The organism is Neobacillus camarae (genome assembly GCF_054950115.1).
On the sequence record NZ_JBUCKX010000003.1, the window covers coordinates 977053 to 1034007 of the forward strand.

The following is a 56955-nucleotide window of genomic DNA, read 5'->3' on the forward strand; positions in this document are numbered from 1 at the left end:
GTTTTTCTCTGACAATCGTTGCGCCCACTGTCAATCGCATGCATGTGCTCCTTAATGCAAGTAAATGGCTTTGCGCCATAAAATATTGATCCCAAGAAATTCTAGTAGTCACTGTTGTCTCCACACTCCCAAAAGTATTTTTATTTTTGGCTCAGTTAAACATGGCTGTTGATTTCCGCTCCAGTCGTTCGCTTTCCGCGGGCGTACCGGGGAGCCTCCTCGGCGCTGGAAGCGCCTGCGGGGTCTCCCCAGCCCCGTACTCCCGCAGGAGTCGAACGCCTTCCGCTCCAATCAACAGAGTGCTATAAAAATCAACAATATCCTTTAACAGAGCGTTATTTTTAAAAGATAAATAAATATTGATGTCTTGTCTTTGGGTACTGTCCAGCTCCACAAGGAAGGCTTTGACAGCATTTACATCGCACGAAGAAAAAGCGTTAGCTTTTTCGAGGAGCGCCCTAGTCCTTCGCTCTCCGTGTTTCCTTTATCCCGTTCAACGGGCAGTAGATTCTCAACTGCCAGTAAGAACCCGATTGGTTCAACTAACAATCAGCGAGAAAAACGTTCGCTGATTGAAGTTTCACCTTATCTCAGTTGGAGAGCTCCACAAAGGAATGCTTCGAGTACATAAGCATAGCACGAAGGAAAAGCGTTAGCTTTTTCGAGGAGGCCATACGGCGCTGACCGGGGCGCTTGCGCTTTTCTTACTAAAGTTTAATCCTGCTTGTCTCTAAGGTCAACGAAAACAATCATTTTACAGCTACCGCATCCTTTAGCTTTTCAAAGGTTTTGTCACCAATTCCGCTGATGTTTTTTAAATCCTCGGCAGACTTAAACGGACCGTTCGTCTCCCGATATTCAATGATTGCGGCCGCTTTGGAAGGGCCAATCCCCGGCAGGTTTTCCAACTCACTGGCATCGGCCTTATTGATATTGATTTTCCCCTGATTTTGCCCTTGTATAGCAGGGGTAGCTCCGCCGCCTGCAGCAGCAACAGCAGGGCTGGTTCCTTCCTCTTTTGCGGGTATATAGATGATCATTTCATCTTCGATATGTTGCGCTAGATTGACCTGACCTTGGTCCGCAAGTTCTGTGAACCCCCCTGCACGGGAAATGAGATCAATCACCCGCTCTCCTGCCTTTGCTGGATAAACTCCCGGCTGTTTAATCTGTCCCTTCACATCCACCATTAGCAGCTCTGGTTGTTGGACCGTTTCCACCTGCTTCTGGTTAGTTTCTTCAGATATTGTTTCTTCAGATATTGCTTTTTCCTGATTTTCTTCGTCAGTACTTGTTTGATGGGATATGAGATCTGGGTTTCCTTGTTGTGAAATGTAATAACCGCCACCAATGACAACGAGAATAAAAACAATAACATAAACCTTGTGTTCCATCAGCCAGTCTTTCAAAGTGATCCTTCCTTTCAAAAGGTATATTTTCCTAACAGGTTTCATATGGTTATAAAAGAACTTGGAGAGAAGGAGGGGCGGAAACAATGAAAATAGGAATAATTGGGACCGGTAATATGGGGAGAATTTTGGTGGAGGCTTTACTCGACGGAAATGCAATATCCCCTTCCTCAATGCTCATAACCAACAGGACGATTGCCAAAGCTATGGAGCTTAGAGATAAATATCCGAGTATAAGGGTTGGGATCAGTGCTCAGGAAGTGGCAGACCAGTCCGATTTGCTGTTTATTTGTGTAAAGCCGCTGGACGTTTTTAAAATTATCGATGAAATTCACCCCTTTCTTTCAGAAAATAAATGCCTTGTTTCGATTACAAGCCCTATCAGTACCAGCCAAATTGAAAGCAAAGTATCCTGCTCTGTGGCCCGAATTATACCAAGCATCACCAATCGGGCATTAGCGGGGGTTTCATTAATTACTTATGGAGACCAATGCCAGGAGGACTGGAAGGACGTCATAGATTCATTAATGAAGAGGATTTCCGTTCCAGTCCCGATTGAAGAAAATATTACCCGGGTTGCCTCCGATATTGTCAGCTGCGGACCCGCCTTCTTTAGTTATTTACTTCAGGGGTTTATCAAAGCGGCTGTAAAAGAAACCGCGATTGATGAAAAGACTGCCACGATATTAACAAGTGAAATGATTGTAGGGTTAGGAGAATTGTTAAAACAGCAGCATTATACATTGCCATCACTTCAGGATAAAGTATGTGTAAAAGGCGGCATTACCGGGGAGGGAATCAAGGTGCTCGAGAATGAGCTTGGGGAGATGTTTGAACATTTATTCCAAGCCACGCACAATAAGTTTAAAGAGGATCTTGAAAAAGTGGAACATCAGTTTTCAACACAATAATTCGACAATATTTTTCAAACTCCTGCAAATGGAATAAAAAAAGCCATCTTTTAAAAAGGTGGCTTCTCTTATTTTTGTGCGATAAAAAATATCCTTTCGGATTGCGACTGGGGTGCTGTGTGTTCAAAGTCGGCATTTATTTCCAATAGCTTAAAACCCTTCTGCCTTAACCACGAACCATATTGTTCCGGCGGGAATGTCCGTTGTTTGTGAAGTTCCTCATATCGGTCGTACTTACCCGTCGCTTCATCCAATACAAAAAAACTAAGTTCATGTTCCACACTGAAAGGATTTTCTCCTGGAAAACTATTCCAGATATAAGAAATGACTTCATCGTCGAATGCAAAGGTTTGGTCTATAAAGATGTCTGTCATTTTGTAAAGTGAATGAACATCGAAGATGAACAGTCCCCCTGGTTCTAAATGGTCAAATACACGGGCAAATGTTTCCTGGACTTCTTGCTCGGTTTCCAGGTAATTTAACGAGTCGCAGAATATCCCGATGATATCAAATGTTCCCGGTGCTTCCAACTCCGCCATGTTCTGCTGATATAAAGGAATTTTTACACCTTCTTGTTCTGCTTTTGTTTGGGCCACAGCGAGCATTTCACTGGACAAATCGACGCCGGTTACTTGGAAACCTTGTTTGGCAAATCGAATGGAAAGCTGCCCGGTGCCGCAGGCCAAATCCAAAAGCCGGGCACCTTTAACATCATATTGTTCCAATTTTTCTTTTACAAAACGGACCCATTCATCGTAAGGGGCTTCCTTCATCAGTTCATCATAAAGGAAGGCAAACTGCTCATAGCTCATGAATTTAACTCGCTAAGCACATCTACCTTGGGCGCATCGCCCCATAGGCGCTCTAAGTTATAATAGGTTCTTTGATCCCGATGGAACACGTGGGCAACTACATCCCCTAAATCAATTAATACCCAGCCAGCCTCATCAAAACCTTCCAATCGCTTTACATCATAACCATTTTCCGAAGCCTTGTCTTTGATTTCCCTTGCAATGGCCTGGACCTGCTTATCAGAATTGCCGTGGCAAATGATAAAATAATCCGCAATTAAGGAAATCCCCGTCATGTTTAAAGCCAAAATATTCTCGGCCCGCTTATCGTCAGCCGCTTTTACGGCAATCTTTAGTAATTCTTGGTTATCCATTCAATCATTCCTTCCATGTCTTATTAAATCATTATACGTATGAAACGTTTCCGGATAAACTTGCTGATTTTTTTTCATTAAGAAGAAGATGGTATTTTGAACGGCTTTTATTAGTGCCAGATCTAAATCTTCTTCTGCCAGCTGCCTTACTTCCTCGACACCTGGGAAATGCCGGCCTGGTTCAATATAATCCGCCAAGTAAATAATCTTTTCAAGCAGCGACATACCGGGACGACCTGAAGTATGATAGCGGATGGCATTTAGGATCTCCTCATCGGTAATCCCTGCTTCTGTTTCTGTCAAAAAAGCACCGACCGGAGCATGCCATAATTCGGCATTATAATCCAATAAATCCTGAGAGAAGTTTTGCCGATTTATGATGGACCTCATTTCCTCTTTAGGACGAAACTTGGCATAGTCATGAAAAATGGCTGCGATTTCAGCCTTTTTTTCATTAGCACCATACTTTTTGGCTAAGGAAATAGCCGTTTCCATTACCCCAAGCGTGTGCACATAACGATGCTCTGTTAATTGCGGTTTTACAAGATTTAACGCAGTTTCACGTTCCATATAGGTGATTCTCCTCTATAAAATGAATAACCGAATCCGGCAGTAAATATCGGACAGTCCCACCGTTTTTCACTCTGTCTCTAATCATGCTCGATGAAATATCCATGGCCGGAACATCCACATAAAGGACCGGATATTCAGTTTGATGGCTATAGGAAGGGCGGTCAACGCCGACAAATTGAACAAGCTTGACAAGTTGGTCAATTTTATGCCATTTAGGCAAATATTCAATCATATCCGCCCCAATAATAAAATAAAATTGATGATCCTTATAGCGGGAATGGATTAATTCCATAGTATCCACTGTATAGGAACGGCCCTCTCGTTCAAGTTCAATCGGTTGTATATGAAAAGCTGGGTTCCCTTGGATGGCCAGATTCAGCATCTGCAGACGCTGTTCATTTGTAACTGTTCCTGATTTTTCTTTATGCGGCGGCACGCTGTTAGGCATGAACCAAACTTCATCCAGCTCCATGGCAAATCGAACCTCGTTCGCGATTAAAAGATGTCCGTTATGGGGAGGATCAAAAGTTCCTCCTAATATGCCTATTTTCTTCATGTCAACCTCCTGGACGATTAAGGAAGAACAATTTGTTTGTTTTCTTCGGATTCCTTATAAAGGACGATGGTATTCCCGATAATTTGGACTAGTTCGGCATCGGCGCCTTTGGCAAGCTGATCCGCGACTACTGTCTTATCCTCCTCACAATTCTGCAACACACTGACCTTAAATAATTCCCGGGCTTCAAGTGCATCCCGGATTTGTTTAATCATATTTTCATTCACTCCGCCCTTCCCCACTTGGAAAATCGGATCTAAATGGTGAGCCTTCGAGCGTAAAAACCGTTTTTGTTTTCCTGTTAACATATCGTTCCTCCTAGTTGTTTCAAAACATTTATTCTCATTCTGTCGACATCGGGCGCAATCCCTGTCCATTTTTCAAAGGCAAGTGCCCCTTGGTAAACAAACATATCAATTCCATTCTGGATTGTCGCACCATTTTCGTGGGCCTGATGTAAAAACTTGGTTTCAAGCGGATTGTATACAATATCACATACCGTTGTCCCTTCCTTCACGGCTGTTAAATTTATGGGCTGTCTGGAAATATGGGGAGCCATGCCGATAGAAGTGGTTTGGACAATTAAATCGTATTCACTTGTTAGTGTCTCTGCTTGGGTTAAAGAATAAGCACTTGAGCTGGTTTGATAAGGACATTCTTCAATCAATGCTTTCGCCTTGTCCACCGTTCGGTTGGCAATGTCAATAGCCAAAGGTTTTTCCTTTGCCAAAGTGAAATAAATTGCCCGGGCCGCCCCGCCCGCTCCGATAATCAAAATCCTTTTACCTTCGAAAGATGAAATGATTGCCTTTACTCCGGTTAAAAATCCGGGACCATCCGTATTATAACCAATTAATTTCCCGTTCGAATGAACAACCGTATTCACTGCCCCAATGGCCTTAGCAAGTTCGTCGACTTCATCTAAATAAGGAATAATCCTCTGCTTATGGGGAACAGTCACATTAAACCCTCCTGCCCCAATCGCTTTGAAGCCCTTGACAGCTTCCTCTAGATTCTCCGTTTTCACCTGGAACGGAAGATAATATGCCTCGATTTCGTAAAAAGCAAACAAGTCATTGTGCATAACCGGAGACATAGAGTGGGCAATGGGATCCCCAATAACCCCAAATAACTTTTTCATGTCAATCTCCTCTCGCCCTAAAAAGCCTTTATATTAATGATTTTCGAATTAACGTTTGGACGCCCCTTGGAACATACGCATGGATTTTGGTTCCAGGCTCGTTTACAGTCACCCAGCCCAGTCCCGAAAAAACAATATCAGTCTTTGCATCTTTGACCATAAACTCTTGTTTTACTAATTCAGGAAAACTCTCCATTTGGTCCCCCCGGGGCGGTGTCAGCATCTCACCGGCATGGTTTTCATAAAGCTCGTCTGCATTTTCTGTTTTAGTTCGATGGATATTTAATTCGTTTGACAGATAACAAACAAACGAGCTTCTCCCCCCGCCGCTCACATAATCAAAACGCGCCAGGCCGCCAAAAAATAAGGATTGGCTTTCATTTAATTGAAAAACCTTTGGTTTGATTTCCTTTTTAGGGGTGATGATTTTTAAATCCCTCTTATCGACGAAGTGGGCCATTTGATGGTGATTAATAATCCCCGGTGTATCCATTAAAGCTTTGCCGTCATCAAGCGGAATTTTGATAATATCCAATGTGGTACCAGGGAAATGTGAGGTGGTAATCAAATCGCTCTCGCCAGTTACTTCCTTAATGATACGGTTGATAAACGTTGATTTCCCGACATTGGTACAACCCACTACATAAACGTCCTTACCGTTCCGGTATTCATCAATGGCAGCAGCGGTTTCTTTCATGAACCACCCCTTAGCCGCACTTACCAAAAAAACATCCTCCGGCCGCAGACCCAGTTCCTTTGCTTGTGCTTTCATCCATTGGATCAGCTTGTTGTGCTTGACCGATTTTGGCAGAAGGTCCACCTTATTGCCAACAAGCAGCACTTTATTCTTGCCCGCAAAGCGGTGCAGTCCAGGCAGCCAGCTGCCATTGAAGTCAAATATGTCAACAACCATAACGATTAAAGCGTCAGTCTTGCTTATCCCATTCAGGATTTTTAAAAAGTCGTCATCGGTTAAACTGACGTCCTGTACCTCATTATAATGCTTTAACCGAAAACACCTTTGGCAGATAACGGTTTCCTTTTCCAAGGCTGAAGCCGGGGAATAGCCGATTTTTTCGGGGTCTTCCGTTTGAATCTTAATGCCGCATCCAGTACAGTAATGTTCTAATTCATTCACAGGTTAATCCTCCCACTGTAACATCCCTTTTTTACGGAACCAATTTAATATTCTTCGCTCGACAAACCGGTTAAATTTTGTGGCCAGTCCATCCGTTTGGGCAACAGGAACCACAAGAATGGTATGAAACCCGCTGCGGTTGCCGCCGAGAACATCCGTTAACAATTGGTCCCCAATGACCACGGCCTCTTCTTTTTGAATCCCCATTTGTCTTAAGGCACGATTAAAAGCTGGAATCAATGGTTTTCTGGCACGAAAAATAAACGGGATTTTCAGCGGGTCGGCAAACGCTTTTACCCGATCTTCATTATTGTTTGAGACAATCGTGACGAGAATGTTGTTTTGTTTCATTTGGTCAAACCATTCAATTAAGGCCGGGGTGGCGCTGGGCCGGTCCCATTCGACCAGAGTATTATCCAAATCGGTAATAATCCCTTTTACTCCTCTATCTTTTAAATGTTCAGGCTTTATATCCAGGACACTTTTGACATGCTCATCCGGTAAAAATTGTTTTAACACTAAGCTTACACCCCATCGGAACTAAAAATTATCAGGAAATTATCCATATTTTCTTATAAACAGGCATCTTCCATTCTGTGTATCATCATACCCGTTTTTTTCCGCCGTTTCAAAGAATAAGCGGGATATAGTCCTTATTTGTATAGTGTTCTTCAAATGTTGTCAAATGATAAGATTGAATAATACCAAATCATGAGGAAAGACACAATATTCACTAAAAATATGACGTTTTCCGTAAATCAGCAAAAAAACTTTTCGACAAAGTTCAACTTTTTCGATCACTGTGGATAAAGTTATTAACATTTTACCCATTGAGTCTTTCGGTTTTTTACCATTTATAAACAAGTTAACCACAACTTATCCACTGGATTCTGTGGATAATCAGAACGATTGTTCTACAGGAATAAATTTGGTAGATTTAGGTTACACCCACTGAACCTACTAGTTTATGGTAGCCTTTAAAAAATAGAACAATTTATTTTAAAACTGGAGGTGGACCCTGACATGCGCAAACTGTCAGATGAATTGCTTATTGAATCCTATTATAAAGCAAGAGAGCTGAACTTGAGCCCGGAATTCATTAGCCTGATTGAATCAGAAATCCGGCGCCGCTCCCTTATTCATAAAATCAAAAGGTCTTCATAGCTTTTATTCCGCGCCCTTTAAGGGCTTTTCTTTTTTATCAGAAACATAACAGACGCGAGAGGCATGTCCTATCTTTGGGTGAAGGTTCCAAGCACTTCCCCCATTTTGATATCCTTCGGTGTTTGAATACCGGAATTTAATTGAAAACTGCCCTTTTCAAATAATAAGACAACCGTGGAACCAAAACTGAAATAGGCTATTTCTCCGCCCTTTGTCAATGATGAGCCCTTATGTGTTGTTTCAATGGAGTTCACAAACATGGCTCCTACTTTGACAATTGCGACATGCCCATATTTTGTTTTGACCTCTGTAATAACACGGAAATTTTTTGCAAGGGTCCTGACCCCATATTTTAACCCCCATTTATTAACCGGGTAAGATTTGGACCCAAGCGTCCACTGCTTCGTGACTGTTCCATCAACGGGACTATGGATCCGATGATAATGGCTGGGACTCAAATAAAGAATAATGTAGGTTCCATTTAAGTATTTATGTAAAACCTCTTGATCACCGAGCATCTCTTCAATGGAATAGATTTTCCCTTTAACTGTAATCTCGCTGGTTTCCTCAATAGAACCAATATCCGCGACCACCGCATCCACTGGGCTGACGACCGACTCCGGATTTTGATCGACGGGCCGTACGTCCTGTTTTAGATTTCTGACAAATAAATCATGAAGCGTTGGGAAATCCTGTAATTTCCGTTCCATTTCAGCTTGATTTAAGTGGTAGACTTTTGCAAATGATGGCACAATAAGCCGGCTGACACGCGAATGGGAAAAGCGCTTTAAAATCACAGATGTCCATCTTCCATTGGTCAATTCAATTAACAATCGATACAGCGTTTGAATCATGCAACAACCCCCAAAAAGTGTAAAAATACTCTTTACGTACAGACATAAAAGACTTAGAATAAAATATTATAGAGTAACTTACCTGATAAATTTTTCCCTTTCATGGTAAAAAGGAGTGGTGCCGAGAAATGTTTTTACAGAACGTTCTTGACCAAACAATTAAAAAATTAAAATCCCAAACAGCCAATGTAATCACTCTGACAAATCTTTCTTTAGGAGGCTTTGCAATCGTTTTCGGGATTCACGGTAACCTCCGGCTCAGCCTGCTGCTCATCTTTATCGCGGCTCTGGCAGACAGGTTTGACGGGATGGTAGCCCGAAAATTCAATATTGAATCTGACCTCGGCAAACAATTGGATTCCATGAGTGATATTATATCATTTGGGATGGCACCGGCACTATTGTTATATCAAGGTATCTTGCATGAATTTGGCGGACCCGGTTCCTTTTTTACGGTTTTCTATATAGGATGCGGGGCGTTTCGGTTAGCACGGTTTAATATCACAGAAAGTAATGGCTACTTTACCGGTTTGCCAATCACGGCCGCCGGATGCATCGCTACACTCAGCTTTTTGGCCATTCCTTATGCCCCGGCATATATGTTCTTATTTATTATGATCATTCTCTCATTTTTAATGGTCAGCACCTTTAAACTAAAAAAAGTATAAGGCTGATATGAAAAGCGAAGGCGCCTGAAGCTGGACCATGCTCAAAGAACAGTAATAATTTCCTATAGTATATAAATAACCAAAACACCTGCTAATGGCACATGCCGGGCAGGTGTTTTTACGCTAATAGGACTAATTTGAAATAAAATAATATGGACAGACACAATTACCCGTTTTTTTCATAGGAATTAGTAATAGGCTAAAGTCCAATACAGATGCGGGGTGGATGTGGATGTCTGGAATCATGACGGCTCTTGGATATTTAGTGAAGGAATTTTTATTTCTTGTTTCATATGTAAAGAATAATGCCTTTCCCCAACCGCTATCCGCCGCAGACGAAAGAAAGTATTTGCGATTGATGGCAGAAGGGGATTCCCATGCGCGGAATATGTTAATCGAGCACAATTTGCGGCTCGTTGCACACATCGTCAAGAAATTTGAAAATACCGGTGAAGATTCCGAGGATCTGATTTCGATTGGAACGATTGGTTTGATTAAGGCCATTGAAAGCTATTCTGAAGGGAAAGGCACGAAGTTAGCTACCTATGCCGCCAGATGTATAGAAAATGAAATTCTCATGCATTTGCGGGCTCTCAAGAAAACAAAAAAAGATGTTTCTTTGCATGACCCGATTGGCCAGGATAAGGAAGGAAACGAAATTTCCCTGATTGATGTATTGAAGTCAGAATCAGAAGATGTCATTGACACGATCCAGTTAAACATGGAGCTTGAAAAAATTAAAAAGTATATTGAAGTTCTTGATGATCGCGAGAAGGAAGTCATCATCGGTCGGTTTGGCCTCGATTTGCAAAAAGAAAAAACACAAAGGGAAATTGCCAAAGAACTAGGAATTTCCCGCAGCTATGTTTCAAGGATTGAAAAACGCGCGTTAATGAAAATGTTCCATGAATTTTACAGGGCGGAAAAAGAAAAGAAAAAAAGAGGCTAGAGCAGGAGCTAATCCTGCTCTTTGCCTTCTTTTAAGAGAATAACCCATGTTTGGCCGCCATCAGTGGACTCGTATAAATCATTTTTGTACGTAGAAAAGGCCAGCTGATTTGGATTTTTGGGATTAACAGTACAGTAAGTAACCGCATTATCGTAATCAAGAAACGGAATCGGGAGCACGGCCTGTTCCCCGGTTTCGGGATTCAATGTTTTTAACAAGATTTTTTCATTTTCAACACTCGAATACAAAATCGAGTCCCCGCTAAATGTCAATGCCGTCACCATCACAGGATCTGTAATCAGCCTCGTGGTATTCCCATTATCCAAAGAGTAGTAGATACCAGTCCTTGTCGACATGGCCATAATGTTTCCATTCTGGGGATGGACTGCCAGCATGCCAAACGAATCTGCCTTAAACCCATCCAACTGACTTTGTTTCCAGGATGCTCCGTTATCCACCGAATAATTTACCCCATAAGCAAGCCCCTGTTTCTCTTGGTCACTAATAAGATAGAGGCTGTCATTCTGATAACCTGCACCCAAAAAGTTAAAATTGTCATTACCGTAGAATGATAGTTTTTCCAGCGTTTTCCCTTTATCCTCACTTAATACAATCCCGAGCGGGTCTTTCAAATCGCTTCCTTTTTGCGGATGCCCGCTGGCGATAAAACCGGAATCAATCGCTTGAAACCCCATATATTGGTGTAGATTGGCTGTTGTCTCTGACCAAGACCCCTGTTGATACATTTTGATTCCGTTATTGGCAGCCACATAAAGGGCTTCATCATTGCCGGGATAACCTATTCCAAAAATTCGGCTTAGTTTGATGGATTTCGCTTCAACGATGTCAAAGGTTTTATTTACGGTTTTGGTCTCCTTCCCGGCCTCAGGTTTCGATTTACTATCGGAGCTTGAACAGCCGGAGGAAATCAAAACGAGTCCGATTAAACTAGCCATGAAGACGGCCCTTAGATGAAATTTCACGTTTTTTCCTCCCAAAGTTATATTCATAAACTATTTAAATATTGCCTTTATCCTTTCACTTATATCGTAGTGCAGATAAATATGTCAAATGTTAAAGCCAAGAAATGGACACTCGACATCTTATGTAATAGAATTTTTTGAATATAAGTTCTATAATAAGACGGGACTAAGAAAAGCGTAAGCGCCCTGATCAGCGCCGTATGACCTCCTCCAAAATGCTATCGCATTTTGTTCGTGCGATGCTTATGCTTCCGAAGCGTTCCTTGTGGAGCGCTCCAACCGAGATAAGGTGAAACTTCAATCAGCGAATGCTTTCTCGCTGATTGTTAGTTGAATGAACCGATCGGGTTCTTACGGGCAGTTGAAAATCTACTGCCCGTTGAACGGGATAAAGGAAACACGAAGAGCCAAGCAGCTTCCTGTGCTTTGCGACGAGCTGAACAGCCGCTTCTTCGAATATGCTTTGGCGCAGGAGCTGGAGGCGAATCGATGTTGACTTATCGCAGGGCGGAGAGCGATGGGTAAATAGGCGCTAGGTCGCTGGAGCTGGACAATTCTCAAAGTCGAAACTTTTTATGATTTCTTTCTAAATAAAGGAGGTACCGATTATGACAGCAAGTACATATTCAGACGTATGGAATCTCGATGTTTTTTTCCAAGGCGGGAGTAGTTCTCCTGACTTCCATAAACACTTGGTACAAACTGAAGAATTAATCTCTCAATTTGAAACAAAGGCTGCTGCTTGGCAGCCAAGCAATACTGTGCAAGATGGCCCATATCTCCAACAATTGCTGGATGATTTTGTCACGATTGCAAAAAAACTGCGTCAGGCGGGGGCGTTTACAGGCTGCCTGTTGGCCCAGAATACCGCGGATAAACAAGCTTATACCCTTGATGCCAAAGTGACAACCTTAAGCGCGGCCTTCCAGACAGCCCTTGGGGTTTTCGACACCTTGCTGGCCGCCTTTGAAGAAGCAGCCTGGCAGGAGCTTTTGGCTTCTGAACATTTAAAGGAACTTGCTTTTGTGTTAAATGAGCGACGCGAGCGGGCAAAGGATAAACTTTCTCAAGAAGAGGAAGCGTTGATCAGCACACTTGGAGTCGATGGGTATCATAGCTGGGGACAATTATACGATTTAATTGTCAGCAAAATAAAAGTTTCCGTTATGGAAAATGGCGAGGAAAGACAGCTTTCGGTTGGCCAGGCCCACAACAAATTCTCCAACCCCGACCGCAATACCAGACAGACTGTTTTTGAAAGCTGGGAAAAGGCATGGGGCGATCAAGCTGACCTGCTGGCAAAAACGCTCAACCATCTGGCCGGTTTTCGGTTAAATGTGTATAAAAAAAGAGGCTGGGAGGATGTGTTGAAGGAACCGCTCAACATCAGCCGAATGGAAAAGAACACACTGGAAACGATGTGGAACGTCATTTCTGAAAACAAACAAAAACTGGTCCGCTATTTAGAACGGAAGGCTAAACTGCTTGGCTTAGAAAAATTAAGCTGGTACGACCTGGATGCACCGCTCGGTAATACAGAAACCAAGATATCCTATCAACAAGGGGCCGACTTTATTGAACAAAACTTCGCCTTGTTTGGCGAAAAATTGGCGTCCTTCGCCAAAACAGCGTTTGAAAACCGGTGGATTGAGGCAGAGGACCGGCCTGGAAAAGCACCCGGTGGATTCTGTACTTATTTTCCGGAAAGTGCCCAATCGCGGATTTTTATGACCTATTCCGGCACGCCGTCCAATGTCTCCACGTTGGCACACGAACTAGGACACGGCTTCCATTCTTTTGCCATGAAAGGTGTGCATTTTCTAAACCGCAATTATGCGATGAATGTGGCAGAAACTGCTTCCACTTTTGCCGAGATGATTGTCTCTGATGCCTCGGTTAAGAATGCCAAGAGCGAAGAAGAAAAGCTCGTGTTGTTGGATGATAAAATCCAGAGAACAGTCGCGCTTTTAATGAATATCCATGCTCGGTTTATTTTTGAAACACGTTTTTATGAAGAAAGAAAGCAAGGACCTGTTGCGGCCGAACGGTTAAATGAATTAATGCTGGAGGCCCAAAAAGAGGCATATGCAGAAAGCCTGGAAGACTACCACCCATTATTTTGGGCATCCAAACTGCACTTTTTTATAACCGATGTGCCGTTCTATAACTTCCCTTATACCTTTGGTTATTTGTTCTCGCTAGGGATTTATGCCAAAGCCATTGAGGAAGGAAAGGGCTATGAAGAAAAATACATTGCTCTGCTGAAGGATACAGCCTCAATGACCGTTGAGGATCTTGCGAAGAAGCATCTGCAGGTGGACCTCACCCAAAAGGATTTCTGGGAAAGTGCCGTCCGGATTTGCCTCGATGACATCGATGAGTTCTTAGCGTTAACCGAATAGAAAAGCGCAAGCGCCCTGGTCACCGCTTGGGCAGGCCTCCTCCAAAAAGCTAACACTTTTTGTTCGTGCGATGCCTATGCTGTCGAGCTTTCCTTGTAGATCTCTACAACTGAGATAAGGTGAAACTTCAATCAGCGAATGTTTTTCTCGCTGATTGTTAGTTGAACCAATCGGGTTCTTACGGGGAGTTAAGAATCTACTGCCCGTTGAACGGGATAAAGGAAACACGAAGAGCAGATATAAATTCTTTTAGTATTACAAAAAGAGCATCGGCAAATTTTGCCGATGCTCTTTATTATAATTCAGCACTCAATTCAGCCGAAATGACACAGCCAATTGCCCCAGTAATGACAAAGGCCATCACCATCATAAACATACTCCCCACCCCTTAGAAAGATTCTGCTCATTTTCTAATTTGAATTTATCATATTTTCACAGTATCTATCTCTGGGATTTGTGAACGTTTTGTTAACAAGCAATTCATTTGCTGCCAACTGCCGACAACTATGATAAGCTATTATTCCTTTTCTTCAATTTCAGGAAAACACTCCATAATAAGAGGTGTAACGGCATCCTGATCCCTCCTGTTTTTGACTAGGTGGTATCCTTCATACCCCATAAACTTGCTCCGCGTCCTTGCATTAAAAATAACATTAGTAAAACCACCTTTCTCAGTTAAATGATTAAATCTCTTACATATTGCGATACATGGCCATTTGCCGGTCTTTGTTTTGTTCATAAAGCTTTTCAACCATTTCCTGGTGCATCGCTTGTTCCGCTGTTACTTTACGCTTGGAAATGGTAATCGTTAAAAATAAAATATGCAGGGTCATGTCAGTTCACTTCCTTTGTTTGCCCCGTATTATATTAGATGGTGCACAGATATTTGGCGGTCCCTATGTTCTTCAAACAAGCTGTCAACGATTTCCCTATGGGCCGCTTCTTCCGGTGTCACTTTGTGTTTTTTAATTGTAATGGTAAAAAAAAGAATGTTTAACGTCATGTCCTTTCACCTCCAAATATTAGTTGGCAACTACATTCCCAAGTTACATCATACATACCCAAACCGTGAGAAAAATAGGCAAAAAAAGGCCGCAGAGGAATAGTCCCTGCGGCCAAAAAGGTTTTTAGGCATAAAAATACCGCAAGGCGTCATTCTCCCTGCGGCATGGATATGTAAGGTTAATAAGAATTAATCCATCCATTCCAATCTGGTCGAATGAGTCATATTTAAATTTTCTGTTTTAACAGCAGCTCTATGGTTTAACATGTTCATCGACCTCCTTTGGAATTAATTTGTTACTACGGTAATTATATCCACCATCCAATGCTTTGTAAACCTCTTTTTTCCAATTTTTATAAAAAAAATAAAAAAGGGGCACTTTATGGGTAAAAAAAATAAGCGCCCCGACTGTGCTGGAACACTTATCCTTTTGAGAAAAAGTCTTGATCTTCATCCATATTAGATAATTGTATTTGGCATTGCTTAGAGAATGCAAAAAATAAAACCGATAGTGCCAGGAATGACATGGAAGCAAGAATCGTGATATTTAATTCCATATCCGTTTTTTCAAATGGAATAATCGAACCTAAAAAGAAGAATGCTCCTACCGCTAATAAAACGATGGCAAACCGCTTAAAGTCGATCACTTTTTCATAAAGCCGTTTCGCTTGCTGGTTCATTGCTTCACCTGCTCTCCTTGTAATCTACTAACCTACTTTAACACAGTTTACTCACATAAAGCAGATGTAAATATTAGTAAAAAGGGGCTGTCCATTAAGGGGTCTGACTTCCCGCCCACAACAATATATAGAACGTTTTTTAAAAACAGCCTATATTTTGCGGAGTGGTGTCTGACCCCTTGCTTTATGGACAGCCCCTGCCTATTATCATGTATTTTTATTTCAAAGCATCTGTTATTTTCATGACTAAAGTAGCGGAGTTAGCTGCAGCTTGGTCAATGAATTGATCAAAAGAGATTTCTGATTGTTTGCCGGCAATGTCCGATAACGAACGAATGATAACAAATGGAACACCAAACTGATGGGCGACTTGGGCGATGGCGGCCGCTTCCATTTCTACTGCTTGCAGGTCCCCGAATTTGCCTCGGATAAATTCCGCCCGTTTTGGGTCCTCTATGAAGGAATCTCCCGATACAATCAACCCTTTTTCAATCTTAAATTTATCAAGATCCTTTGCCGCGGTCTCTGCGGTTTTGACGAGTTTTTCATCCGCCAAAAACGCAGCCGGCAATTGGGGAACTTGCCCATACTCATAACCAAATGCGGTCACGTCTACATCGTGATGCCGTACCTCGGTAGAGAAAACAACATCCCCTACATTTAGGTCCGGATTTAACCCGCCTGCAGAACCGGTATTGATAATACAATCCGGCTTGTATTTCTCCAGCAGGATGGTTGTCGACATCGCCGCATTTACTTTACCAATTCCTGAACGAAGCAGGATCACGTCAGCGCCATTCATGCTGCCAAACGTGAATTCACAGCCCGCAATGGTTTCCCCGGTCTTATCTGTCATATTTTCTTTAAGCAAGGTTACTTCCTCTTCCATTGCGCCGATTATGGCAATTTTCATTAGTTTAACCTCTTTCATTAGTTGATCATTGAATTTCGGATAGTTCTTCCATTTTGGTTGGCTGCCAGCCTTGACCGTCTACCCATTGAAGATAAACATTATATTTTTTCGTCTTATCTTTTGTGGCAACTGTTGCAAATGACCCATTACTGGTTGACCGGTCCCTTCCGAGCCAATAAACCGTCATATTGCCTTGGTCAATTCCCGTTGCGTAAGAAATGGCCTTTAGCATTTCTTGCCAATCGGCCGAATTTTCATCATAAACGGCTGTGTGTTGACCGGCTTGGGAAGTACCGACAGGCTTCCAAGATGGATTAATCGTTGTACTAATGACATTTGATGAGCTGCCGCCTGCTGTAACAGTCGCTTGTGTTTGATCAGCTTGGTCACTAGCAGAGGCCTCTTCCTCCTCATCAGTGGCTGCCGTATCTGATTCATCAGAGGCTTCATCTTCTGTTTTTGCAGTTTTTTGACTGTCTTCATCTGATTTATCTGTTTTAGTTGACGTCTTGCTTTCATCCTTATTTACCGTTGCTTTCTGCTCCGTCTTTGGAGTTTCCTTGGTTGATGATGCGGCATTTTCATCATCTCCAGAAGCAAAAACATTATACGCCACGATAATAATTAACGCGAGTACCAGGATAATTAAACCATTTAAAACAATATTAGTTTTCCTCCGTTTTGCCCGATAACCGGATCGTGAATTATTCGAATCAATATTCAATGGAATCACTCCCTTTAACAATAGGCTTTCAATATTTTAACATGAATTGGTGTCAACTTGAAGGAATAACCTTAAACGGTAAGACTATTGTAAAAAAAGAAACCGCACAATGACAAAATCGATGCGGTTTCTCCATGTATTGTTAAATATAATCATTGAACCAGCCTGTAATATAATCCAACCGGTTTATCCTTAGCACTGGTTTGCCGCTGCGGGAAAGCTCATGATTTTGGTCAGGAAACCTGACAAATTTGGTTTCTTTCCCCAGACGTTTTAAAGCAATAAAAAATTGTTCCCCCTGTTCAATTGGACAGCGGTAATCCTTTTCACTGTGAAGAATTAATAATGGCGTTTCAACGTTTTCAACATAAGAAAGCGGAGAATGCTTCCAAAGTGTTTGGATATCCCGGAAATCGGATTGAATCTGCCATTCTGTGAAATAGTAGCCAATATCACTGACCCCATAAAAACTAATCCAGTTGGAAATCGAGCGCTGGGTAACGGCCGCTTTAAAGCGATTGGTTTGCCCGACAATCCAGTTGGTCATAAAACCGCCGTAGCTGCCGCCTGTTACGCCAAGCCGGTCTTCGTCAATGAAATCATAATGTTGTAATACATAATCAACACCGTTCATTAAATCTTGATAATCATTTCCGCCATAATCACCGCGGACGGCATCGACAAACTCCTGGCCATATCCATGGCTGCCTCTTGGATTCATATACAACACAGCATAGCCCTGTGCAGCCAATATTTGAAATTCATTCATAAAAGTATTTCCATACATCATGTGCGGCCCGCCATGAATCACTAGAACGAGCGGATACTTCTTCCCAGCTTCAAACCCTAAGGGTCTCATCAGCCATCCCTGGACCTTCCAGCCCTTTTCACTTTCAAACTTAATGGTTTCCGGTGCGGAGAGCACGATCGTCTGCAAATAGTCTTTATTAGCTTCTGTAAGACGTTCCACGATTTGTCCATCTCGCAATGAGACTAAGAATAAGTCGCCAATTTGGGTTGGCTGGCTGATGGCACAAATGGCTATATGAGACTGGCTATCGACAGTGAAGCCGTACACATGCTGCTCACCTGTTGTGATTGCCTCGACTGTCCCATTTACAGATCCATAGTAAAGGTTTGTATTTCCACGGTCTGTGGCGAGAAAATAAAAGCCATCACTTTTGTGATTCCACACTAATCCAGGATCGGTAACTCCTTGATGGAAATCTCCCACCATTAAATTGCCCACAGGCACATCCCAGTTTGCAGTTAAACATTTTAGCTCCTGTGATTGAACTTCATAGATCCAGATTTTTGGATGGGTAGCATTTTCGTACTCCCGTTCATGGCCAATCATCCCAATCAGCAGGCCGTCAGGCGAGAACACAGCCTTCTCAAAGACACCTGTCCCCTTGGTAATACGGGTTAGTTCCTTTGTATTGACGTCTAACAAATAAACATCCTGATTAAAAGATGTATCCGATTGTCCGTCAACATCGGCAGCAATCAAAAGTTTTTCTCCGTCTGGCGCCCAGCTGTAAAGACTGCAATCATATTTATCTTCCGTTAATTGGGTTACCTCTCCGCTCTCTATATCAACCACGGCTATTTGACTGTAGTGCCCCTGCCAAAAACCGCTCGAATCGGATTTATATTTCATTTGCGAAACCTCAAGCGGCTGCGGTTTATTCTGCTTTTGTTCCGTTAGTTCCTCGATGGTTAGTGATTGACCAGGTTTTAGTGAAGTACTAAAAGCAATCGTTTTGCCATCCGGGGACCAGACGGGATTGCTTGCACCTTCCGGAAGAAAGGTCAATTGTCTTGCCTCTCCGCCTGATTTGCTTAATACATAGATTTGTCCTTTTCCGCTGCGGGTAGAGACAAACGCCAGCTTTGTTCCGTCAGGGGACCAACGGGGAGTAAGATTCTTTCCTTTGCCAAACGTCCATGGAAGGGCTGCCCCATCATTGGTGGTCAGGTCTTTGAAAAAAAGCTGTGATTGGTATTCATCAGTTTCTTGATTGATGGTTGTTTGGACAAAAACAAATGAGCTTCCGTCCGGAGCAAATTGTGGGCTTGCCACCGACTTAAGCCCATATAAATCTGATGATTGAATTCCTCTTCTAGTTGTCATAACATTACCGCCTTTTAAAATTTTTACTCTAATTCATTTCGACACTAAAAATAATTTTTCCTGCAAAAAAACAGCCAAAATTATTTTAATATATTTTGGCTGTTTTATTTTATGAATGGCTTAGTTAAAAATTAATGTTGATTTCCACTCAATCAACAGGTTTTAAAAAAGTTAGCAACCTCTTTTAACAGAGCCTATGGGTATTTATTATTGTTGATTTTGATAGAGCATTTTTACCATATCAGCAAATAATAAATTTACTCCGCCTTCACTGTCTGTCACATCAAGATTGACGGCAACTAGGGCATATTTGGGATTTTGGTAAGGGAAATATCCGGCAAACCATTTATTATGGAGCTGCTGGCCATTTTCATATTTCCCCGTTTCCGCCGTACCCGACTTTCCGGCTACTTCATAAGGCAAGTCCTGAAACCATCGCCCCGTCCCATTCGGATTGACCACCACTTCACGGAGCAGCTTTTGCAGTTTTGCAGCAGTATAAGGAGAAATGGTTTCACCTTCGAGACTATTTTTCGGAAAATCAATCATGGTTGTCCCATTTTTATACTCAATTTTAGTAGCCGCCCGGACCATTTCCTTTTCCCCGCCGCGGGCAATGGTCGCCATCATATTGGCCACCGAGAGCGGGGTTGCCCGGACTTCATTCTGGCCAATGCCTGACATCGCAACATAATTGCTGTCTGTTCTCGCTTCTTCCGATAAAAAAACTCGGCCTTTGTCCTCATCGGCAAGCTGCTTAAAATTACTTGTATGAAACACTTCCCCCTGCCAGCCAACAGAACCGGTCAGGGATAATTTAGCGGCGTAATTTTCTAAAACATTAGGGTCCTGTTTTTGCAATTCTTGAGCCAGTTCCCCGAACGTGCGGTTACAACTTCTTGCAAAGCTATCGGTGAAATTCAACATTCCATAATTGTATTTGAGTTCCGGTTTGCCGGTAATCTTTTTACTGCAATCAAACAACCGCATTGGGTCATCGAGATTATGGTCGATAGCTGCAGCAGCCACAACCGTCTTAAATACGGACCCGATAATTTGCTGCTCCAGCATTCGATTGGTGATGCCTGCACTGCTATAAGGGTCCTTTTTATTGACAGCAGGTCGGGATACCATCGCTAATACACTGTTATCTTCAATGTTAAGGAGGACGATGCCCCCCTTCTTAATCTGGTATTGATCGACTAATCCCTCCGCCTTCTCCTGGATGGCCTTATCGATGGTAGTCCGGATGTTAACCGGATAAAACGGGTTAGCAGGGTCCACATATTTCACATTGATGCCGAACAACGGAGCTCCGCTGCCGTCAACATGGTAGACCAGTTTTGACTTGCCTTCGGGCAGAAGAAATTCATCAAAACTTTCCTCGAGTCCGGAAACGCCAATCAGGGTTTTCTCTGATAATTCCTTATTAGGATAACGCCTTTCCAGTTCGTCTGCATTCTCGCCAGTTAACCCGATTAACTGCTCTGCCGGTATCGACGTACGTTCAAACTTTTTCTCCACAGCAAATACCCCAGGTATATTCAAAGCATTGACTTTTTCCGTTTGTGAATCAGTAAGTTCAATCGGGTCGGGTTCCCCATAGGCAATTGGCTTTTTGGCCGAGGTGACCGCTTTTTCCAAGTCTGCCGCAGGAATATTGGTGATTGCCGAAACTTTGTCAATGTCCCAATCCATTTTTTTTAAAAAGGGAAACAACACCAATACTGATACCATTTTATGGGTAAGCATTGTGCCGTTCCGGTCAAGGAAATTTCCCCTGCCATTATCGATGACAAGTTCTTGAGTTCTTTGCTTTACACTTTCCTCAAGCAAATTGACATGATGCTTCGAAAAGGTCTCCGTATCGAGTAATTGGATTTGAACCAACCTGGCCAATAGGAGCGCCAGACCTATGATGCAAATAAACAGCCAGCCAATCGCACGTTTTCTCCACATAAAAAACACCTCGTCAAAAGTCTTGACGAGGTTTCGAATTTTCAAACAATCTTATCATCATTACAAAAATTTTATTTAATAGAAACGATGCGGACGCTCATTTCCCCGCCTGGCGTTTGAACGGATACTTCTTCGCCCACTTTTCTTCCAATCAGGCTTTTCGCGATAGGTGAATCATTGGAGATTTTTCCTTCGAATGGATCGGCTTCCGCACTACCCACGATGGTATAGGTCTCTTCCTCTCCATCCGGCAGTTCAATAAATGTGACAGATCTTCCCAATGATACGGAATCACCAGCTGCCTCACTGCCCTCAATGATTTTGGCATTGCGGACCATATTTTCTAAAGTGGTAATTCTGCCTTCCACAAAGGCTTGTTCTTCTTTTGCGGAATCGTACTCGGAGTTTTCCGATAAGTCACCAAAGCTTCGGGCAATTTTAATTCTTTCCACCACTTCTTTGCGTTTAACCGTTTTAAGATACTCTAATTCCTGTTCCAGTTTTTCTTTACCAGCCTGCGTCATTGGAAATACTTTTTCTGCAGCCAAAACCCTCACTCCTTCAAGTCTCACAATCCCCCAAAAGAATTGTGTAATTGTATGTAATTAATATTATGCTGATACCGGCATAATATAAGCTTGCGCGTCCTAGAGTTTAGGGCGCGCGCTTTTTAAAAGGATAAATCTAAAATCAATTTTTGCAGTGTTTTCTTTAGCTATTGTGTCATAAAATTGATTTTTGTTCAAGAATTGTTTGAATTTTTGTGACCATTAAATCAATAGCCACGTGATTTTGTCCGCCTTCGGGAATGATAACATCCGCATAACGCTTTGTCGGCTCGATAAATTGGTTATGCATCGGCCGCACCACATTTGTATACTGTTCAATAACCGAATCAAATGTCCGCCCGCGTTCCTTGATATCGCGCGACAGACGGCGGATGATTCTAAGGTCGGCATCTGTGTCAACGAATACTTTAATATCCATTAAGTTTCTCAGACGCTCATCCTCTAAAATTAATATTCCCTCTAAAATAATGACTTCCTTTGGTTCTACATGGATAATTTGGTCTGATCGGGTGTGAAGCGAATAATCATAGACGGGCTTATGAATCGGTTCATATCGCTGCAGTTTTTCAATATGTTCGATTAATAAATCATTGTCAAAAGCAAAGGGATGGTCATAATTGGTTTTTAAGCGTTCCTCAAACGGCAGATGACTCTGATCCTTATAATAATAATCCTGTTCAATCACCAAAATCGAATGGTCTTTAAAGCTCTCGGCGATTGCCCTCGTCACACTTGTTTTTCCAGAGCCGGAACCGCCGGCTACTCCTAAAACAACGGGTTTGCGCATCAGTTAGTTCTCCTTTCGCATCATGTTGTTAGGATAGACCGGCCTGTCCAATTTAAATTGGACAATTTGCAACGGATGTCTGGCAGCGTCCAGTTCATTTCCTTTCTCATCCCAGATCTTATCAATGACATGAGTAAAGTTTTGAATTTCCGGTCCGAAGAATTCCACTTCATCGCCTGGTTTGAAATGATTCCGCTGTTGCAGGGTAACCATTTGTGTTGATTCGTCAAAGTTCAAGACCAAACCTATAAATTCAAACGTTGTCTTCTTGCTATGATTACCAAACATTTGCTCTTTATACCCAGGAGTACCTTCAAAAAAGGCCGGAGCAGTCTCTCGGTTCGCACATTTATTAAGCTCTTGGAGCCATTCGCGTTTAATCACAAAATTGTCTGGGTCAGCACAATAAGCGTCAATCACTTTTCGATAAACACTGACAACTGTCGCAATGTAGTGGATAGACTTCATTCGTCCCTCGATTTTTAAACTATCAATGCCAAGTTCAATCATCTTTGGAATCGCCTGGATTAAGTTTAAATCCTTAGGGCTCATGGCAAATGGTGAGTCTCCATCTGCAAATAGGGCTGTTTCCCCATCGCTTCCTTCAAGCTGGTATAAATCGTAATCCCAACGGCATGACTGGCAGCAGCCGCCGCGGTTGGAATCCCTGGCTGTCATGTGATTGCTCAAAGTACAGCGTCCAGAATAGGCGATGCACATGGCACCATGAATGAATGTCTCGATTTCGATATCGGTTTTTTCTTTCATTTCCCTTATTTCTTCGGCACTTGTCTCACGGGCTAAAACCACGCGTTCTAAGCCTTCCTCCTGCCAGAACTTAGCTGCCTTCCAGTTGGACAGGGATTGTTGTGTGCTTAAATGAATTTCAATTTCTGGGGCAATCCGGCGGCATGTTTCTATGATAAGCGGATCGGCCACAATAATCCCCGCGATACCTGCCACTTTTAGGCCTTGCAGGTACTCCTCCAAGCCTGAAATATTTTCGTTGTGCGCGTAAATATTGGTGGTCACATAGATTTTCGCACCGTAACGTTTGGCAAACTCCACGCCTTCTTTGATTTCTTCCAACGTAAAGTTGTCCGCGTTGGAACGGAGGCCGTACTCTTGCCCGCCAAGGAACACAGCATCAGCGCCATACTGCACGGCAATTTTCAGCTTTTCCAGATTGCCAGCTGGAGCAAGGAGTTCCGGTTTTTTCACAATGACACGTTTTCCGTCAATGATCTCAGAAATCTTGTCTTTAACTGTATTCACGATTTGAACCCCTCCATAAATTTATAGTAATGTCTAGCTCCAGCGCCTAGGGGCAGGGTCATAAGCGAATCCGTCAAGAAGACTCGTCTTATGCCTGTCACCCTTGAACAAGGCGCTTAGCCTTTTCGTTTAATACACTGTTTCTTTAAAGAAGAACCCAGTATCCAATGGACGGTTTTTCGGCTGAATTTTCTCAATGGCTTCCAGTAACTCGTCCTTTTTGTCCTCATAAAGTTCTGGATCCTCAAAATACAAATCGATTGCTTCACGGTAAATCTTGGTTACGGCAAGAATATATTCAGGGCTTTTCAAAATACCGTCAATCTTGAACGAATCAACCCCGGCTTCCAGCATATCCTGCAGCTCATCAATAATACAGATATCATTAGGGCTCATAATATGAGTCCCATTTTCATCCTCAAAAATCGGATATTTATTGCTGCGTTCTTTATCGTGCAGAAACATGTTCTTTTGCTGCTTGCGATTTTCGATTTCCATCGCTTTGCCTTGGTATTCAAAATAATTGCCAAGCAACGTGCGCTTCGACTGGAACATACAGCTCATCCCGTGTACCTGTACCTCAATTTCAACTTCAGCTTGTTCTTTCGTTTCGACAATTGCATCCATATTGATTTCACGGGCAAGCACTGCGCGTTTAGCCCCTTTTCGACCCCAATAATTGCAGGTGTACCAGTTTGTACCGGTTGTTTCCGTGCTCCAGTGAAGCTTCATATCTGGTGCTGTTTCCCTTGCGGCCATTAACACTGCAGGGTCGCCAAAAATAATCGCGTCTGCCTTTACATCAGCCACGAAACGGATATATTCATTTAATTCATCCACTTTTTCATTATGGAAAATCGCATTCATCGCCACATATACTTTTTTTCCGGCAGTGTGGGCGAGTTCGATCGCTTTCTTAACATCTTCACGATTAAATTCACCGGCAAGCCGCAAACCATAACGCTGTTCCCCAATCACAAACGCATCTGCTCCCGCTTCCGAGAGCGGCAAGATATCATCAACCGAAATTGGAGTCACAAGCAATTCCGTTTTAATCATTTCGTTTCACCTCTTCTTTTACTAATGGCCACCCCGTCACCTACAGGCAGAATAACGGAATCAAAATCCGGATGTTCCATTAACCAATGGTTAAAGTCATCAATTTTTTTGACAAGATTCCGGGTCCGCTTTGATTCAATCTCCTGCTCGGCCACAAGTCCTTTAAATAAAACATTATCGGTAATAATCATTCCGTCCTCTTCAAGAAACTGGGAATAAATATCGAAAAACTTTTTATATTGGCCCTTCGCCGCATCAATAAAAATCGCATCAAATGGCGCATACCGGCCAACCTGTTCTGCAACTTCCAGGGCATCCCCTTTAATTAAATGAATGTTCTCGCTTTGGCTAGTGCGCTTGAAAAATTCCTCTGCTGCCAAAATGCGTTCCTCATCACGTTCGATCGTCACAATTTTCGCGTTTGGAAGAGCATCTGCAATTCGCAGTGCGGAATAGCCAATGGCAGTCCCGACTTCCAATACAGCTTTGGAATCATGGATTCTAAGCAGCTGCAGCATGGTCTCAATTCCTGCTAGCTCCATAATGGGCACATGATGAATCTTTGCATAGCTTTCCATTTCGATAAATAGGGGATTTCTTCCCGGAATAAGTTGTTCTAAATAAGAATGCAGCTTTTCATTAATCAAGCTGCGTCACCTCAATCCTATAAAAATACCCGGAACATACTCAGCGGGCATTGAAGATGTATACAAAGTCAAATACTTTTAGTATTTGCCTAAAAAGGCCTGTTTAGACATAAAAAATAGCGTACACAGAAATTTTAACATTGTGGCGGCCGCGAGCCCAAAACTTAAGGCTGCCATCAATGTTGCTTTACTGGAGTTACGCTATGGCTTCCAAATAAACACCTGAACCATTCTACCATAAAAAAAGAGGGAATGCTATACTTCCCCCTTCCATCGTACTATTTTTTATTGGTAATATATTTTGCCTTTTCCTGGTTATGTTCTTCCAATGTTTTGGTAAAAACAATATCTCCACTTTCGGTTGCCAAGAAATAATAATAATCCGTTTTTTCCGGTTCTAACGCCGCTTCAATCGAAGACTTTCCGGAATTGGCAATCGGACCAGGCGGGAGACCGGTATGCAGATAAGTGTTATAAGGAGAGTTAACCTCCAGATCCTGATAAGTGACCCGCTCCTTGTGTCTGCCTTCCGCGTACAGCACGGTTGGGTCCGTTTGCAGCGGCATGCCCTTGTCTATACGATTATAAAATACACTGGCAATCTTTTTACGGTCGGTTTTTTCTGTCGCTTCTTCTTCCACAAGTGCAGCCATTGTTAACACCTGGTGAACCGATAGATTTTTTTGGCCCATTTCATCGGAATAATCGGCTAATACATCTTCCGTTTTGCCGAGCATGGCTGTTACCATTTCTTCAACCGAAGGGTTCGTCTTATAAAAAGGATACGTTGCGGGATACAAATACCCTTCCAAAGGATATTTTACAGCAGGATTGGTAATCTCCGTTGATAAGAGGTCAGGAAATTTAGCCATAAGCTGTTTAATAAATGCACTGTCGTTCAATTTATTAAGCACATCGGTTTCATTTTGATTTGTTGCCTTTGCCATGATGGCGGCAATTTCTTTTAGCTGTTTCCCTTCCGGCACGGTGATTTTAAAGCTGGCCTTTGCCAAAACCTTCCCGGTTTTAAGCCGGCCGACAATTTCCGGCACATCCATCGACGGGCTTAACTCATATTCCCCCGCCATAAAACCGCCTTCATTTTTTAGTTTGACATAATATTTAAAAACTTTTCCATCCTTAATGATCCCGTTATTTTCTAAAGTTTCACCGATGCCTGTGACAGATGAACCCAACGGGATATCCACTTTTTTATTTACCTTGCTGTCAGCATCCACCGGCTTTAAGGCAGATTTAATATAAAGATAGCCTCCGCCGCCAATTATAATAATCAATAATAGCAGTACAATCGATATCATAAATACAATTCGCCTGACGATTCTCGCTTCCCTTTGGTGTTCAAGCATTTTTTCCCGGATACTATCTTTCTTGTCGTTTGTCATCCCTTTCCTCCCTCCCACAACCCGAATGGCTTTTTCAATACTTTTCCTTTTTAAACATATTTAAACACAGAAGTGACATTGTAATTATTTCAGCACATAGTGGGAAAAATGTCAATTTTCCTTATTAAATGTTGAAAAAGAGCCGGCAGACTGCCGGCTCTTTCGTTTGTGATTATTCTTCTTCTTCTTCCTGGTCTTCGATAAACGTGTTAAACACTTCTTCAATCATATCCCATTCTTCATCCGACTCCACCGGCAATAATTCTCCGATGCCGCCGTCTTCAGTTGGAACATAGGCGTAGGCATGAACAACGCCTTCCTCATCTTCTTCTAACTCCCCGACCGGGAAACATAATAAATAGGATTTGTTAAAATCCTCCGAATCGAAAGTTAGCAGGATTTCAAATAATTCTTCATCACCATTCTCATTTACAAGCGTAATAAACTGCTCGTCGTTATCATGATCATGGTCATGATGGTTATGATTGTGCTCGTTTGACATTTCTCCACCTCATTATTTTATACTGTCAAGATAGCCTTGCAGGATCATCACCGCTGCCATTTTATCAATGACTTTTTTGCGCTTTTTCCGGCTGACATCTGCTTCGAGCAGCACCCGTTCCGCAGCCATTGTTGTCAACCGCTCGTCCCATAGCACAGCGGGAACTGAAAATCTTCGTTCAATTTCTTGTGCGTAGTTTTGGCTTGATTCACCACGAGGCCCGATAGTTCCGTTCATGTTCTTTGGCAGGCCGACGACCACTTTGCTAACTTGATACTCTTCTATTAATTGACCAATTTCATCAAAACCAAACTCTTGTTTTTCCTCGTTGATTTTGAGTGTCAAGAGCCCCTGTGCCGTCCAGCCAAGTTCATCACTTAGCGCGACGCCCACCGTCTTGGAGCCGACATCTAAACCCAATATCCGCATTCTTTAGACCTCTCGCTGTTGTTTAAGATAGGATTTAACTAACTCCTCAATGATTTCATCCCGTTCGAGCTTGCGGATGATATTACGCGCATCTCTGTGACGGGGAATGTAGGCCGGATCCCCGGACAAAAGGTAACCGACAATTTGATTAATCGGATTGTATCCTTTTTCCTGCAATGCTTCATATACTTGGAAAAGAACATCCTGTACGTTATGTTCAAACGGCTCTTCCGGAAAATTAAATCGCATCGTTTTGTCAAATGAGCTCATTCGCGTGCACCTCAACTCGTCATTGTTACCTTTATTCTACACTACTTTGTCCCCATTACAAAACAGAATTTACCAATTCCTCAACAATTTGCAGGGCGCCATCAAGCTGTTCGGGGTTCTTTCCGCCTGCCTGGGCCATATCCGGACGACCGCCGCCGCCGCCGCCGCATCTTGACGCCACTTCTTTAATCAGTTTGCCGGCATGATATCCCTGCTCGATTAAATCTTTGGTGACAGCTGCGATTAGGTTTACTTTTCCTTCATGGGCACTGCCTAAAACGATCACAGCCGAACCTAGTTTTTGTTTGAGGTCATCAGCCATATTTCTTAGGTTATTCATATCAGCCGCTTGCACCTTAGCTGCCAGCACAGTAACTCCATTCATCTCTTTTGCTTGTGAAACGAGACTGCCTGCTTCGATATTTCCAAGCTTGGCTGCAAGGGATTCATTTTCCCGTTGAAGATTTTTCATTTCACCCATTAATCCATCGATCCGGGTGACAACGTCTTTAGGATTAGTTTTTAGCTTCTCTGCTGCTTCCTTCAGCAAACCGACTTGCTCATTTAACAGTTTATAGGCTGCCTCTCCCGTGACGGCTTCAATCCGTCTCGTGCCGGCGCCAATGCCGCTCTCGGAAACAACTTTAAACAAACCAATCACACTGGTGTTTGGAACATGACAGCCGCCGCAAAGTTCAAGGCTGTAATCTCCCACTTTTACCACCCGGACAATATCACCGTATTTCTCGCCAAAAAGTGCCATAGCACCCAAGGATTTTGCTTCGGCAATCGGCTTCAAACTGATGTCCACTTGGAGACTGTTCCAAATTTTTTCGTTGACGATTCGTTCCACTTTCTCCAACTCATCTGGCTTCACTTGTCCAAAATGGGAAAAGTCAAAGCGGAGGCGGTCAGGTTCCACAAGTGAACCAGCTTGGTTAACATGCTCGCCAAGAATATCCTTTAACGCACGATGCAATAAGTGGGTGGCCGTGTGGTTTTTAATAATCCGCACGCGATTATCTGGATCAACGGTTGCTGTCACTTGTTGGTTTAATTTTAGGGTACCTGTTTTGATGACAACTTGATGAAGGTTTTGTCCGTTCGGCGCCTTATGAACATCTTTAATCGAAACGGTAACACCGTCCCCTTCCAATACACCCCGGTCGGCGATTTGTCCGCCGCTTTCCGCGTAGAACGGGGTAACATCCAAAATCACTTGGACCTCTTCGCCTTCTCCGGCAGCTTCAACAAGGTCGCCTTCTTTCACAATCGCCACGACAGTGGAATTCGTCATAAGCTCATCATAACCCACAAATTTACTTGCAACAGTTATGTCTCTTAAGACACCGCCCTGGACATGCATAGAATTTTCATCTTGGCGTGCGGCACGGGCCCGCTCACGCTGTTCTTCCATTTCCTTCTCAAAACCTTCATGATCAACGGTTAATCCTTCTTCCTCGGCATATTCTTCCGTCAATTCGACTGGAAATCCGAAGGTGTCATATAGACGGAAAACGTCCGCACCGCTAATGGTGGTTGAGCCTTGTTCTTTCGCATTTTTGATAATGCTTGATAGAATGGCAAGTCCTTCATGCAACGTTTCATGGAAACGTTCCTCTTCATTTTTGATGACTTTTTGAATAAATTCGATCTTGTTTTTTACTTCCGGATAGAAATCATGCATAATCTCGCCAACTACCGGAACGAGCTCGTACATAAATGGGCGCTCAATATTGATTTGCTTCGCATAACGGACTGCACGGCGCAGCAAGCGGCGCAGGATATAACCGCGTCCTTCATTGGAAGGAAGGGCCCCATCGCCAATCGCAAAAGCCACTGTACGAATATGGTCTGCAATGACTTTGAAAGCAACATCCTGTTCTTTGCTAGATCCGTATTTCTTGCCGGAAATTTCCTCAGTTGCCCGAATGATTGGGATAAATAAATCCGTATCAAAGTTGGTCGGAACATTTTGCACAACCGATGCCATCCGTTCCAGCCCCATCCCGGTATCGATGTTTTTCTTTGGCAGCGGGGTATACGTGCCATCAGGATTATGATTGAATTGAGAAAATACCAAATTCCAGACTTCTAAATAGCGCTCATTTTCCCCTCCCGGATACAATTCCGGGTCACTAGGGTCATTGCCATATTCCGGTCCGCGGTCATAGAAAATTTCGGAGTTCGGTCCGCTTGGTCCCTCCCCAATATCCCAAAAGTTTCCTTCCAAACGAATAATCCGTTCCTCTGGAATGCCAATTTCTTGGTTCCAAATTCGAAAAGCTTCCTCGTCTTCCGGATGGATTGTTACGGAAAGCAGCTCCTTGTCGAAGCCAATCCATTTTTCGTCGGTCAGATATTCCCATGCCCAATGAATCGCTTCTTTTTTAAAATAATCACCAATGGAGAAGTTACCTAGCATTTCAAAGAAAGTATGGTGCCGAGCGGTTTTTCCTACATTTTCAATATCATTGGTCCTGATTGATTTTTGGGCGTTAGTGATTCTCGGATTTTCAGGAATGACCCTGCCATCAAAATATTTTTTCAAGGTTGCCACACCGCTGTTAATCCACAACAGTGACGGGTCATCATGAGGAACCAATGATGCGCTTGGTTCCACCGCATGGCCTTTTTCCTTAAAAAAGTCTAAATACATTTTTCGGATTTGCGATCCCGATAAATTTTTCATGAAAAGTGCCTCCTTTTATTTTTGAAGCTCAGTTAAATATGGCTGTTGATTTTCCACTCCAGGCGCTTAAGCAAAACCGCAGGAGTCGAACTTATAAAAAAATCAACAATTTCCTTTAACAGAGCCATTTTTAAAAATGCACACAAAAAAGCCCTCATCCCTAAAACAGGGACGAGAGCTTGCCTCGCGGTACCACCCTGATTATGAGTACTAAAAAACTGTACCCATCTCTCAAAATCGCCTTAACGCGGCGCTTACGGCAGTGGTTAGCTGCACTCCGGATTAGCCTTCTGTTATCCTTCACCTGGAATCTCTTTCAGCCAAGGGAGATTCCTCTCTTTTACGCTCTGCAAGCGTTACAGATGGACTATAACATACTCGATCCTTCTTCATTTTCAAACAATTAGCATATATGACGAATTATATCGACGGATAAAGGGTTTGTCAAATCCTATGTGGAAGATTCATTGCGCCGTACGTCAATGAAGTGGTTCTTGGTGTGAATCAGGCCCACCTTTAGGATGGCAAAAACCGGCACAGCTAAAATCAAACCAAGAATTCCGCCCACTTCACCCCCGGTTGTCAGTGCCGCCATAATCCACAACGGATGCATATGCAGGCTCTTTCCGACAATGTAAGGCGATAAGATATTGCCTTCAATAAATTGCATACCAAACACAATAATGAGGGTAATAATAATTAATTTAACCGAAGTAGTGGCCGCAACGATTACGGCAGGGATCGCGCCGATAATCGGGCCGAAATACGGAATCACATTGGTCACCCCAACAATCAACCCCAACAGCAAGGGATATTTCAAGTGAAATATCCAAAACAAACAAGTAGCGATTGTCCCCATAATCAGGCAAACAAGCAGCTGGCCCCGAATATAATTCCCCAGGGATTCATCGACATCCCGCAAAAACAGCATGCCTTTTTTGCGCCAGGTCTTCGGGGTCAAATACCAGATTTTCTGTTTTATTTTCGCATAGTCTTTTAGCATATAAAAAACGATGAAAGGGATAATTGCTAAAATAACTGCTGAATTTAAGAATTGGATTAACACATTGACGATTGTGGTCAGGAGACTGTCCAACTTTTCCTCAAATGCATCAATTCCTTCATTTACCCGCTTCTGCAGCCCATCCGGCCATTCCCTTGTGTGGGATTGGAGGATCTTAATCCATTCCCGATACTGCTGCGCAAAAACCGGAGCGCTTTCCGACAAGTCCTTTATTTGATCGATAATGGCAGGTATCCCTTTATAAATGGCAAAACCGATACCACCAAAGAACAAAAGATATATGAAAAAAATAGCCAAACCACGATGCAGGCCCTTTTCATGCAGTTTTTCTATGACAGGATGAAGCAGATACGTAATAAAAGCCGATATGCCAAAGGGAAGCAGAATGATGACAATCATTTTAACAACCGGAATCCAGACGAACCGCAGTTTAAAAAAGATATATAGGGCAATTAATAAAAGGAGAGTAAAACCGATTCGATAAAACCACTTCATGCGAATTTCCAAAGCTTTAGTCCTCCTTTTAAAAATTAGTGTTGGAGACCCGAGATGGAAATATGCAAAAATCCCCTCAAAAATGAGGGGATTGTCATATAAAACTGATAGGGCTTCGATTTGGGTTGGCCTTGAGACCTCACTACATGGTATAACGTCGGGTTTCTTCTTCAAACAAATCATCGAGGGAACTTAAAGTCCCATCCTCTTCTACCTGATGGGTATTAATAATCCCTTTTGACACTGAAAGCTCGATAAAACAATTCCAGCAATAGTATTGGTTAATGCCAATTTTACCAATATCCTTGCTTTGACAATTTGGGCACTTTAACATGGAAAAGACACCTCACGCATTCTTAAGCTTATCCGCTTATGGAACTTTCCCTATTCTTTGCCACGAAGGGTTTCTGAAGACGGAGAAGTTTCATTTACGTCTACGATGATGGCGTCCTTTCCAATCGTTAAGGGCTTTTTGGAATGAATCACTTGTTTCCCTTCCGTTATGTCCGAAAAGAAGCCATCCGTGATTTCGTACCCTACGATTGTGCCCAATTCTTCCTGAAAATATACGTCATTTAACAGTCCCAGCGACTCACCGCTTTTAGAAAGCATCATTTTCCCTTCAAGTGAACGCTGATGGCCTAAAGTATAGTCTGGCAATTCCTTGGCTTTTTCCAAAACCCCGGCATCCTCAATCATGACGCCGTCCCAGCCGAAGGAATCCACTTTTTGAATATCGAGAAAACAAGCTTGTTTAAATAACACGCCTTTTTTCACCAGTAAGCCTGTGACGCTGCCCTCCGGTGAAATATACAAGTCGTTGATTTGGCCAATCTTTGTGCCACTTTTTGTTTCAAAAACAGGCTGACCCTTGAGCAAGGAAAATGTTCGCAAAGAGTACCCACCTCCTGTGAACATTTTTAGTTTCAGTCTTTTGCCATAAAATCATAAGGAGAAACGTTTTCCATTGTGGAACAGCCTTAAAGCCTTTGTTTATCAATACTTTCAGTATCTATGATGACTGTTTAGTCACACTGATGTCACAATCAAACAAATTATTCAATTTATCGGTCACACTTTGCTGCATGCTTGGTAGAACGTGACTGTAAATATCAAGGGTTGTTGATGCTCTGGTATGTCCTAATCGCTCTTGTATCACCTTGATGTTCACATTTACCTTCAATAACATTGTGGCATGTGTGTGACGTAAATCATGGAATTTCATTCTTGGCAATTCTAATTTTGAACAATAACCATTCAATACGTCATTTAAAGTATTGGGGATAACACGTTTACCATTTCTGGTACAAAACACTAAATTGTGTGGATTTGACAGTACATTTATTTTTTGCTGTTTTTTATGAAGTATCATTTCCTGTTTTAGTAAATCAGGAATAAGGACTTGTCTGAATTTTTTACTCTTGGTCTTCTTTGATAATTTACTACCATCAGATTCAAGTATTTGTTGAATATGGATAACATTATTTTCAAAGTCAACATTATCCCATGTTAATCCTAATATTTCACCTTTTCTCATACCAGTTAATAGAGCCATTAAGACTGTCAAGTAATATTTACCACGACTCTTATTTCCTTTGATTGACAAAAATAACTCTATATCTTCCTGATCCCAAATAACCATTTCCACATCGTTTCTTTTCGGTAAGTCAATATCTTGAACAGGATTTATTCTAACTAAGCCTGCCTTGATAGCATTACGAAAAACATCCTTTATTATAGTAGTAACTAGTAGGCAAGATTTACGTTTAAATCCATGTTCACTTGCTAAAGTATCAATTAAATTTTGAACTGTGATTGTACTTATCTTTTGAAGTTTCATTTTTCCGATTGCAGGATTAATGTGCAGCCTGCATAATCGTTCATACCGGATAAAGCTACTTTCTTCAATCTGCGATTTTTTTCGATTTTTCCATTTCTCTAAGAATGTTTCAAATGTAACGTTGCTTGGGTCAACAAATTTTTCTTGTTGGATTTCATTTTGGATTTCAAGATACTTCTCTCTGGCCTCTTTTAGTGTCTTGAAGCCAGTTCGTTTAATTTGTCTTCGTTTACCCTCAGATGTAAAACCAGCACTTATTACAAAATAATAAGTGCCGTTCTTGGTGTCTTTTTTTATATTCACAGTAAGTCACTCCTTTTGTTTTCTATTGGAGTGCAAACCATAAGTGCGACAACAATATTATAACATGTTATCTATGGAAAATGCACAATTTACCAACGTGATCTCTTTGTGTTTGACTTCTCACCTTTTAGCCAATTCTCCAGGACTTCTTTATGAACAAGATATCTATTTCCAATTTTCCTTACTTGAAATTCTCCGCTTTTCAACAAATCATAGGCATTGTTTCTCCCGATTCCTATGATAGCCATGACATCCTTTACATCGAGCATTAGTTTCTCAATCATGCATCTCCACTCCATCCGGTTGATTTACACTCTTGTATCGTTTGAATCAGGAGATATGCACAAATCAACTTTCTGGAGTGTGCCCAGTTCGATTTAACTGACCAACTATATATATATATATATATATATAAAACCATATATCGATTGGTATGATAGACTCTCAGCAACACGGAAAGGAACACCGTTACCACTTTTGTTTCCATTCCGTCACCTTTTGTTGACAGCGTGAGGCCATGGGAGACAAGGGATGTTACCGGGTTACCAGAAAAACCAATTTATTTTGTCTAATTTTGATTTTTCAATTTGGTTTCTAAATTTAACAAGTCTATATATAAATATATATATTTAAAAAATATAGTAACTAAAGTATTTCTATCCCTTGTCGCTGTAGGGTTTGAGGCGGTTACCGCCGGTTACTACTCGGAATTAAAACGGTAACCCACAACTTGCAACCCCTTGATAATACTGAGTTTTTGAAATGGTCAAAGTTACCCCATTAATGAAAACAAACGGTAACAAAAAAAAGATCCCCATTATCGAGGATCTTTCTTGCTGCTGTATTTCCAATCATTATGTGTTTTGAGTTCAGCGTTAATCATGTTTTTGATTGATTCAATAGTTGATTGTACCTCATTGCAAGATTCTGAGATCGATATCAACTCCTTTTTCCTCATTATTCAGCCTCCCTTGTGACATATCCTGTATATTTCTTGTGCATTTCCTGATCAAAGTAATATCGTTGTGAGTTTTGTTCCCATGTGACCCACTCAAGATTAAGTACACAATTGTTTTGCTTGTCTCCATCAAAGTGATCAACAACCCTTTTTGTCCTATCTGTCTTAGGAATGAAAGCCTCAGATACGAGATAGTGAACTAAAACAGGTTCCTGTTTTCCATCCTTTGATAACGTCACTTTTAAATATCCGTTTTTCAGCTTTGACTGTTTCAAGAGTTTTTCTTTTGGAGAACCCTTTCTGGCTAAACTCTTAACCTGTCCAAAGTTCGACACTTGGTATAACCCCTCAAACCCCTTGATATCTCTCCATTCTTCATCTACTTTCCAAAACTCTTTCATTTTGAGACCTGTTCCTTGTGTCATTCTTTCCCTCTCCTTTTGTAATATTTGTATGGCAATGCCTTACACTTATATATCGTAAAAACCCATGAAATTGCACAACAACGCTGTAATTATTCTAATAACCCTGTCGTTACTGTTGTTTTTATTTTTTGTATTAAATCGTTGTGCAAAAATCCAACTTTTTACGATATATAAGTGTAAAGGTTCTCCAAAGGAGTTGATAAAAATTGAAACTAACTAAGCAAATTACAATCAGAATGAGTGATGAAGAAATAGTTGCGTTTACCAATTATGTCCATGATAACAATCTCAATGCATCTGCTTGGGTTCGTAGGTTAATCAGAGATTCGATCAATAAAAAATAACGCAAGGCTGATGAGTCTTGCATTGAGGGTATTGAAATTGAGGTCGTGGCATTCCTCTCCTTTCTGTGTACACCGATACCCTCAATGGAAGGCTTGAGCAATCTTCCAGCGAGTTTCTAATGCTGACTTCGATTTTCCAGTTGCATTGAAACGCAATTTCTTTGCCGGTTCTCACTCATCCGGCCTTCAGTAAAAAGTGGCATCCTTCATCTAATAGTGGGCCTTCCGGTTTTTCGATTAGACGCTTTCATTAACCCTTGGTTGATAGGGTAAAATCAACCACTCCCATATTTGAAGATCCATCGATTAACTCTCAAATCGGTGGGTCTATTTTTTATGTATTTCATGGGGTTACCTGTAATTGTTTCTCTCCTCTTTCTGTTCTCCAGGTAATCGCATGAAGTATTTAAGATAAATCTTTAATGGGAGAAACACTGATCGAGTTTTTAGGATTTCTTGTTCAAGATGAAACAACATTCAATGATTTGTTTTATTTACTTCTATGCAGCGAGTTTTATGATGCTCACAACGGCATCAGTTTACAGAAAGCAGCACACCAACGGCATAGAACCTTTTCCGAGTATCAGCAGCTTGGAAAGGGTTCTTTTTAATTTAATAACGATCCGTGGCATGGAGTAGAAGCCAAATAACAAAAAGGAGTGGTGCGAATGTCTAATAAAGCACTATTAGAAGAACGCAATGAGATGTTAGATGTCTTAGACAGCCTTTGCGAAAAAATCAGGACAGAAAAACGTGGTTTCAAGGTAGCAGAACAGCGAGAAGTTGACCGAGCAAAGGCCCGGATTAACGAGATCGACATGCAACTTTCCCTTGAAAAAGAGAATCGTGGAGGTTTAGATAATATGATTGAAACTAAAAAAGTGGACAACCCTCAAGCTGAACAAATCAGCAAAGAGGAAAGAATGTTCCTGGAACTTGTAAAAGAAGGTCGTGCAGCTGGACTAGGAGCCGGTGCAAACGGTGCTGTTATTCCTGTTAGCGTTGCAAATCGTGTTATTGATGTAATCAAACAGGTCTCTCCAATTGTACGACTTGCGACAACTTACACGGTTAAAGGAGATCTCCAACTGCCATCTTATGATTTTCAAAGTCATGTGGTTGGGTTTATCTCTGAATTTACTGCAGGGTCTGCGGAAAATCTTGTGTAAGTATTATTTGACAATCTTCGCAAGGCAAGAATAAATAGGTATAAAAAAACATCGTTTGTCAAAAATAATATTGGCTTTTACCATAAAACAGGATAGGGCAATGCAGAAGTGCAACCTGAGCGGTTTTATGGATTTTACCCTAAAACGGACGGACTTAGTGCGGTCCGTTTTTTTGTCCGTTTTAGGGAAAACAAAAGCGATAAACTTCAGGGGTTTGGGGACAGAGTCCCCAATTATGATGTTTGGTTCAGAATCTCAAGCTGATTTAAAATCATATCCCAGTTTCGATAACGCATGGTCCATTTTTTCGAAATGTTTTGAGATGCCAAGTAAAGCATTTTTCTTAAGCTATCATCAGTTGGAAAAATAGACTTGGTTTTTGTTACTTTTCTAAATTGACGGTGAAGTCCTTCAATAATATTCGTAGTATATATTATTTTCCTAATTTCCTGCGGATATGCGAAAAAGGTAGCTAAAATATCCCAATTTTCCTCCCATGACCTAACCGCAGAAGGATATTCTTTGCCCCATTTATCCTTAAATTCAATGAGTCTTTCTAAAGCAGACTCTTCGTTAATTGAAGAATATATTTTTTTAAGGTCAGCGACAAACTCTTTTAAATGTTTATAAGAAACATATTTGGTACTTGAACGGATTTGATGAATGATACAACGCTGAATACCGGCAAAAGGATACACAGCTTGGATGGCCTCTTTAAGCCCTGAAAGCCCATCCACACAGAAAAGATTGACCGTTTTGACTCCTCTGGTTTTCAAATCATTCAACACGCCTAACCAAAACTTACTACTCTCGTTTGCCCCAACCCAGATGCCAAGAATTTCTTTATACCCTTCATTATTGATTCCTAGAACAACATATGCTGCTTTCGAAACAATTTGATGATTATCTCGAATTTTATAATGAATGGCATCCATGAAAATAAAAGGATAATAGGCTTCAAGTGCTCGATTTTGCCACTCGTTCACTTGTGGCATAATTTTCTCACTGATTTTACTAACTAACTCGGAGGAAATCTCAATATTATAGAGATCTTTGACCTGTTCCTGGATATCTCTTGTGGACATGCCATGAGCGTATAGTGACAGTATTTTATCTTCCATTCCGTCGGTATTCCTTTGATATTTGTCCAAGATTTGTGGCTCGTACGAGCCCTTTCTGTCCCGAGGAACATTTACTTCCACTTCGCCAAATTGTGTTTTTAATTTCCTTTTGGTTGATCCGTTTCTGTAATTGTTTGGTTCATTACCACGACGTTGGTGTTTTTCGTATCCTAGCTGCTCTTCAATTTCACATTGGAGCACTTCCTCTAGGATAACTGCAAACATTTCTTTAATGGTATCCATGATTTGATTGGTGCTTGTGAACTTCTGTTCCTTTATGATTTCTTTGATCAATTCCTTTGGAATTTTCATGTCGAAAAATCCTCCTTAGCAAGTATTATTTATCCTAATTCTTGCCAAGGAGGATTGATAACAAACTTATTTACACAACTTTTTCCGCACTGTCTTACTGCAATGACATCCTCAGCCGGTGCATTTACTTCAATCACTTTACGATCTCAGATTATCGGTACTTTGACAAAGATCGGCAAGTCATTGATCAACCGTTCTGATCTTGATGTATTGTCTATCATCATTAACGAGTTGGGCATGGCTCTTGCTTTATTCATTGAGAAAGAGATCATCAATAATACCAATGCAAAGTTTCAGTCAACTCTTGCAACTGGTGTGACTCAATCAGTCACAGGAGCGACTACACAGATCATTGATGCATCTGAACTGGTTAAAGTTAAAAACAAAGTTCCTGCTGTCTATCAACCAAAATCCGCATGGGTGATGCATCCTGACACTTTGACATATATCCAATCAATGAAAGATACAACAGGCCGATATTTATACAATGGTGTTGATGCTGGTTTACAAGCTGGTCAAGAGTTCGGATTACTTGGTAAACCGGTTTATTTATCTGACCAAATGCCGGTATTAGGTTCTGGTAACCGCTGCCTTTACTATGGTGATTTCTCAGGAATTGCTATCAAGTATAGCAATCAATTAGAGATCGATGTCATGAAAGAGGCCTTCTTGGTCGAGTATGCAGTTGGTGTTGCTGGGTTCGTTGAGATGGATGTTGCTATCGCTGAACCTCAGAAACTATCTGTTTACGTTGGTAAATAATAACTAATCTATATGAACTCTCCTCCGGTTCTCCTAATGACCAGGAGAGTTCTTTTTATATCATGAGGGGTTTTCCCTCGCCAATGAACCCTTACAAATGAACCCCTTTTGAATGTGTCTTGATGGACTGTCATGAGGGGTTCAGCTTTGGGATTATATTTATTATTTCAAACTAGCATCTTAAGTTAATCAGATATCAATGGGGCAGGGTATCATCCAGTGGAGGGAATAGGGAATGGAACGAGATCTATTCAAGTACGTTGATATAAGATATGAGGATTATTATTCTTTTCTCGATGAACAGAATCAAGGGTATGATATCTATGATGACCAAGACATGGATCAAGATGGGTCTCATGGATGATTCACTTCTTAGAATGAATAGGACAAACAATGACATCAGTCAATAGGCTTGGTGTCATTTTGTTTATCCGGAGATGTCATGCACCATGTGTCCAGGGTGTGTATAGGGTGGGTGTGTTGGTGTTTGTTATAAAACGATGGGGAATCCGTGAGCAGCTTGGTGTTGATATAAGCGTATTGTATCGGGTTCGCTAAATTTCTGACAATTCATTTTCTCTACATCCCCCCCGGGGTTCCAATATAAAATATTAACCATGGACGGAGACCACGCCTCGAAGTCAGATCTCTGTAATTTTATCCTTTTATTATTTTTAGGAGGTTTTTCAAATGGCAAGAATATACGTTCCCAATATTTTAAACGAACGCAACTTTACGGATGCTGAACTCAAGCAGAGGGAGGCTTTTGAGAAATCTTGTATTGATTATGCTATTGAACTGAACAAACACACAACAGACGAGGAACTACAATATACAATCCATAAATACCAGTTCTACCACAGATGGACTCCTGCTCATTTTGAACTAATCAAGGAATATAACCGCCTTATTCGTGAATATGATTCCTTACTGGCTGAAATGCTGAACGATCCTACAATCTATGCAACAGATGAATATAAGAAACGTGTCAGCAGCATGAAGAAAATTATCAATCTAGTGCAGCAAGGTTTAAAGATCTCATCTGCTATTAAGGACATGGCTGATGGTTATGAGAGGGAGATGGAGAAATATGAGTAATGTATCAAACCAAGCCAATAAATTCACTGTCACCAGGACAAAGAAGAACGATATGAGGTTGACAGAATATGAGCGATTTTGTAATGAGCCACTGATTAAGGCTCTTTATTCTTCAAAGGGTGAGGAAGAACTCAAGAAACGCTTTGCAACTGCCAAATCAAATGGAATGACCTATTAAGCTTTGGATAAACAAAAACGTCAGCCTTATGTGGTTGACGTTTTGCTAATAGCAAGCCTAATCTATGACCTTCACTCCTACGATACAGTCTAATGTTACCCGGTCAAACTCTCTAGGCTTTACTTCAATGCTCAGTTCATGTGTTATTGGATCGACATAATGAACTCGGCCTGTAATCTCCGAGGTAAATCCGTCATCCCATACGGTCAGACTAACGGAAAAATTGTACTCCATTGCGTAGCAAATCCGTTCATCAAACTCTTGTGCTTCATATTCGTCAATTATCGGCATAGCCATGCGTTCAGTGTCGTGCCATAGGTCTTGCTGCCCCTTTATTAACTCCGGGTGACCAAAAGCGAATTGCCATTTCTTTAAGCCACGATCTTTCATTTCCAAACTAATCTCCTCCTCTACAAATATTATATAAGAACATTAGTTCGATATGAATACAAAAAAATAAGACCACCTTTTCAGCGGTCTTTGGATACTCACCTATTGTACATCCTCTGGCTCGTTATGGTCTTTTACTAAATCAGACATATCATAACTGCTGGTCTCATTAATAGTAGCAAAATCCCTTTTTGATAGATGTGGAAATTCCTTGAGATCTATTTCCCTAATAAAGGATGAATTTGCATTGGATGTGTAGAGACTTCCCTTACTTGTTGCCAGACACCCATTGGAATATCTGTGAATCCGTTCTTCCATATATTTAATGGATTTTCCTTTCAAATAAATCTCCAATGGTGGATCATCTTCATTGAAAATACATATAGAACAAAATACTTCATCAAAATCCCTCCTTAAAGGGTACAATTCGACAATAATATTTTTCCACCTTTCTACAAATTTTTGAACATTGTCACCCTGCTTTATTCTCTTTTATGGTAAAATAAAAATTATTTACCAAATATTAGGGGGAGCAGAAATGGCAAATGTTAATCTAACAGTGAATGAAATTTTTAATATTCTAGCAGACATCAATGACAAGTTTTATTTTGATAGGCCACCTTCAGGTGCTACGTTACAAGGTGCTAAAAAGCTTTGGGATTCCTTATCTCCAGCAGACCAAGCTAAATTTGATAAAAGTTTTCCAAAACAGTTTAAGGGTTTTAAAGAAGGATTAGGCAAATAATAAGATTTAATAAAAAATACATACGCAAAAAATGGCTTGGAAAAAACTCCGAGCCATTGTTATTTGTTAATTATATTGAAATTGCATTAATGAAAAGAAACTCTTTCATCTCCATCCTGTTCTTCAACAGTTCCATCTTTGATATGAGATCTATCTCCTTTGTTAAATGCCTTACAAGATAGAAATATGTAACCCTGATAGATTATCGAATCCGTTGGATATCGCCTATGTCGAAAGGCTTGGCCTTTTTTTGTATTTCTAGGTTCCTTTTTTACCAATATCTTCGATCATCACCAGACAACACAGCCCAAAGCCACAGAATACCAATTAAACTGAACAAAAAGAATCCTACTTCAAACATAATCCCAAGTGTTCCTTTCAATTCTTTCCATGGGGTATGAAACAACAACCTCCATATGCCAGAAAATCCATCTTCGAAAGTTTGAACAAGTGTGTCCCAAAAAAAATCCATTGATCATTTTTCCCCTTTTATGCTAATTAGTAATAAAGTCCTAATTTATTATAAGGTAAGTTATGGTAACTCTACCATGGTAAATAATTCCTACACCTTTATGAGGAATTCAGACTCCTTTGTTTAATACCTGACAAGACTACCGATCAATACCATTCTCCAGTTAACGCGTAATGCCACCAATCCCCATTCTTGAAATGAACATGAAAGCATTCCTCTTCCCCATGCCAGGAGACTTTGACAAGGTTCTTTAACCCATAATCACGTTCAACACGCTCAGGAGACCACGCAGCCATATGACGATTAAACACCCGATAGAAAGCCTTTCTCATAGGTTCACGGTGTTTTAAGATATACTTTGAAACCATCTCCTCTACTACTGGATGTTCTAAAACATCTTCAAAAGTGAAATATAACTGTCCATCCTTGTTTATTGCTACCATGGTAAAACCTCCCTATAAATTTTGATTTGATTATTAGAACCCGGCTGATCTCAACATTTCAAGAATAGATTCCTTTGTTGGTAGTGAATCCTGGTTTTGTTTTACCTGTGTCTTTTCTTCATTCTCTCTTGTAGATTCCTCCCACCAATCAGGAAGATACTCTGTGCGGATTGGAGTCTTTTTAAAACCGTTCTGAGACCCTTTGAGGCTTGTCTGAGGCTTGTTTTCCTTCTTGGATGCAAAGACCTCTTGAACCCTTTCAACGGTCTCAGCGACCTTCTCAGCGGTCTTTTTGATACTTTCCTTAATCTTACTGGTGATTGCTTTGACCTTCTCAGCGACCCTGTTTAAGAGTTCTGCGATAGTGGGAATTACATAGAAGTTGTTACGGATTCCCTCTACCTTTACAACAATCAAGAGACCTTTTTTGACTAACTGGGAGATGATTTTATTTGCTCTTGTCCGGTCAACTCCCAACTTTTCTGCAATCTTGCTTTGACTCGGAAAGGATACACCCTGACAAAGTTCAGATAATCCAGCAATATATGTAAATGCAGCATACTCTTGAGAACCGAGGTCAAAATAAGCGTTGACTGTTTCAATCGTGGATTTAAAGTTGTAATCGTTGCGAGTGGATAAAGCTTGAGCGGTTGCGATCATCATCCTGTTACTTGCCATTGTGCTCCCCTCCTTTCATAAACAATTCTTGCTACTTCTTTATACTACATTAAACTTCATGAAGTTGCAAGAGGTTTATTGATGATTTATAATTTATTTTGAGGGGTGATAAATTTGAGCAAGACGAATAATAGAGGGTTAAAGAATAGAAAAACTATTTCAAGTACACTTGACCTCGAATTAGCTGAAAAGCTAGAGAAACTTTCAATAGAAACTAGGATTCCAAAATCCAAGTTATTAGATGAAGCAATAACAGATCTAATAACTAAACATAACATAAAGAACGGTCAATAATCTGGACGTTCTTTTTTTTGTTCAAAATTATTTTCTTTTAATGATTTTTATAAAGGTTTAAAAACTTAAAGATTATAAAGAGTTTAGCGTGATTTTATTAGTGGCCAAATTAATGTTATTTAAAGTGTTATTGATAGTGGTAGAAACAATTGTTTGTATTTGTATATTAAAGGATCTCAAAATAAAAAGACGAACGCTTCTATATAGCATGGAAACATTCGCCCTACTTAAATTATTAATTATTGTCACACTTATAGTCACACTTTTCTATAAGTCACACCAAAAGTCACACGTTTTTAACGTAAATCGGGAAGATTAGGTATAACTTAAACCGAATTAGAAACCATCAAAAACCTTGATATATCAGGGAATTATACTAGTATTAAGGTTTAGTTTCAGTCTTTTGCCATAAAATCATAAGGAGAAACGTTTTCCATGCCAATCATTGGGTCAACCCGCATTAAAACCTCTTCGTATGGTATTTCTTCAGACAGCTCCTCTATCAATCCTGATTTCTTTTCGTAATCGGGAATCGATTCCTGAAGTTTTTCACATAGGGAGGTCAATCTTGACATTTCGTCGGCCCGTTGGACACCCATCCTAAGCGCGTCTTCTTCTCCGCAAATAATCAATGACTGCTTCGCCCTGGTAATCGCGGTATAAATTAAGTTTCTTTGTAACATCCGATAATAGCTTCGCGTCACCGGGAGCAGGACAATCGGAAATTCGCTTCCCTGGGATTTATGTACCGAACAGCAGTAAGCATGCGTAATCTGATTCAATTCCTGCCTGGTATACTCCACTTCATTGCCTTCGAAGGAAATATAAATCAGGTCCTGCTTTTCTGTGTTTTCTTTGGCGTAAATAATTGAAATGATTTCTCCGATATCGCCATTAAAGACATTGTTTTCAGGCTGGTTTACCAACTGCAGCACCTTATCGCCAATCCGGTATTTGGCATCCCCAAAGGTGATTTCCTTCCTGGTTCCCCCAGGATTGGGATTGAAAATTTCTTGCAGCAAGACATTTAACCGGTCGATCCCGGCCGGTCCGCGGTACATGGGTGCCAAAACCTGAAAATCCATCGCAGTGAACCCTTTATTTTTCGCATTTAGGGCGATTTTTTCCACCACTTGAGCAACCTGTGCGGTGGTACATTTAATAAACGAACGGTCTGCCTGTTTCATCGCTATATTGGCAGGCAGCCTGCCCTTTTTGATTTCATGAGCCAGTTCAATAATCGATGACCCTTCCGCTTGCCGATAAATATCCGTTAACCGGACGGAAGGAATCCGTTCCGAACGAAGCAAGTCCTTTAACACCTGTCCAGGGCCAACAGACGGCAACTGGTCCTCATCCCCCACAAGAATCACCTGGATATGTTCGGGTAATGCTTTAAACAATTGATTGGCCAGCCAAATATCAAGCATGGAGGTCTCGTCAACGATTAAAATTTTTCCCTCCAAAGGGCTCGCATCATCCCGATCAAAGTTCTCAGTTCCATTGTAACCGAGCAGCCTGTGAATGGTGACAGCAGGCAGTCCGGTTGACTCGCTCATCCGCTTTGCGGCCCTTCCGGTCGGGGCTGCGAGCAAAAACGGAAATGGCTCCAGTTTTTTATGATACTCTTTCGGGTCGAGCGAGCAGCCATGCAATTCCGCATAAAGCTCGACGATTCCTTTGATGACAGTCGTTTTTCCAGTTCCGGGTCCCCCTGTCAAAATCAACATCGGTGACATTAACGCGGTTTGAATCGCTTCCCGCTGCGTCGGGGCGTATTGAACCCCCAAACGTTCTTCCAGACTGCCCAATGATAATAAAAACTCTGATTCAGGAAACTGCTCCTGGTACTCAGTTTGTTTTAAAATTCGGCTGATGCTGGTGACTAGGCCCTTTTCTGCAAAATAGAGGGATGGCAGGTAGACCCGCTGCTCTTCCCCCCTTATTTTCCCTTCTTCTTGGAGTTTAATGACTTCTGTGGAGATATCCGCATATTCGATAATGTCCCGCTGATTGTCTTCGAGAAGTGCCTTCACCTGTTCTAATAATTCTTCCGCATGCATAAAAACATGTCCCGTTTGCATGCATTCATTTTCTAAAACATAAAGACAGGCAGCTTTAATCCGGTCCGGATGATTCCCGGATATCCCCAGTTGGAAACCCAGTTCATCCGCCCGGCCAAACCCGATTCCTTCAATAGCCTCCACCAGCTGGTAGGGGTTTTTTTGAATGATGCCAAGGGTTTCCTCTTTATATGCCTGATAGATTCTCATCGAGATCTGTGGACCGAAGCCATATTGATTCAATGCGATCATGACTTGCTCGAGTCCTTGGTGTTCCATCAAGGTGTCATACAGCAATTTTGCCTTGTCCGGAGGGAGTTTTGGAACAGAATCCAACAGGGAGGGTTCGTTCAATATTTTGGATATCGCGTTGTCCCCTAGGGTTTCTACGATGTTTTCTGCTGTTTTTTTCCCGATTCCTTTAAACATTTCTCCCGACAGATAAGCGATAATCCCCTGTTTGGATTGAGGCATATCTTTGCGGAAATGCGTGGCAAGAAATTGCAGGCCGAATTTTGGGTGTTCCTTGAATTCGCCGTAAAAAATATAGGTTTCCTGCTCGTGAATTTTCGGAAAATAACCCGTCACGATTGCCTCTTTGTCACTGTAAGAAATATTGGTTTCTTCAACACGGATTCTTACAACCGTATATAAATTTTGTTCATTATGAAAAATCGTTACAAATGGGCGACCTTTTACATAGGTTCCCTGATTGGTAAATAAATCAAGAGATTGCTGGTTTTCCAAATTTGCTCCCTCCTTTCGTAATAAATTCGACTGATTATTGATTCGCTTCGATTAATTGTTTGGCGTGTCCGGCCAGCAGATGGTCTGGCTGGATTTCAAGTGCTTTATTTAACATTTCAATCGCTTTGTCAGGTTTTTCTTTAAAAGCATAGGAAACGCCCAAGTTATAATAGGCATCCGAATGATTCGGCTCAAGTTCTAAGCATTTTTTAAATTGCTCTATAGCCTGATCAATCCATTCAAGCTGTGCCAAGCACAATCCATACTGAAACCGCGCTTCAGCATCCTGCTCGTTCAGTTCCACACTTCTTTGCAGGTAAGCAAGAGCAAACTTGCCTTGGTCTAAATTCATTAAGGTCAGGCCGAGCATAAAGAAATTATCGCTCGTCTCCAGCCCGCGTTTCATCGCTTCCTCGAACATTTTTTTAGCCTCTTGGAAACGGTCGGCGCTGAAGTAGAGATTGCCGGCACTATAGTAGGCTGCCGCTGCATTTTCATCAATTTCAATGGCCTTTTGGTAAAATTTCAAAGCCTTGTCCGTCTCGCCAAATTCGGACAGTACATGGCCAAAATTAATATAGGCCGCCGGATCATCAGGCTTCTCAGTTATCGCTTGATTAAAAGCTTTTGCCGCCGCCTCCAGATTTCCTTCTTGGAGAAATTGAACGCCTTTTTGATTGTGGTCCATGTTTTCAACTCCATTTCTATATCGAAGTATATCATATTTCAGAAAAAAACCCTGACTTCATTGGTAGAGTCAGGGTGATTTTTATCCGACATAAGTTAGCCGTTCATTATTCATAAATACTTGGTCAATCGTGCCGCCGCCAAGGCATTCCTCGCCGTTGTAAAAAACAGCTGCTTGCCCCGGGGTAACAGCGCGAATCGGTTCGTGGAAAATGACTTTGACTTTGTTGTCCTCCAACAATTGAACCGTGACTTTGTGATCCTCTTGACGATAGCGGAACTTTGCTGTGCATTCAAATTCAGCCGGTTTCTCTCCGTTTGATACCCAGCTAACATCCGTTGCAACAATGGAATCTGAATAAAGCCTTTCATTATGAAAACCTTGCCCGACATAGAGGACATTTCGTTTTAAATCTTTCCCTACCGCAAACCAAGGTTCACCGGAACCGCCAATTCCCAGACCGTGCCGCTGGCCGATAGTGTGATACATCAACCCTTCGTGACGTCCTTTTATTTCACCGTCAAAGGTCTCCATATTCCCAGGCTGCGCCGGAAGATACTGGCCAAGGAATTCTTTAAAATTCCGTTCGCCAATAAAACAAATCCCGGTGCTGTCTTTTTTCGCGGCAGTTGCCAAATTGGCTTCTTTGGCGATTTCCCTTACTCTCGGTTTTTCAAGATTGCCAATTGGGAACATAACTTTGCTTATCTGTTCTTGGCTCAGTTGGTTGAGGAAATAAGTCTGGTCCTTATTTTCATCCAGACCGCGCAACATTTTATACTCGCCGTCCCGATACTCAACCCTCGCATAGTGCCCTGTGGCCAAATAGTCTGCCCCCAGTTTCATGGCGTGTTCCAAAAAGGCCTTAAACTTGATTTCTTTATTGCACATTACATCAGGATTCGGAGTTCTTCCGGCACGGTATTCATCAAGAAAATAGGTAAACACCTTGTCCCAATATTGCTTCTCAAAATTGACCGCATAATAGGGAATTCCGATTTGGTTGCAGACCCGAATGACGTCGTTATAGTCTTCGGTAGCGGTACAAACGCCATTCTCATCGGTGTCATCCCAGTTTTTCATAAAAATGCCAATGACATCGTAGCCTTGCTGCTTCAACAGCAGTGCGGCAACGGAGGAATCTACCCCTCCGGACATTCCCACCACCACGCGGGTGTTTTTTGGGTCTTTTGCTTCCATTCCTGTTCACCTCACTTTTTCTTTCTGGAATGGAGTTACTTTATTTTGTAAGACGTTGAACAGCCTTGACTGTCTCTTCTGCCGCCTTTAAAATTTCTTCGGTTGTTGTCGTAAAGCCAAAACTGAAACGAATCGAATTCGTGATTTTCTCCGAATCTTTTCCGAACATGGCCACCAGCACGTGAGAAGGTTCGATGGAACCCGCCGTACAGGCCGACCCGCTGGAAACGGCAATTCCGGCTAAATCCAAATTCACCAGCATGGCTTCAACGTTGGTTCCCGGAAAGCTTAAGTTTAATACATGCGGAAGGGAATTATCAAGAAATCCGTTCACGCTGAACACGATACTCTGTTCCTGAAGTTTTTTTATAGTAATTTCTTTATATCCCCTAAACTTTTGCCGTTTGGTATCTAGTTCCTCAGCTGCGATTAAGACAGCCTCATGGAAACCGGCAATCGAAGCGACGTTTTCCGTACCGGCCCGCCGCTTGCGTTCTTGCTCACCGCCGAAAAACCGAGGCGCGATTTTAACGTCAGATTGGACATAGAGAAAACCAATGCCTTTGGGACCATTGATTTTATGGGCAGAAACCGATAATAAGTCTACCATGCATTCATTGACGTCAATTTTTTCAACACCATAGGCCTGAACGGCATCTGTATGAAATTTAGCGGGATGGTCCTTTAGGACTTGACCGATTTCCTTAATCGGTTGAATCGTCCCGACTTCATTATTTCCGTACATGACAGAAACAAGAATAGTATCCTCCCTTAGAGCGGCTTGGAGGTCTAGGATGGAGATGGCACCTGTCTCGTCGACTGGTAAATAGGTAACCTCAAAACCCATCTTTTCTAATTTTTCACAGGCGTGAAGCACCGCATGATGTTCAATTTGGGTGGTGATGATGTGCTTTCCGTTCTGCTGATAACTCTCGGCCACACCAAATAACGCCATGTTGTCCGCTTCTGTTCCCCCGCTTGTAAAAATAATCTCATTTTCTTTTGCGCCAATACTGCCCGCCATTGCCGCACGCGCCAGATCAATATGATGACGAGCTTCTCTCCCGAAGGAATGAATGCTCGACGGGTTGCCAAACGTGGTATTCATCACCTCAAGCATTTTTTCAATGACCTGCGGGCGCATCGGAGAAGTCGCCGCATGGTCAAGATAGATTCGGTCCATTGTTACACCTTCATTCAACAAAATTCACCAATATCATTTTTTACATTAAATATAAAACATATAACCTTCCGGCTCAGCGTCATTGCTGTGGCTTGCCAAGTCATCAAGAGAGGTGTTGTCCAACACATTCCTGATGGCATCGCGAATCCGGACCCAAAGTTCTTGCTGGGCTGGCTCTTCGTCTTCAATCCCCTCAACGATGATAATGGGACCTTCTAAAACACGAATAACATCGCCTGCTGTAATTTTGGCCGGTTCATTAGCCAAAATGTAACCGCCATAGGCTCCTCTGATGCTTTTGACTAATCCGGCATTCCGGAGCGGCGCGATTAACTGTTCAAGATAATGTTCCGACAAGTTATTCGCCTGCGCGATGGCTTTAAGGGATGTAGGGCCTTCGCCAAAATTTTTGGCCAGTTCAATCATGATGGTAAGTCCATAACGACCTTTTGTTGATATTTTCAAAACGTGCACCTCATTTCATATATATAAAAAGTTAAATTTATCCACAGTAACTTGATAGGCATTATGAATTATATCATATTCTTCCCTAATATGCTTTTTGCTAAATAAATGGTATTGTAGAATTAAGTTATTTTCTTAAAAACTTGGAGAGATGTATGATGCAGCAAAAACCGTTAGCTTACCGAATGCGGCCAAGAACCATTGAAGAGGTAGCCGGCCAGCAGCACCTTGTCGGTGAGGGAAAAATTATCGCCAGAATGGTCAAAGCGAAACAACTGACCTCGATGATACTATACGGGCCGCCCGGCATCGGCAAAACCTCGATTGCCTCTGCGATTGCTGGCAGCACGAAATATGCATTCCGGACGCTCAATGCGGTCACCAATAATAAAAAGGACATGGAAATTGTCGCCGCCGAGGCGAAAATGTCCGGAAAAGTGATCCTTCTCTTGGACGAGGTCCACCGTCTGGATAAAGCCAAACAGGATTTTCTTTTACCCTATTTAGAAAACGGCATGATTGTTCTAATCGGCGCCACTACCAGCAACCCGTATCACGCGATTAATCCTGCCATCCGCAGCCGCTGCCAAATTTTCGAATTGAAACCCTTGTCCCCGGATGACGTTCAAACCGTTTTGCACCATGCCCTTCAGGATGAAGAGCGGGGCTACGGAAAATTGAAAGTGGAAGTTTCGCCGGAAGCATTGCAGCACTTTGCCCAAGGTTCAAATGGAGATGTCCGCAGTTCATTGAATGCGCTGGAATTGGCGATTCTTTCTACTGACCCGGATGAACAGAATGCTATCCATATCGATGTCCGCACCGCTGAAGAATGTTTGCAAAAGAAAAGCATTTCAGCGGACAGGGACGGGGATGCCCACTACGATGTGATTTCCGCCTTTCAAAAGTCGATCCGCGGCAGTGACGTAAACGCCGCCCTCCATTATTTGGGCCGGTTAATCGAAGCAGGTGACCTTGTCAGTATCAGCCGCCGATTGATCGTCATCGCTTATGAGGATATTGGCCTGGCAAATCCTCAGGCCGGAGCGCGGACACTCGCAGCCATTGAAACAGCGGAGCGGCTTGGATTTCCTGAAGCCAGAATTCCGTTGGCCAACGCTGTCATTGAGCTTTGTCTATCACCCAAATCCAATTCTGCCATTATGGCCATCGATTCGGCACTAGGTGATATTCAAAAAGGCATCGGCGGCGAAGTGCCTGACCACTTGAAGGATGCCCATTACAAAGGAGCCAAAGAGCTTGGCAGAGGGATTGATTATAAATACCCTCATAATTATGAAAACGGCTGGGTCAAGCAGCAATACTTGCCTGACAGGATTAAACACAAGCAATATTATCAACCTAAGAAAACAGGCAAATTTGAGCAGGCCCTTGCGACCGTTTACGAACGGTTGATTCGCCAATAAGAAAGTGTCAGGGGTTAGATTCCTGACACTTTCTTGTTGTTATGCGGCCACATCCCGTTTTTTAAAGACCCAGAACGATACAAATAAGAATAGCCCAAAATAAATCAATAGCATCAGTATTGAAAATGGCATGGTCATCCCTTCTAACAAAGGCGTGCCTTCCATGTATTGCATGAGGTCGGTGTTGGCAAACAAGATGTATTTGGCCCAACCGAATTTAAAGGATAACAAAGTGGTAACTTGCTCACCTGTAAACAATAAAAATAGCGATAAACCGATGGCCAAGGAACTGTTCCGAAATACGGAGGAAATCATAAAGGCCATTGTCACCAGCATGACCATACTGATCGAATTTAAACCATAATAAATAAGCAAATGCACCACAATATTTTGCTCAGTCACCTGTCCGTTATAATAATTCAAGTAAGGTTGGGGATTGTTGGGCACCCCGAACATCACCGTACCCAAGATGCTGGAGAAAACAAACAAGATTCCAAGCATAAATAATGCATACAGTAATACTGTTAAGTATTTCGATAATAATATTTTCATCCGATTAATGGGGCGGATCAGCAACAGCTTGATCGTCCCCCAGTTAAATTCACTTGCCACAATACTAGCCGCCACAATGATGGTAAACAAGCCAGCCAAAGTAATCAGCTCTGAGGCATCTTTGACAAATGACCAGACATTATATTTTTCTCTTGGCGGGATATGATGCTCAATCCGGTAATGGTTAATTGCAATTTGTTTTTTAAAATAATCCCTTTCCAGTTTCGATTGGCTTTGATTCATCTGCCGGTCAAGTGCCGAATTTTCCTCTTTCAGCGTCTGCTCCCAATTGGCATCGACTGCTCCATTATTTGTGTCCTCTTGCGATTTAAAAAACAGGGCAATGACGCAAGTGATCACAATAAGCAGGGCAATCATGACATACGTCCCGGGTCGCCTGAAAATTTTCATCCATTCATTTTTTAATAAATTAACCACGGCCCGCTGCCCCCTTTTCCCCGGTCACTTCAAGGAAACGGTCTTCTAATGTTTTTCCCGCTTCTTTTATCCCAAAAATATGTATCTCTTGGTCCACTAAGAGCTTAACTAATGATGGTATTTCTTGTTTAGGCAGTCCAATGGTCACCCCATCACGGGAATAGGTGAGCCTTGCTTCAGGATAATGCTGCTGCAAGATGACTGCGGCTTTTTCGGCTGGCGTGACTTCTAATTCGAAGGCGGTACCGCTCGCCTGGACAAATTCCTTTATTTGCTGAACGTCGATTAGCCGGCCGTCCTGGATAATGCCAATTCGGTCACACATCATTTCCATCTCGGAGAGCAAATGACTGGACACAATGACCGCCATGTTTTTTTCGCGGGCAAGGCGGCGGACATAATCGCGGATTTCCCTGATTCCAGCGGGGTCCAACCCGTTGGTGGGCTCGTCCAGGATTAATACTTGCGGGCCATGAAGTAAGCACTGGGCTAACCCTAACCGCTGCCGCATGCCGAGGGAATACGTCTTAACCTTATCGTTGATCCGGCCGGTGAGTCCGACCAGTTCGACGGTCTCGGCAATTTTCTCTTTTGTGACGCCGGTTGTCATTCGAGCGTAATGAATCAGATTTTGATAACCGGTTAGAAACTTATACATTTCCGGGTTTTCGACAATGGCCCCAATATGACCGACTGCGTCCTCAAACTCCGTTTTGATGCTATAACCACCGATGGTGATGTCCCCTTCGGTAATTCCCATTAAACCGACAATCATTCTGATGGTTGTGGTTTTTCCGGCGCCATTGGGTCCTAAGAACCCGAACACCTCTCCTTTGTTGACCTGAAAACTGATCTTGTCAATAATCGTTCTTCCTTTAATTACTTTTGTTACATTTTTAAGTTCGACAATAGGCTCCAAGATTGTTCTCCTCTCTTTACCAAATATCTCCTTTACAAGTGTACCTTATTGGCCGGCATCTTTCAGGTAAATTTTACAAAAAAATAAAACGTTAACAAAAATTTCATGGACCTTTTGTTAACGTTTGTCAGTTTTTATATAAAATAAAAACAGAACATGAAAGGATGTGGAATATGGAGCTATATAAACCTCGAACGGAGTCATTGGAATTAAGAAAAATGAGATTGTTAAACAAGAGAATGCTGTTGACGCCAGAGGAAAAAAGAACCTATTTGTATCTTCAAAAAGGCTATGAAGGCGAGGTATTGTTTGACCGGTTAACAGAAAAGCTTCAATGTGATGTATATGTGTTAAATGATTTACTCCTCAAGCATAATAACTCCCTCTTCCAAATTGACACCTTGTTGATCTATCAAAAATCAATCATGCCCATTGAAATAAAAAACCAGGATGGCGATTATTGCTACTATCCTGATAAAGAAGCCTTCACGATGATAGTAACGGACAAAGATATGAAGAATCCCTTAGACCAGACAAAACGAAGTAAGCAATTATTACATTCCTTGCTCAAAAGTCTTGGAGTTCAGCTTCCTCTCGAAGGTTATGTTGTCTTTGTGAATCCGCATTTTACTCTTTATCAAGCCCCCCTAAACAAACCTATTATTTATCCTAACCAGTTAGATCGTTTTATGGATCAGTTAAACAAGATACCTTCCAAGCTAGGAAACCAGCACAAGAAGTTAGCGGACGAGTTGGTAGCCCGGCACATAAAAGAGACGCCTTTCACCAGTTTGCCTCGATATAGCTTTGGTGCGATGAAAAAAGGATCTTGTTGTGTGAAATGTGACTCGTATATGGTAAGGGTGGTGGAGGATGAACTGGTCTGTAATGTTTGTGGCGAGCATGAGAGTATTGAGGCGGCTGTGGTACGGAACGTGGAGGAGATAAGGCTGTTGTTTCCTGAGATGAGGATTACAACGAATCTTGTTTATGAATGGTGTGGGTTTATTCCTTCTAAGAAGATGATTAGGAGGATTCTGCTAAAACAGTATAAAGCTATTGGATATGGAAGATGGCTCTATTTTGAATAATTAGATATTTTACTTACACAAGATATTCCGCAGACCCTAGAGTTAGGGTCACATAGGGCCCCTCTACGTAACCCTTAGCTACTATTTTCACTGTTCTTGGTCACGTAGGACCTCTCTACGTGACCCTAACCTGCTTTTTTCGCACTTCTAGGTCACGTATGCCTCTACGTGACCCTAGTCTGCTTTTTTCCCTGTTCTCGGTCACGTAGGACCTCTCTACTTGACCCTTAGTTACTATTTTCACCTTTCACGGTCACGTAGGGCCCCTCTACGTGACCCTTAGCTACTATTTTCACTGTTCTCGGTCACGTAGAACCTCTCTACGTGACCCTTAGCTACTATTTTCACCGTTCACGGTCACGTAGAACCTCTCTACATGACCCTAACCTGCTTTTTTCGCACTTCTAGGTCACGTATGCCTCTACGTGACCCTAGTCTGCTTTTTTCCCTGTTCTCGGTCAAGTAGAACCTCTCTACGCGACCCTTAGCTACTATTTTCACCGTTCACGGTCACGTTGTGCCCCTCTACGTGACCCTAACCTGTTTTTTTCGCACTTCTAGGTCACTAATGCCTCTACGTGACCTAGCCTGCTTTTTTCCCTGTTCTCGGTCACGTAGGACCTCTCTACTTGACCCTTAGTTACTATTTTCACCGTTCACGGTCACGTAGGGCCCCTCTACGTGACCCTTAGCTACTATTTTCACTGTTCTCGGTCACGTAGAACCTCTCTACGTGACCCTTAGCTACTATTTTCACCGTTCACGGTCACGTAGAACCTCTCTACATGACCCTAACCTGCTTTTTTCGCACTTCTAGGTCACGTATGCCTCTACGTGACCCTAGTCTGCTTTTTTCCCTGTTCTCGGTCACGTAGAACCTCTCTACTTGACCCTTTTACTATTTTCACCGTTCACGGTCACGTAGGGCCCCTCTACGTGACCCTAACCTGCTTTTTTCGCGGCTCTAGGTCACGTAAAAACTAAAAACTAACATATCCCAGAACAATTCTTTTAGTTCTCATCCCTTACCCGGCTAATCTTAATATCCTTTAACAACTCCTGCACCACATAACTCGCCATAATCAAACCACACACCGATGGGACGAACGCATTAGAGGATGGCGGCATCTTGGCCTTACGAATCTCTGCTTGATCGTTCCCGACCACCTTGCGCACATCTTCCCGTATCACAATTGGGCTCTCATCAGAGAAAACAACCGGAATGCCTTTCCTGATTCCCTCTTTTCGCAGCCTCGTCCGGATCACCTTGGCAATCGGGTCAGTATGAGTCTTGGAAATATCCGCAATCTGGAACCGGGTCGGGTCCATTTTATTCGCCGCACCCATACTCGAGATAATCGGAATATTTCTCTTCAAACACTCCTTCATTAAATGAATCTTATACACAATGGTATCCGAAGCATCCACAACAAAATCCAATGGATAACTAAAAATCTGCTCATATGTTTCTTCGGTATAAAATATTTTTAACGAGACAACTTCGCAATCCGGATTAATGTCCTTAATCCGTTCCTCCATTATCTCCACCTTTGGCCGGCCAACAGTGGACAGCAAAGCAATTAACTGACGATTGACATTGGTAATATCCACATCGTCCTTATCAATCAAAATGATCCGGCCGACTCCGGAGCGGGCCAAGGCTTCAGCCGCGAAAGAACCGACACCGCCGATTCCCAAAACAGCCACCGTGCTGTTTTTCATAATCTCTAATCCTTCTTTGCCTATGGCCAGCTCATTACGAGAAAATTGATGCAGCATAATGTTCCTCCAACTATTCACAAATTTAACGATACAATTATCATTTCACCCTAAAAAATATATCATACTTCCCTTTAAAAACAAGTATGTTGATGGGGATTATGTATTTAAAAGCAAACAAAATAAAAAACCTCTCAATTTAGAGGTTTAAGAAAACAAGAGAAGAGTCCCAATGGTGCCGTCGCTTTCAATCCCTTGTTTTGATCCCGCACTCAGCAGGTGGGTGTCCTGTTTTGAACTTTGTAAGTCCCCTTACTCGCATTGAGTGAGGCATTTACGCCTTTCAAAAACTCCAAACTCCCAATAATAAAATGTTCGGTCAAAACATTAGGTTATACAACGTACATTTCAGGACTCTTCTAACTTGAAATAATAATAACATAATCTCCTGCT

The 56955-nt window shown here is 42.0% G+C and carries 64 protein-coding genes, 1 other RNA gene and 1 pseudogene (1 of these 66 only partly in view); 16 read left to right on the forward strand and 50 right to left on the reverse strand.

Annotated elements, in window-relative coordinates; translation table 11 throughout:
- A pseudogene (locus tag ACY8D0_RS20200) lies at window positions 1–112 on the reverse strand (ComE operon protein 2) (its annotated part extends 338 nt beyond the left edge of the window); the annotation flags it as partial.
- A 637-nt stretch (window positions 113–749) separates the two neighbouring features.
- Window positions 750–1409, reverse strand: a complete 660-nt coding sequence (locus ACY8D0_RS20205; RefSeq protein ID WP_462412279.1) for a helix-hairpin-helix domain-containing protein — start codon at window positions 1407–1409, stop codon at window positions 750–752.
- A gap of 86 nt (window positions 1410–1495) precedes the next feature.
- Here ACY8D0_RS20205 and comER point away from each other — a divergent pair, with 86 nt between their 5' ends.
- Window positions 1496–2320 (forward strand): late competence protein ComER, encoded by an 825-nt coding sequence (gene comER, locus ACY8D0_RS20210; RefSeq protein ID WP_462412280.1) that lies wholly within the window; start codon window positions 1496–1498, stop codon window positions 2318–2320.
- Window positions 2321–2388: 68 nt separating this feature from the next.
- Here comER and ACY8D0_RS20215 read toward each other — a convergent pair whose 3' ends face one another.
- The 8 genes from ACY8D0_RS20215 to ACY8D0_RS20250 are packed head-to-tail and all read right to left on the reverse strand — an operon-like array spanning window position 2389 to window position 7412.
- On the reverse strand, window positions 2389–3132 hold the full coding sequence (locus ACY8D0_RS20215; protein WP_462412281.1) for a class I SAM-dependent DNA methyltransferase: 744 nt from the start codon (window positions 3130–3132) through the stop codon (window positions 2389–2391).
- Window positions 3129–3485, reverse strand: a complete 357-nt coding sequence (gene rsfS / locus ACY8D0_RS20220) for a ribosome silencing factor (protein WP_462412282.1) — start codon at window positions 3483–3485, stop codon at window positions 3129–3131. The genes ACY8D0_RS20215 and rsfS overlap by 4 nt, the downstream gene beginning before the upstream one ends.
- Entirely contained in the window at window positions 3486–4055 is a 570-nt protein-coding gene (gene yqeK / locus ACY8D0_RS20225) for a bis(5'-nucleosyl)-tetraphosphatase (symmetrical) YqeK (protein WP_462412283.1), read from the reverse strand.
- Window positions 4045–4614, reverse strand: a complete 570-nt coding sequence (locus ACY8D0_RS20230; RefSeq protein ID WP_462412284.1) for a nicotinate-nucleotide adenylyltransferase — start codon at window positions 4612–4614, stop codon at window positions 4045–4047. The genes yqeK and ACY8D0_RS20230 overlap by 11 nt, the downstream gene beginning before the upstream one ends.
- A 17-nt stretch (window positions 4615–4631) precedes the next feature.
- Complete coding sequence (gene yhbY, locus ACY8D0_RS20235; RefSeq protein ID WP_462412285.1) at window positions 4632–4922, reverse strand: ribosome assembly RNA-binding protein YhbY; 291 nt, start codon at window positions 4920–4922, stop codon at window positions 4632–4634.
- Window positions 4916–5755: a shikimate dehydrogenase gene (gene aroE / locus ACY8D0_RS20240; RefSeq protein WP_462412286.1), complete on the reverse strand. Its 840-nt coding sequence runs from the start codon at window positions 5753–5755 to the stop codon at window positions 4916–4918. Before aroE ends, yhbY begins: the two co-directional genes overlap by 7 nt.
- A gap of 28 nt (window positions 5756–5783) precedes the next feature.
- Window positions 5784–6893, reverse strand: a complete 1110-nt coding sequence (gene yqeH / locus ACY8D0_RS20245) for a ribosome biogenesis GTPase YqeH (protein WP_462412287.1) — start codon at window positions 6891–6893, stop codon at window positions 5784–5786.
- 3 nt (window positions 6894–6896) lie between these two features.
- Window positions 6897–7412 carry a YqeG family HAD IIIA-type phosphatase gene (locus ACY8D0_RS20250; RefSeq protein ID WP_462412288.1) on the reverse strand — a complete coding sequence of 172 codons (516 nt, stop codon included), beginning with the start codon at window positions 7410–7412 and terminating at the stop codon, window positions 6897–6899.
- 504 nt (window positions 7413–7916) lie between these two features.
- Between ACY8D0_RS20250 and ACY8D0_RS20255 the strand changes: the two genes are divergently transcribed.
- Window positions 7917–8057, forward strand: a complete 141-nt coding sequence (locus ACY8D0_RS20255; protein ID WP_462412289.1) for a sporulation histidine kinase inhibitor Sda — start codon at window positions 7917–7919, stop codon at window positions 8055–8057.
- Window positions 8058–8125: 68 nt separating this feature from the next.
- Here the strand turns inward: ACY8D0_RS20255 and ACY8D0_RS20260 are convergent, their stop codons facing one another.
- On the reverse strand, window positions 8126–8911 hold the full coding sequence (locus ACY8D0_RS20260; RefSeq protein WP_462412290.1) for a phosphatidylserine decarboxylase: 786 nt from the start codon (window positions 8909–8911) through the stop codon (window positions 8126–8128).
- A 128-nt stretch (window positions 8912–9039) separates the two neighbouring features.
- Between ACY8D0_RS20260 and pssA the strand changes: the two genes are divergently transcribed.
- The gene (gene pssA / locus ACY8D0_RS20265) at window positions 9040–9579 is read left to right on the forward strand and encodes a CDP-diacylglycerol--serine O-phosphatidyltransferase (RefSeq protein ID WP_462412291.1); all 540 of its coding nucleotides are present in this window, start codon (window positions 9040–9042) and stop codon (window positions 9577–9579) included.
- A gap of 232 nt (window positions 9580–9811) precedes the next feature.
- Window positions 9812–10528 carry an RNA polymerase sporulation sigma factor SigK gene (sigK, locus tag ACY8D0_RS20270; protein ID WP_462412292.1) on the forward strand — a complete coding sequence of 239 codons (717 nt, stop codon included), beginning with the start codon at window positions 9812–9814 and terminating at the stop codon, window positions 10526–10528.
- Window positions 10529–10536: 8 nt separating this feature from the next.
- Here sigK and ACY8D0_RS20275 read toward each other — a convergent pair whose 3' ends face one another.
- Entirely contained in the window at window positions 10537–11511 is a 975-nt protein-coding gene (locus tag ACY8D0_RS20275; protein ID WP_462412293.1) for a F510_1955 family glycosylhydrolase, read from the reverse strand.
- Window positions 11512–12119: 608 nt separating this feature from the next.
- Here ACY8D0_RS20275 and ACY8D0_RS20280 point away from each other — a divergent pair.
- Complete coding sequence (locus ACY8D0_RS20280; protein WP_462412294.1) at window positions 12120–13913, forward strand: M3 family oligoendopeptidase; 1794 nt, start codon at window positions 12120–12122, stop codon at window positions 13911–13913.
- 692 nt (window positions 13914–14605) lie between these two features.
- On the opposite strand, the gene ACY8D0_RS20285 is transcribed toward ACY8D0_RS20280, so the two are convergent.
- From ACY8D0_RS20285 to ACY8D0_RS20395, 23 genes are all read right to left on the reverse strand, one after another.
- Complete coding sequence (locus ACY8D0_RS20285; RefSeq protein WP_462412295.1) at window positions 14606–14746, reverse strand: YrzI family small protein; 141 nt, start codon at window positions 14744–14746, stop codon at window positions 14606–14608.
- A 29-nt stretch (window positions 14747–14775) separates the two neighbouring features.
- Entirely contained in the window at window positions 14776–14916 is a 141-nt protein-coding gene (locus tag ACY8D0_RS20290) for a YrzI family small protein (RefSeq protein ID WP_462412296.1), read from the reverse strand.
- 422 nt (window positions 14917–15338) lie between these two features.
- The gene (locus ACY8D0_RS20295) at window positions 15339–15596 is read right to left on the reverse strand and encodes a YrhC family protein (protein WP_462412297.1); all 258 of its coding nucleotides are present in this window, start codon (window positions 15594–15596) and stop codon (window positions 15339–15341) included.
- A gap of 217 nt (window positions 15597–15813) precedes the next feature.
- A complete protein-coding gene (gene mtnN, locus ACY8D0_RS20300) occupies window positions 15814–16509 on the reverse strand; it encodes a 5'-methylthioadenosine/S-adenosylhomocysteine nucleosidase (protein ID WP_462412298.1) in 696 nt (231 codons plus the stop codon).
- 25 nt (window positions 16510–16534) lie between these two features.
- A complete protein-coding gene (locus ACY8D0_RS20305; protein ID WP_462412299.1) occupies window positions 16535–17233 on the reverse strand; it encodes a YrrS family protein in 699 nt (232 codons plus the stop codon).
- A 142-nt stretch (window positions 17234–17375) separates the two neighbouring features.
- Entirely contained in the window at window positions 17376–19367 is a 1992-nt protein-coding gene (locus ACY8D0_RS20310) for a S9 family peptidase (RefSeq protein ID WP_462412300.1), read from the reverse strand.
- Window positions 19368–19574: 207 nt separating this feature from the next.
- The gene (locus tag ACY8D0_RS20315) at window positions 19575–21326 is read right to left on the reverse strand and encodes a peptidoglycan D,D-transpeptidase FtsI family protein (RefSeq protein WP_462412301.1); all 1752 of its coding nucleotides are present in this window, start codon (window positions 21324–21326) and stop codon (window positions 19575–19577) included.
- A 71-nt stretch (window positions 21327–21397) separates the two neighbouring features.
- Window positions 21398–21874, reverse strand: a complete 477-nt coding sequence (gene greA, locus ACY8D0_RS20320; protein ID WP_462412302.1) for a transcription elongation factor GreA — start codon at window positions 21872–21874, stop codon at window positions 21398–21400.
- 175 nt (window positions 21875–22049) lie between these two features.
- Window positions 22050–22685, reverse strand: a complete 636-nt coding sequence (gene udk / locus ACY8D0_RS20325; RefSeq protein WP_462412526.1) for a uridine kinase — start codon at window positions 22683–22685, stop codon at window positions 22050–22052.
- Window positions 22686–23957, reverse strand: a complete 1272-nt coding sequence (locus ACY8D0_RS20330; RefSeq protein WP_462412303.1) for a peptidase U32 family protein — start codon at window positions 23955–23957, stop codon at window positions 22686–22688.
- A 129-nt stretch (window positions 23958–24086) separates the two neighbouring features.
- A complete protein-coding gene (locus ACY8D0_RS20335) occupies window positions 24087–25016 on the reverse strand; it encodes a peptidase U32 family protein (RefSeq protein ID WP_462412304.1) in 930 nt (309 codons plus the stop codon).
- A complete protein-coding gene (locus ACY8D0_RS20340; RefSeq protein WP_462412305.1) occupies window positions 25013–25663 on the reverse strand; it encodes an O-methyltransferase in 651 nt (216 codons plus the stop codon). The genes ACY8D0_RS20335 and ACY8D0_RS20340 overlap by 4 nt, the downstream gene beginning before the upstream one ends.
- A gap of 278 nt (window positions 25664–25941) precedes the next feature.
- Complete coding sequence (gene mltG / locus ACY8D0_RS20345) at window positions 25942–27066, reverse strand: endolytic transglycosylase MltG (protein WP_462412306.1); 1125 nt, start codon at window positions 27064–27066, stop codon at window positions 25942–25944.
- Window positions 27067–27238: 172 nt separating this feature from the next.
- Window positions 27239–27568 carry a DUF1292 domain-containing protein gene (locus tag ACY8D0_RS20350; protein ID WP_462412307.1) on the reverse strand — a complete coding sequence of 110 codons (330 nt, stop codon included), beginning with the start codon at window positions 27566–27568 and terminating at the stop codon, window positions 27239–27241.
- 12 nt (window positions 27569–27580) lie between these two features.
- Window positions 27581–27997 carry a Holliday junction resolvase RuvX gene (ruvX, locus tag ACY8D0_RS20355; protein ID WP_462412308.1) on the reverse strand — a complete coding sequence of 139 codons (417 nt, stop codon included), beginning with the start codon at window positions 27995–27997 and terminating at the stop codon, window positions 27581–27583.
- Window positions 27998–28000: 3 nt separating this feature from the next.
- Complete coding sequence (locus tag ACY8D0_RS20360) at window positions 28001–28267, reverse strand: IreB family regulatory phosphoprotein (protein ID WP_042458674.1); 267 nt, start codon at window positions 28265–28267, stop codon at window positions 28001–28003.
- Window positions 28268–28322: 55 nt separating this feature from the next.
- Window positions 28323–30959 (reverse strand): alanine--tRNA ligase, encoded by a 2637-nt coding sequence (gene alaS, locus ACY8D0_RS20365; protein WP_462412309.1) that lies wholly within the window; start codon window positions 30957–30959, stop codon window positions 28323–28325.
- A gap of 451 nt (window positions 30960–31410) precedes the next feature.
- The gene (locus tag ACY8D0_RS20370; RefSeq protein WP_462412310.1) at window positions 31411–32490 is read right to left on the reverse strand and encodes an AI-2E family transporter; all 1080 of its coding nucleotides are present in this window, start codon (window positions 32488–32490) and stop codon (window positions 31411–31413) included.
- A gap of 130 nt (window positions 32491–32620) precedes the next feature.
- On the reverse strand, window positions 32621–32812 hold the full coding sequence (locus ACY8D0_RS20375; protein WP_462412311.1) for a hypothetical protein: 192 nt from the start codon (window positions 32810–32812) through the stop codon (window positions 32621–32623).
- Window positions 32813–32862: 50 nt separating this feature from the next.
- Complete coding sequence (locus ACY8D0_RS20380; RefSeq protein WP_462412312.1) at window positions 32863–33372, reverse strand: PRC-barrel domain-containing protein; 510 nt, start codon at window positions 33370–33372, stop codon at window positions 32863–32865.
- 118 nt (window positions 33373–33490) lie between these two features.
- A complete protein-coding gene (locus ACY8D0_RS20385; RefSeq protein ID WP_462412313.1) occupies window positions 33491–34621 on the reverse strand; it encodes a site-specific integrase in 1131 nt (376 codons plus the stop codon).
- An 89-nt stretch (window positions 34622–34710) separates the two neighbouring features.
- Entirely contained in the window at window positions 34711–34905 is a 195-nt protein-coding gene (locus tag ACY8D0_RS20390; protein ID WP_462412314.1) for a helix-turn-helix domain-containing protein, read from the reverse strand.
- A 673-nt stretch (window positions 34906–35578) separates the two neighbouring features.
- Window positions 35579–36004, reverse strand: coding sequence for an NUMOD4 domain-containing protein (locus ACY8D0_RS20395; RefSeq protein ID WP_462412315.1), 426 nt, complete (start codon window positions 36002–36004; stop codon window positions 35579–35581).
- A 206-nt stretch (window positions 36005–36210) separates the two neighbouring features.
- Between ACY8D0_RS20395 and ACY8D0_RS20400 the strand changes: the two genes are divergently transcribed.
- The 3 genes from ACY8D0_RS20400 to ACY8D0_RS20410 all read left to right on the forward strand — a co-directional run bounded on the left by ACY8D0_RS20400 (window position 36211) and on the right by ACY8D0_RS20410 (window position 37517).
- The gene (locus ACY8D0_RS20400; RefSeq protein ID WP_462412316.1) at window positions 36211–36348 is read left to right on the forward strand and encodes a DUF6290 family protein; all 138 of its coding nucleotides are present in this window, start codon (window positions 36211–36213) and stop codon (window positions 36346–36348) included.
- A 422-nt stretch (window positions 36349–36770) separates the two neighbouring features.
- Window positions 36771–36959 carry a hypothetical protein gene (locus ACY8D0_RS20405; protein ID WP_462412317.1) on the forward strand — a complete coding sequence of 63 codons (189 nt, stop codon included), beginning with the start codon at window positions 36771–36773 and terminating at the stop codon, window positions 36957–36959.
- Window positions 36960–37016: 57 nt separating this feature from the next.
- Complete coding sequence (locus ACY8D0_RS20410; RefSeq protein ID WP_462412318.1) at window positions 37017–37517, forward strand: phage major capsid protein; 501 nt, start codon at window positions 37017–37019, stop codon at window positions 37515–37517.
- 233 nt (window positions 37518–37750) lie between these two features.
- On the opposite strand, the gene ACY8D0_RS20415 is transcribed toward ACY8D0_RS20410, so the two are convergent.
- On the reverse strand, window positions 37751–38950 hold the full coding sequence (locus tag ACY8D0_RS20415) for an IS256 family transposase (RefSeq protein ID WP_462412319.1): 1200 nt from the start codon (window positions 38948–38950) through the stop codon (window positions 37751–37753).
- A 54-nt stretch (window positions 38951–39004) separates the two neighbouring features.
- Here ACY8D0_RS20415 and ACY8D0_RS20420 point away from each other — a divergent pair, with 54 nt between their 5' ends.
- The 4 genes from ACY8D0_RS20420 (at window position 39005) to ACY8D0_RS20435 (ending at window position 40988) form a co-directional block, all read left to right on the forward strand.
- Window positions 39005–39712, forward strand: coding sequence for a phage major capsid protein (locus ACY8D0_RS20420; protein ID WP_462412320.1), 708 nt, complete (start codon window positions 39005–39007; stop codon window positions 39710–39712).
- Between the two features lie 235 nt (window positions 39713–39947).
- Entirely contained in the window at window positions 39948–40076 is a 129-nt protein-coding gene (locus ACY8D0_RS20425) for a hypothetical protein (RefSeq protein ID WP_462412321.1), read from the forward strand.
- 326 nt (window positions 40077–40402) lie between these two features.
- Window positions 40403–40810 carry a hypothetical protein gene (locus ACY8D0_RS20430; protein ID WP_462412322.1) on the forward strand — a complete coding sequence of 136 codons (408 nt, stop codon included), beginning with the start codon at window positions 40403–40405 and terminating at the stop codon, window positions 40808–40810.
- Window positions 40803–40988, forward strand: a complete 186-nt coding sequence (locus tag ACY8D0_RS20435; protein ID WP_462412323.1) for a hypothetical protein — start codon at window positions 40803–40805, stop codon at window positions 40986–40988. Before ACY8D0_RS20430 ends, ACY8D0_RS20435 begins: the two co-directional genes overlap by 8 nt.
- Before the next feature lie 57 nt (window positions 40989–41045).
- On the opposite strand, the gene ACY8D0_RS20440 is transcribed toward ACY8D0_RS20435, so the two are convergent.
- Together ACY8D0_RS20440 and ACY8D0_RS20445 are read right to left on the reverse strand one after the other, a co-directional pair.
- The gene (locus ACY8D0_RS20440; RefSeq protein ID WP_462412324.1) at window positions 41046–41378 is read right to left on the reverse strand and encodes a YolD-like family protein; all 333 of its coding nucleotides are present in this window, start codon (window positions 41376–41378) and stop codon (window positions 41046–41048) included.
- A 102-nt stretch (window positions 41379–41480) separates the two neighbouring features.
- Window positions 41481–41732, reverse strand: coding sequence for a hypothetical protein (locus ACY8D0_RS20445; protein WP_462412325.1), 252 nt, complete (start codon window positions 41730–41732; stop codon window positions 41481–41483).
- 184 nt (window positions 41733–41916) lie between these two features.
- Here ACY8D0_RS20445 and ACY8D0_RS20450 point away from each other — a divergent pair, with 184 nt between their 5' ends.
- Window positions 41917–42123 (forward strand): hypothetical protein, encoded by a 207-nt coding sequence (locus ACY8D0_RS20450; protein ID WP_462412326.1) that lies wholly within the window; start codon window positions 41917–41919, stop codon window positions 42121–42123.
- 271 nt (window positions 42124–42394) lie between these two features.
- On the opposite strand, the gene ACY8D0_RS20455 is transcribed toward ACY8D0_RS20450, so the two are convergent.
- The 3 genes from ACY8D0_RS20455 to ACY8D0_RS20465 all read right to left on the reverse strand — a co-directional run bounded on the left by ACY8D0_RS20455 (window position 42395) and on the right by ACY8D0_RS20465 (window position 43716).
- Window positions 42395–42595, reverse strand: coding sequence for a hypothetical protein (locus ACY8D0_RS20455; protein ID WP_462412327.1), 201 nt, complete (start codon window positions 42593–42595; stop codon window positions 42395–42397).
- A gap of 146 nt (window positions 42596–42741) precedes the next feature.
- Entirely contained in the window at window positions 42742–43038 is a 297-nt protein-coding gene (locus ACY8D0_RS20460; RefSeq protein ID WP_462412328.1) for a hypothetical protein, read from the reverse strand.
- A gap of 33 nt (window positions 43039–43071) precedes the next feature.
- Window positions 43072–43716, reverse strand: a complete 645-nt coding sequence (locus ACY8D0_RS20465) for a helix-turn-helix domain-containing protein (RefSeq protein ID WP_462412329.1) — start codon at window positions 43714–43716, stop codon at window positions 43072–43074.
- A 105-nt stretch (window positions 43717–43821) separates the two neighbouring features.
- Here ACY8D0_RS20465 and ACY8D0_RS20470 point away from each other — a divergent pair, with 105 nt between their 5' ends.
- Window positions 43822–44010, forward strand: a complete 189-nt coding sequence (locus tag ACY8D0_RS20470; RefSeq protein WP_462412330.1) for a ribbon-helix-helix domain-containing protein — start codon at window positions 43822–43824, stop codon at window positions 44008–44010.
- 395 nt (window positions 44011–44405) lie between these two features.
- On the opposite strand, the gene recD2 is transcribed toward ACY8D0_RS20470, so the two are convergent.
- The 5 genes from recD2 to cymR all read right to left on the reverse strand — a co-directional run bounded on the left by recD2 (window position 44406) and on the right by cymR (window position 50356).
- Window positions 44406–46820: an SF1B family DNA helicase RecD2 gene (gene recD2, locus ACY8D0_RS20475; RefSeq protein WP_462412331.1), complete on the reverse strand. Its 2415-nt coding sequence runs from the start codon at window positions 46818–46820 to the stop codon at window positions 44406–44408.
- 34 nt (window positions 46821–46854) lie between these two features.
- Entirely contained in the window at window positions 46855–47508 is a 654-nt protein-coding gene (locus tag ACY8D0_RS20480; RefSeq protein WP_462412332.1) for a tetratricopeptide repeat protein, read from the reverse strand.
- A gap of 81 nt (window positions 47509–47589) precedes the next feature.
- Window positions 47590–48708 (reverse strand): tRNA 2-thiouridine(34) synthase MnmA, encoded by a 1119-nt coding sequence (mnmA, locus tag ACY8D0_RS20485; RefSeq protein WP_462412333.1) that lies wholly within the window; start codon window positions 48706–48708, stop codon window positions 47590–47592.
- Between the two features lie 40 nt (window positions 48709–48748).
- Entirely contained in the window at window positions 48749–49891 is a 1143-nt protein-coding gene (locus ACY8D0_RS20490; RefSeq protein ID WP_462412334.1) for a cysteine desulfurase family protein, read from the reverse strand.
- A gap of 45 nt (window positions 49892–49936) precedes the next feature.
- Window positions 49937–50356 (reverse strand): cysteine metabolism transcriptional regulator CymR, encoded by a 420-nt coding sequence (cymR, locus tag ACY8D0_RS20495; RefSeq protein WP_462412335.1) that lies wholly within the window; start codon window positions 50354–50356, stop codon window positions 49937–49939.
- 158 nt (window positions 50357–50514) lie between these two features.
- Between cymR and ACY8D0_RS20500 the strand changes: the two genes are divergently transcribed.
- Window positions 50515–51783, forward strand: coding sequence for a replication-associated recombination protein A (locus ACY8D0_RS20500; RefSeq protein WP_462412527.1), 1269 nt, complete (start codon window positions 50515–50517; stop codon window positions 51781–51783).
- Window positions 51784–51822: 39 nt separating this feature from the next.
- Here ACY8D0_RS20500 and ACY8D0_RS20505 read toward each other — a convergent pair whose 3' ends face one another.
- Together ACY8D0_RS20505 and ACY8D0_RS20510 are read right to left on the reverse strand one after the other, a co-directional pair.
- Window positions 51823–52773, reverse strand: coding sequence for an ABC transporter permease (locus ACY8D0_RS20505; RefSeq protein WP_462412336.1), 951 nt, complete (start codon window positions 52771–52773; stop codon window positions 51823–51825).
- Window positions 52766–53692, reverse strand: a complete 927-nt coding sequence (locus tag ACY8D0_RS20510; protein WP_462412337.1) for an ABC transporter ATP-binding protein — start codon at window positions 53690–53692, stop codon at window positions 52766–52768. Before ACY8D0_RS20510 ends, ACY8D0_RS20505 begins: the two co-directional genes overlap by 8 nt.
- Before the next feature lie 173 nt (window positions 53693–53865).
- Here ACY8D0_RS20510 and ACY8D0_RS20515 point away from each other — a divergent pair, with 173 nt between their 5' ends.
- Entirely contained in the window at window positions 53866–54783 is a 918-nt protein-coding gene (locus ACY8D0_RS20515; RefSeq protein WP_462412338.1) for a nuclease-related domain-containing protein, read from the forward strand.
- Between the two features lie 1011 nt (window positions 54784–55794).
- On the opposite strand, the gene ACY8D0_RS20520 is transcribed toward ACY8D0_RS20515, so the two are convergent.
- The gene (locus ACY8D0_RS20520; RefSeq protein ID WP_462412339.1) at window positions 55795–56562 is read right to left on the reverse strand and encodes a tRNA threonylcarbamoyladenosine dehydratase; all 768 of its coding nucleotides are present in this window, start codon (window positions 56560–56562) and stop codon (window positions 55795–55797) included.
- A gap of 162 nt (window positions 56563–56724) precedes the next feature.
- Window positions 56725–56920, reverse strand: a non-coding RNA gene (gene ssrS / locus ACY8D0_RS20525) — 6S RNA.
- Between the last annotated feature and the right edge of the window lie 35 nt (window positions 56921–56955).

What these genes read in the sequence shown, in the direction of transcription:
- ACY8D0_RS20360 (WP_042458674.1), bottom strand. Translation starts at nt 28,267, where the DNA reads ATGAGCTCATTTGACAAAACGATGCGATTTAATTTTCCGGAAGAGCCG.
- sigK (WP_462412292.1), top strand. Translation starts at nt 9,812, where the DNA reads ATGTCTGGAATCATGACGGCTCTTGGATATTTAGTGAAGGAATTTTTA.
- ACY8D0_RS20315 (WP_462412301.1), bottom strand. Translation starts at nt 21,326, where the DNA reads ATGTGGAGAAAACGTGCGATTGGCTGGCTGTTTATTTGCATCATAGGT.
- ACY8D0_RS20375 (WP_462412311.1), bottom strand. Translation starts at nt 32,812, where the DNA reads ATGTTAAAGTGCCCAAATTGTCAAAGCAAGGATATTGGTAAAATTGGC.
- ACY8D0_RS20460 (WP_462412328.1), bottom strand. Translation starts at nt 43,038, where the DNA reads ATGGTAGCAATAAACAAGGATGGACAGTTATATTTCACTTTTGAAGAT.
- ACY8D0_RS20415 (WP_462412319.1), bottom strand. Translation starts at nt 38,950, where the DNA reads ATGAAAATTCCAAAGGAATTGATCAAAGAAATCATAAAGGAACAGAAG.
- yhbY (WP_462412285.1), bottom strand. Translation starts at nt 4,922, where the DNA reads ATGTTAACAGGAAAACAAAAACGGTTTTTACGCTCGAAGGCTCACCAT.
- ACY8D0_RS20310 (WP_462412300.1), bottom strand. Translation starts at nt 19,367, where the DNA reads ATGACAACTAGAAGAGGAATTCAATCATCAGATTTATATGGGCTTAAG.
- ACY8D0_RS20520 (WP_462412339.1), bottom strand. Translation starts at nt 56,562, where the DNA reads ATGCTGCATCAATTTTCTCGTAATGAGCTGGCCATAGGCAAAGAAGGA.
- ACY8D0_RS20335 (WP_462412304.1), bottom strand. Translation starts at nt 25,016, where the DNA reads ATGATTAAAACGGAATTGCTTGTGACTCCAATTTCGGTTGATGATATC.
- alaS (WP_462412309.1), bottom strand. Translation starts at nt 30,959, where the DNA reads ATGAAAAATTTATCGGGATCGCAAATCCGAAAAATGTATTTAGACTTT.
- ACY8D0_RS20480 (WP_462412332.1), bottom strand. Translation starts at nt 47,508, where the DNA reads ATGGACCACAATCAAAAAGGCGTTCAATTTCTCCAAGAAGGAAATCTG.
- ACY8D0_RS20260 (WP_462412290.1), bottom strand. Translation starts at nt 8,911, where the DNA reads ATGATTCAAACGCTGTATCGATTGTTAATTGAATTGACCAATGGAAGA.
- ACY8D0_RS20455 (WP_462412327.1), bottom strand. Translation starts at nt 42,595, where the DNA reads ATGGATTTTTTTTGGGACACACTTGTTCAAACTTTCGAAGATGGATTT.
- mtnN (WP_462412298.1), bottom strand. Translation starts at nt 16,509, where the DNA reads ATGAAAATTGCCATAATCGGCGCAATGGAAGAGGAAGTAACCTTGCTT.
- yqeK (WP_462412283.1), bottom strand. Translation starts at nt 4,055, where the DNA reads ATGGAACGTGAAACTGCGTTAAATCTTGTAAAACCGCAATTAACAGAG.
- mnmA (WP_462412333.1), bottom strand. Translation starts at nt 48,708, where the DNA reads ATGGAAGCAAAAGACCCAAAAAACACCCGCGTGGTGGTGGGAATGTCC.
- mltG (WP_462412306.1), bottom strand. Translation starts at nt 27,066, where the DNA reads ATGACAAACGACAAGAAAGATAGTATCCGGGAAAAAATGCTTGAACAC.
- ACY8D0_RS20410 (WP_462412318.1), top strand. Translation starts at nt 37,017, where the DNA reads ATGTCTAATAAAGCACTATTAGAAGAACGCAATGAGATGTTAGATGTC.
- ACY8D0_RS20430 (WP_462412322.1), top strand. Translation starts at nt 40,403, where the DNA reads ATGGCAAGAATATACGTTCCCAATATTTTAAACGAACGCAACTTTACG.
- ACY8D0_RS20440 (WP_462412324.1), bottom strand. Translation starts at nt 41,378, where the DNA reads ATGAAAGATCGTGGCTTAAAGAAATGGCAATTCGCTTTTGGTCACCCG.
- ACY8D0_RS20450 (WP_462412326.1), top strand. Translation starts at nt 41,917, where the DNA reads ATGGCAAATGTTAATCTAACAGTGAATGAAATTTTTAATATTCTAGCA.
- ACY8D0_RS20290 (WP_462412296.1), bottom strand. Translation starts at nt 14,916, where the DNA reads ATGACGTTAAACATTCTTTTTTTTACCATTACAATTAAAAAACACAAA.
- ACY8D0_RS20295 (WP_462412297.1), bottom strand. Translation starts at nt 15,596, where the DNA reads ATGAACCAGCAAGCGAAACGGCTTTATGAAAAAGTGATCGACTTTAAG.
- ACY8D0_RS20285 (WP_462412295.1), bottom strand. Translation starts at nt 14,746, where the DNA reads ATGACCCTGCATATTTTATTTTTAACGATTACCATTTCCAAGCGTAAA.
- ACY8D0_RS20255 (WP_462412289.1), top strand. Translation starts at nt 7,917, where the DNA reads ATGCGCAAACTGTCAGATGAATTGCTTATTGAATCCTATTATAAAGCA.
- pssA (WP_462412291.1), top strand. Translation starts at nt 9,040, where the DNA reads ATGTTTTTACAGAACGTTCTTGACCAAACAATTAAAAAATTAAAATCC.
- ACY8D0_RS20395 (WP_462412315.1), bottom strand. Translation starts at nt 36,004, where the DNA reads ATGACACAAGGAACAGGTCTCAAAATGAAAGAGTTTTGGAAAGTAGAT.
- ACY8D0_RS20500 (WP_462412527.1), top strand. Translation starts at nt 50,515, where the DNA reads ATGCAGCAAAAACCGTTAGCTTACCGAATGCGGCCAAGAACCATTGAA.
- ACY8D0_RS20230 (WP_462412284.1), bottom strand. Translation starts at nt 4,614, where the DNA reads ATGAAGAAAATAGGCATATTAGGAGGAACTTTTGATCCTCCCCATAAC.
- ACY8D0_RS20350 (WP_462412307.1), bottom strand. Translation starts at nt 27,568, where the DNA reads ATGTCAAACGAGCACAATCATAACCATCATGACCATGATCATGATAAC.
- rsfS (WP_462412282.1), bottom strand. Translation starts at nt 3,485, where the DNA reads ATGGATAACCAAGAATTACTAAAGATTGCCGTAAAAGCGGCTGACGAT.
- ACY8D0_RS20390 (WP_462412314.1), bottom strand. Translation starts at nt 34,905, where the DNA reads ATGATTGAGAAACTAATGCTCGATGTAAAGGATGTCATGGCTATCATA.
- ACY8D0_RS20215 (WP_462412281.1), bottom strand. Translation starts at nt 3,132, where the DNA reads ATGAGCTATGAGCAGTTTGCCTTCCTTTATGATGAACTGATGAAGGAA.
- ACY8D0_RS20435 (WP_462412323.1), top strand. Translation starts at nt 40,803, where the DNA reads ATGAGTAATGTATCAAACCAAGCCAATAAATTCACTGTCACCAGGACA.
- ACY8D0_RS20405 (WP_462412317.1), top strand. Translation starts at nt 36,771, where the DNA reads ATGGGAGAAACACTGATCGAGTTTTTAGGATTTCTTGTTCAAGATGAA.
- ACY8D0_RS20280 (WP_462412294.1), top strand. Translation starts at nt 12,120, where the DNA reads ATGACAGCAAGTACATATTCAGACGTATGGAATCTCGATGTTTTTTTC.
- comER (WP_462412280.1), top strand. Translation starts at nt 1,496, where the DNA reads ATGAAAATAGGAATAATTGGGACCGGTAATATGGGGAGAATTTTGGTG.
- ACY8D0_RS20465 (WP_462412329.1), bottom strand. Translation starts at nt 43,716, where the DNA reads ATGGCAAGTAACAGGATGATGATCGCAACCGCTCAAGCTTTATCCACT.
- ACY8D0_RS20490 (WP_462412334.1), bottom strand. Translation starts at nt 49,891, where the DNA reads ATGGACCGAATCTATCTTGACCATGCGGCGACTTCTCCGATGCGCCCG.
- ruvX (WP_462412308.1), bottom strand. Translation starts at nt 27,997, where the DNA reads ATGCGGATATTGGGTTTAGATGTCGGCTCCAAGACGGTGGGCGTCGCG.
- ACY8D0_RS20425 (WP_462412321.1), top strand. Translation starts at nt 39,948, where the DNA reads ATGGAACGAGATCTATTCAAGTACGTTGATATAAGATATGAGGATTAT.
- ACY8D0_RS20515 (WP_462412338.1), top strand. Translation starts at nt 53,866, where the DNA reads ATGGAGCTATATAAACCTCGAACGGAGTCATTGGAATTAAGAAAAATG.
- aroE (WP_462412286.1), bottom strand. Translation starts at nt 5,755, where the DNA reads ATGAAAAAGTTATTTGGGGTTATTGGGGATCCCATTGCCCACTCTATG.